Origin of the sequence: Mesoflavibacter sp. CH_XMU1404-2 (assembly GCF_037029465.1) — a bacterium.
Lineage (GTDB): Bacteria > Bacteroidota > Bacteroidia > Flavobacteriales > Flavobacteriaceae > Mesoflavibacter.
The window spans coordinates 1-57,671 of sequence record NZ_JAYMEM010000031.1 but is presented as its reverse complement, the minus strand read 5'-3'; the positions used below and the strand labels follow the sequence as shown (position 1 = coordinate 57,671).

50 protein-coding genes and 1 other RNA gene (1 of these 51 running past the window's edge) are annotated in these 57,671 nt (G+C 32.5%); 27 read left to right on the top strand and 24 right to left on the bottom strand.

Annotated elements, in window-relative coordinates:
* The 4 genes from WA327_RS14630 to WA327_RS14615 form a co-directional block, all read right to left on the bottom strand.
* On the bottom strand, positions 1 to 172 hold the 5' end (the start) of the coding sequence (locus WA327_RS14630) for a porin family protein (protein WP_336070948.1). It extends 461 nt beyond the left edge of the window; only the first 172 of its 633 coding nucleotides appear in the window; the start codon lies at positions 170 to 172; the stop codon falls past the left edge of the window.
* A gap of 177 nt (positions 173 to 349) precedes the next feature.
* Positions 350 to 766, bottom strand: coding sequence for a type II 3-dehydroquinate dehydratase (gene aroQ, locus WA327_RS14625; protein WP_336070947.1), 417 nt, complete (start codon positions 764 to 766; stop codon positions 350 to 352).
* A 90-nt stretch (positions 767 to 856) separates the two neighbouring features.
* Positions 857 to 1,438 carry an outer membrane beta-barrel protein gene (locus WA327_RS14620; RefSeq protein WP_336070945.1) on the bottom strand — a complete coding sequence of 194 codons (582 nt, stop codon included), beginning with the start codon at positions 1,436 to 1,438 and terminating at the stop codon, positions 857 to 859.
* 216 nt (positions 1,439 to 1,654) lie between these two features.
* Positions 1,655 to 2,161, bottom strand: a complete 507-nt coding sequence (locus WA327_RS14615; protein ID WP_336070943.1) for an outer membrane beta-barrel protein — start codon at positions 2,159 to 2,161, stop codon at positions 1,655 to 1,657.
* 153 nt (positions 2,162 to 2,314) lie between these two features.
* On the opposite strand from WA327_RS14615, the gene xerD reads away from it, so the two are divergent.
* Together xerD and WA327_RS14605 are read left to right on the top strand one after the other, a co-directional pair.
* A complete protein-coding gene (gene xerD / locus WA327_RS14610; protein WP_336070941.1) occupies positions 2,315 to 3,211 on the top strand; it encodes a site-specific tyrosine recombinase XerD in 897 nt (298 codons plus the stop codon).
* Between the two features lie 108 nt (positions 3,212 to 3,319).
* The gene (locus tag WA327_RS14605) at positions 3,320 to 4,468 is read left to right on the top strand and encodes a PAS domain-containing sensor histidine kinase (protein ID WP_336070940.1); all 1,149 of its coding nucleotides are present in this window, start codon (positions 3,320 to 3,322) and stop codon (positions 4,466 to 4,468) included.
* A gap of 38 nt (positions 4,469 to 4,506) precedes the next feature.
* Here WA327_RS14605 and rny read toward each other — a convergent pair whose 3' ends face one another.
* The 4 genes from rny to WA327_RS14585 all read right to left on the bottom strand — a co-directional run bounded on the left by rny (position 4,507) and on the right by WA327_RS14585 (position 6,908).
* A complete protein-coding gene (rny, locus tag WA327_RS14600; protein ID WP_336070938.1) occupies positions 4,507 to 6,078 on the bottom strand; it encodes a ribonuclease Y in 1,572 nt (523 codons plus the stop codon).
* Between the two features lie 50 nt (positions 6,079 to 6,128).
* A non-coding RNA gene (ssrS, locus tag WA327_RS14595) (6S RNA) lies at positions 6,129 to 6,247 on the bottom strand.
* Between the two features lie 63 nt (positions 6,248 to 6,310).
* The gene (locus WA327_RS14590) at positions 6,311 to 6,604 is read right to left on the bottom strand and encodes a cell division protein ZapA (RefSeq protein WP_027879937.1); all 294 of its coding nucleotides are present in this window, start codon (positions 6,602 to 6,604) and stop codon (positions 6,311 to 6,313) included.
* 13 nt (positions 6,605 to 6,617) lie between these two features.
* On the bottom strand, positions 6,618 to 6,908 hold the full coding sequence (locus tag WA327_RS14585) for a hypothetical protein (protein WP_027879936.1): 291 nt from the start codon (positions 6,906 to 6,908) through the stop codon (positions 6,618 to 6,620).
* A gap of 232 nt (positions 6,909 to 7,140) precedes the next feature.
* On the opposite strand from WA327_RS14585, the gene WA327_RS14580 reads away from it, so the two are divergent.
* Together WA327_RS14580 and WA327_RS14575 are read left to right on the top strand one after the other, a co-directional pair.
* Positions 7,141 to 8,772, top strand: a complete 1,632-nt coding sequence (locus WA327_RS14580; protein WP_336070936.1) for a M23 family metallopeptidase — start codon at positions 7,141 to 7,143, stop codon at positions 8,770 to 8,772.
* A 12-nt stretch (positions 8,773 to 8,784) separates the two neighbouring features.
* Positions 8,785 to 11,250 (top strand): carboxypeptidase-like regulatory domain-containing protein, encoded by a 2,466-nt coding sequence (locus tag WA327_RS14575; RefSeq protein WP_336070935.1) that lies wholly within the window; start codon positions 8,785 to 8,787, stop codon positions 11,248 to 11,250.
* Here the strand turns inward: WA327_RS14575 and WA327_RS14570 are convergent.
* Positions 11,247 to 12,677 (bottom strand): cell wall anchor protein, encoded by a 1,431-nt coding sequence (locus WA327_RS14570; RefSeq protein ID WP_336070934.1) that lies wholly within the window; start codon positions 12,675 to 12,677, stop codon positions 11,247 to 11,249. The two genes, WA327_RS14575 and WA327_RS14570, sit on opposite strands and share 4 nt — an antisense overlap.
* Positions 12,678 to 12,850: 173 nt before the next feature.
* Positions 12,851 to 13,990 carry a cysteine desulfurase family protein gene (locus WA327_RS14565; protein WP_336070932.1) on the bottom strand — a complete coding sequence of 380 codons (1,140 nt, stop codon included), beginning with the start codon at positions 13,988 to 13,990 and terminating at the stop codon, positions 12,851 to 12,853.
* Between the two features lie 109 nt (positions 13,991 to 14,099).
* Here WA327_RS14565 and WA327_RS14560 point away from each other — a divergent pair, with 109 nt between their 5' ends.
* Entirely contained in the window at positions 14,100 to 15,056 is a 957-nt protein-coding gene (locus WA327_RS14560) for a hypothetical protein (protein ID WP_336070930.1), read from the top strand.
* Here WA327_RS14560 and WA327_RS14555 read toward each other — a convergent pair whose 3' ends face one another.
* Together WA327_RS14555 and WA327_RS14550 are read right to left on the bottom strand one after the other, a co-directional pair.
* The gene (locus WA327_RS14555) at positions 15,057 to 15,608 is read right to left on the bottom strand and encodes a Smr/MutS family protein (protein ID WP_407942472.1); all 552 of its coding nucleotides are present in this window, start codon (positions 15,606 to 15,608) and stop codon (positions 15,057 to 15,059) included.
* Complete coding sequence (locus tag WA327_RS14550) at positions 15,605 to 15,805, bottom strand: hypothetical protein (RefSeq protein ID WP_336070926.1); 201 nt, start codon at positions 15,803 to 15,805, stop codon at positions 15,605 to 15,607. The genes WA327_RS14555 and WA327_RS14550 overlap by 4 nt, the downstream gene beginning before the upstream one ends.
* Before the next feature lie 173 nt (positions 15,806 to 15,978).
* Between WA327_RS14550 and WA327_RS14545 the strand changes: the two genes are divergently transcribed.
* The 3 genes from WA327_RS14545 to WA327_RS14535 all read left to right on the top strand — a co-directional run bounded on the left by WA327_RS14545 (position 15,979) and on the right by WA327_RS14535 (position 18,500).
* Positions 15,979 to 17,781, top strand: a complete 1,803-nt coding sequence (locus WA327_RS14545) for a T9SS type A sorting domain-containing protein (RefSeq protein WP_336070924.1) — start codon at positions 15,979 to 15,981, stop codon at positions 17,779 to 17,781.
* A 118-nt stretch (positions 17,782 to 17,899) separates the two neighbouring features.
* On the top strand, positions 17,900 to 18,157 hold the full coding sequence (locus WA327_RS14540; RefSeq protein WP_336070922.1) for a DUF2752 domain-containing protein: 258 nt from the start codon (positions 17,900 to 17,902) through the stop codon (positions 18,155 to 18,157).
* 1 nt (position 18,158) lies between these two features.
* Positions 18,159 to 18,500 (top strand): CCC motif membrane protein, encoded by a 342-nt coding sequence (locus tag WA327_RS14535; RefSeq protein ID WP_106678392.1) that lies wholly within the window; start codon positions 18,159 to 18,161, stop codon positions 18,498 to 18,500.
* Positions 18,501 to 18,564: 64 nt separating this feature from the next.
* On the opposite strand, the gene rocD is transcribed toward WA327_RS14535, so the two are convergent.
* On the bottom strand, positions 18,565 to 19,845 hold the full coding sequence (gene rocD / locus WA327_RS14530; protein WP_336070919.1) for an ornithine--oxo-acid transaminase: 1,281 nt from the start codon (positions 19,843 to 19,845) through the stop codon (positions 18,565 to 18,567).
* Between the two features lie 240 nt (positions 19,846 to 20,085).
* Here rocD and rlmD point away from each other — a divergent pair, with 240 nt between their 5' ends.
* From rlmD to WA327_RS14515, 3 genes are read left to right on the top strand one after another with little or no spacing between them, the layout of a single operon-like run.
* A complete protein-coding gene (gene rlmD / locus WA327_RS14525) occupies positions 20,086 to 21,537 on the top strand; it encodes a 23S rRNA (uracil(1939)-C(5))-methyltransferase RlmD (RefSeq protein ID WP_336070917.1) in 1,452 nt (483 codons plus the stop codon).
* 3 nt (positions 21,538 to 21,540) lie between these two features.
* Entirely contained in the window at positions 21,541 to 22,110 is a 570-nt protein-coding gene (locus WA327_RS14520; protein ID WP_336070915.1) for a DUF6452 family protein, read from the top strand.
* On the top strand, positions 22,076 to 22,843 hold the full coding sequence (locus WA327_RS14515; protein ID WP_336070913.1) for a DUF6048 family protein: 768 nt from the start codon (positions 22,076 to 22,078) through the stop codon (positions 22,841 to 22,843). The genes WA327_RS14520 and WA327_RS14515 overlap by 35 nt, the downstream gene beginning before the upstream one ends.
* On the opposite strand, the gene WA327_RS14510 is transcribed toward WA327_RS14515, so the two are convergent.
* Complete coding sequence (locus WA327_RS14510; RefSeq protein WP_336070911.1) at positions 22,836 to 23,993, bottom strand: THUMP domain-containing protein; 1,158 nt, start codon at positions 23,991 to 23,993, stop codon at positions 22,836 to 22,838. The genes WA327_RS14515 and WA327_RS14510 overlap by 8 nt on opposite strands.
* Positions 23,994 to 24,163: 170 nt before the next feature.
* On the opposite strand from WA327_RS14510, the gene WA327_RS14505 reads away from it, so the two are divergent.
* The 5 genes from WA327_RS14505 to WA327_RS14485 all read left to right on the top strand — a co-directional run bounded on the left by WA327_RS14505 (position 24,164) and on the right by WA327_RS14485 (position 27,568).
* Positions 24,164 to 24,895: a class I SAM-dependent methyltransferase gene (locus WA327_RS14505; protein WP_336070909.1), complete on the top strand. Its 732-nt coding sequence runs from the start codon at positions 24,164 to 24,166 to the stop codon at positions 24,893 to 24,895.
* A 27-nt stretch (positions 24,896 to 24,922) separates the two neighbouring features.
* Positions 24,923 to 25,597 (top strand): ZIP family metal transporter, encoded by a 675-nt coding sequence (locus WA327_RS14500; protein ID WP_336070908.1) that lies wholly within the window; start codon positions 24,923 to 24,925, stop codon positions 25,595 to 25,597.
* Between the two features lie 15 nt (positions 25,598 to 25,612).
* On the top strand, positions 25,613 to 26,041 hold the full coding sequence (locus WA327_RS14495) for a DUF4268 domain-containing protein (protein WP_336070907.1): 429 nt from the start codon (positions 25,613 to 25,615) through the stop codon (positions 26,039 to 26,041).
* A 70-nt stretch (positions 26,042 to 26,111) separates the two neighbouring features.
* Positions 26,112 to 26,486, top strand: a complete 375-nt coding sequence (locus tag WA327_RS14490; protein WP_336070906.1) for a hypothetical protein — start codon at positions 26,112 to 26,114, stop codon at positions 26,484 to 26,486.
* Between the two features lie 62 nt (positions 26,487 to 26,548).
* Positions 26,549 to 27,568, top strand: a complete 1,020-nt coding sequence (locus WA327_RS14485; protein ID WP_336070904.1) for a TQO small subunit DoxD — start codon at positions 26,549 to 26,551, stop codon at positions 27,566 to 27,568.
* A 47-nt stretch (positions 27,569 to 27,615) separates the two neighbouring features.
* Here WA327_RS14485 and WA327_RS14480 read toward each other — a convergent pair whose 3' ends face one another.
* Positions 27,616 to 28,242, bottom strand: a complete 627-nt coding sequence (locus WA327_RS14480) for a hemolysin III family protein (RefSeq protein ID WP_304142899.1) — start codon at positions 28,240 to 28,242, stop codon at positions 27,616 to 27,618.
* Positions 28,242 to 28,931, bottom strand: coding sequence for a DUF4294 domain-containing protein (locus WA327_RS14475; protein ID WP_336070900.1), 690 nt, complete (start codon positions 28,929 to 28,931; stop codon positions 28,242 to 28,244). The genes WA327_RS14480 and WA327_RS14475 overlap by 1 nt, the downstream gene beginning before the upstream one ends.
* A 119-nt stretch (positions 28,932 to 29,050) precedes the next feature.
* Between WA327_RS14475 and WA327_RS14470 the strand changes: the two genes are divergently transcribed.
* The 6 genes from WA327_RS14470 to WA327_RS14445 all read left to right on the top strand — a co-directional run bounded on the left by WA327_RS14470 (position 29,051) and on the right by WA327_RS14445 (position 34,981).
* The gene (locus WA327_RS14470; protein ID WP_336070898.1) at positions 29,051 to 30,139 is read left to right on the top strand and encodes a M42 family metallopeptidase; all 1,089 of its coding nucleotides are present in this window, start codon (positions 29,051 to 29,053) and stop codon (positions 30,137 to 30,139) included.
* A 32-nt stretch (positions 30,140 to 30,171) separates the two neighbouring features.
* On the top strand, positions 30,172 to 30,723 hold the full coding sequence (locus tag WA327_RS14465) for an NUDIX domain-containing protein (protein WP_336070896.1): 552 nt from the start codon (positions 30,172 to 30,174) through the stop codon (positions 30,721 to 30,723).
* A complete protein-coding gene (locus WA327_RS14460) occupies positions 30,724 to 31,407 on the top strand; it encodes a PrsW family glutamic-type intramembrane protease (RefSeq protein WP_336070894.1) in 684 nt (227 codons plus the stop codon).
* A gap of 93 nt (positions 31,408 to 31,500) precedes the next feature.
* The gene (locus tag WA327_RS14455) at positions 31,501 to 31,986 is read left to right on the top strand and encodes an acetyl-CoA carboxylase biotin carboxyl carrier protein subunit (RefSeq protein ID WP_336070893.1); all 486 of its coding nucleotides are present in this window, start codon (positions 31,501 to 31,503) and stop codon (positions 31,984 to 31,986) included.
* Between the two features lies 1 nt (position 31,987).
* Positions 31,988 to 33,430 carry an acetyl-CoA carboxylase biotin carboxylase subunit gene (gene accC / locus WA327_RS14450; RefSeq protein WP_336070891.1) on the top strand — a complete coding sequence of 481 codons (1,443 nt, stop codon included), beginning with the start codon at positions 31,988 to 31,990 and terminating at the stop codon, positions 33,428 to 33,430.
* A gap of 18 nt (positions 33,431 to 33,448) precedes the next feature.
* Complete coding sequence (locus WA327_RS14445; RefSeq protein WP_336070890.1) at positions 33,449 to 34,981, top strand: acyl-CoA carboxylase subunit beta; 1,533 nt, start codon at positions 33,449 to 33,451, stop codon at positions 34,979 to 34,981.
* A gap of 65 nt (positions 34,982 to 35,046) precedes the next feature.
* Here WA327_RS14445 and WA327_RS14440 read toward each other — a convergent pair whose 3' ends face one another.
* Positions 35,047 to 36,843, bottom strand: coding sequence for a ribonucleoside-diphosphate reductase subunit alpha (locus WA327_RS14440; protein ID WP_027879904.1), 1,797 nt, complete (start codon positions 36,841 to 36,843; stop codon positions 35,047 to 35,049).
* On the bottom strand, positions 36,844 to 38,118 hold the full coding sequence (locus WA327_RS14435) for a ribonucleotide-diphosphate reductase subunit beta (protein ID WP_336070888.1): 1,275 nt from the start codon (positions 38,116 to 38,118) through the stop codon (positions 36,844 to 36,846). It lies immediately after the preceding gene.
* Positions 38,119 to 38,463: 345 nt separating this feature from the next.
* On the opposite strand from WA327_RS14435, the gene WA327_RS14430 reads away from it, so the two are divergent.
* Positions 38,464 to 39,672, top strand: coding sequence for a multidrug effflux MFS transporter (locus tag WA327_RS14430; protein ID WP_336070886.1), 1,209 nt, complete (start codon positions 38,464 to 38,466; stop codon positions 39,670 to 39,672).
* Here WA327_RS14430 and WA327_RS14425 read toward each other — a convergent pair.
* On the bottom strand, positions 39,664 to 40,296 hold the full coding sequence (locus tag WA327_RS14425) for a MarC family NAAT transporter (protein ID WP_336070885.1): 633 nt from the start codon (positions 40,294 to 40,296) through the stop codon (positions 39,664 to 39,666). The genes WA327_RS14430 and WA327_RS14425 overlap by 9 nt on opposite strands.
* 261 nt (positions 40,297 to 40,557) lie before the next feature.
* Here WA327_RS14425 and WA327_RS14420 point away from each other — a divergent pair, with 261 nt between their 5' ends.
* The 4 genes from WA327_RS14420 to WA327_RS14405 all read left to right on the top strand — a co-directional run bounded on the left by WA327_RS14420 (position 40,558) and on the right by WA327_RS14405 (position 46,770).
* Positions 40,558 to 42,054: a hypothetical protein gene (locus tag WA327_RS14420; RefSeq protein WP_336070883.1), complete on the top strand. Its 1,497-nt coding sequence runs from the start codon at positions 40,558 to 40,560 to the stop codon at positions 42,052 to 42,054.
* Between the two features lie 77 nt (positions 42,055 to 42,131).
* Positions 42,132 to 43,958: a cytochrome c peroxidase gene (locus WA327_RS14415; protein ID WP_336070881.1), complete on the top strand. Its 1,827-nt coding sequence runs from the start codon at positions 42,132 to 42,134 to the stop codon at positions 43,956 to 43,958.
* Between the two features lie 251 nt (positions 43,959 to 44,209).
* Positions 44,210 to 46,126 (top strand): DUF294 nucleotidyltransferase-like domain-containing protein, encoded by a 1,917-nt coding sequence (locus tag WA327_RS14410; RefSeq protein ID WP_336070880.1) that lies wholly within the window; start codon positions 44,210 to 44,212, stop codon positions 46,124 to 46,126.
* Between the two features lie 2 nt (positions 46,127 to 46,128).
* Positions 46,129 to 46,770: a 3'-5' exonuclease gene (locus WA327_RS14405; RefSeq protein WP_336070878.1), complete on the top strand. Its 642-nt coding sequence runs from the start codon at positions 46,129 to 46,131 to the stop codon at positions 46,768 to 46,770.
* Between the two features lie 410 nt (positions 46,771 to 47,180).
* On the opposite strand, the gene WA327_RS14400 is transcribed toward WA327_RS14405, so the two are convergent.
* From WA327_RS14400 to WA327_RS14380, 5 genes are all read right to left on the bottom strand, one after another.
* Positions 47,181 to 48,491, bottom strand: a complete 1,311-nt coding sequence (locus WA327_RS14400) for a hypothetical protein (RefSeq protein WP_336070876.1) — start codon at positions 48,489 to 48,491, stop codon at positions 47,181 to 47,183.
* Between the two features lie 191 nt (positions 48,492 to 48,682).
* A complete protein-coding gene (locus WA327_RS14395; protein ID WP_336070874.1) occupies positions 48,683 to 51,859 on the bottom strand; it encodes a type I restriction endonuclease subunit R in 3,177 nt (1,058 codons plus the stop codon).
* Positions 51,859 to 53,313, bottom strand: coding sequence for an ATP-binding protein (locus tag WA327_RS14390; protein ID WP_336070872.1), 1,455 nt, complete (start codon positions 53,311 to 53,313; stop codon positions 51,859 to 51,861). The genes WA327_RS14395 and WA327_RS14390 overlap by 1 nt, the downstream gene beginning before the upstream one ends.
* A gap of 118 nt (positions 53,314 to 53,431) precedes the next feature.
* The gene (locus WA327_RS14385; RefSeq protein WP_336070870.1) at positions 53,432 to 54,679 is read right to left on the bottom strand and encodes a restriction endonuclease subunit S; all 1,248 of its coding nucleotides are present in this window, start codon (positions 54,677 to 54,679) and stop codon (positions 53,432 to 53,434) included.
* Positions 54,676 to 56,274 carry a class I SAM-dependent DNA methyltransferase gene (locus WA327_RS14380; RefSeq protein ID WP_336070868.1) on the bottom strand — a complete coding sequence of 533 codons (1,599 nt, stop codon included), beginning with the start codon at positions 56,272 to 56,274 and terminating at the stop codon, positions 54,676 to 54,678. Before WA327_RS14380 ends, WA327_RS14385 begins: the two co-directional genes overlap by 4 nt.
* Between the last annotated feature and the right edge of the window lie 1,397 nt (positions 56,275 to 57,671).

The window sequence follows — 57,671 nt, the reverse complement described above, 5'->3', positions numbered from 1 at the left end:
AACCAGCATTAAAACTTGTTCTTGAGTCTAAATCACCAATATCATCTCCACTAATGGTTGATGAGTTAATTCCTCCTTTAATACCTAATTGTACCATTTTAGAATCTGACTGAGCACTCATAAAAGTTAGACCAGATAATACTACTACTGTACTTAAAATTAATTTTTTCATTGTATTCATTTTTTTGGTTTATACAATGAAATTACGCAGAACTAACTTACTCAGATGCTTTGTTAACAGGGTTTAACAGGAAATAAAACTCTTTTAACTATTTTTAATAAAGAAATAAAACTAGACCTGAAAAATTAATATTTTTTAAGAAAGGAAACAGAAAAGCGTTAAATTATACTAAAGAAAACTTTGTATAGCAAGTTCATAACTTTGCAAACCAAAACCTAAAATAACACCTTTAGCGTTAGGCGAAATAAAAGAATGGTGTCTAAATTCTTCTCTTCCAAACGTATTAGAGATATGTACTTCTACAACTGGTGTTTGTATCGCTTTTACAGCATCACCAATACCTACAGAAGTATGTGTGTATGCAGCAGCATTTAAAATGATACCATCATAATCAAAACCTACGTCTTGTATTTTACTAATAAGCTCTCCTTCTACATTAGATTGAAAATACTCCAAAGATACATTAGAGTATTTATTCTTAATTGTATCTAAAAACTCAGTAAAAGACAAGTTACCATAAACATTAGGCTCTCTTTTGCCTAATAAGTTTAAATTAGGACCGTTGATGATGATTAGTTTTTTCATAAAGTAAAAATACAAAATTAAGCGCATAAAAAAACCGAAGCGTTTGCTTCGGTTTTTAATTATTTTAATAGTAAATATTGTATTTACTAATTAGAACTTGTAGTTAACACCAAAAGTTACATTAGTCCAGTCTCCACCAACAGAAAATGTGTTTGTAGCATCATCAGCACCATCAGCTTTTGTAGAATTGAAACCTAAAACACCTACACCAGCTTCGATAGAAAAGTTAGATGATACAAAGTAGTTTAATCCTGCTCCTAAATTAGCACCAAAACCATCACCTTCAACTACTGTAGGGTACTCGTTATCATAAGACATGTAATCTGCAGCTAATTCACCAAATAAAGAAAACTTGCTAGCAGGAGTAAAATAATAACGTCCAAAAACACCAACAGCAAAAGCATTATTGTTAGCATCAGCAGTACCGTTATCAATTTTTGAAGTTGTGTATCCTACTTTAGCACCTAAAGCAATATTTTCTGATAAAAAGTAACCAACTTTTGGAGCTACTTCAAAAGCGTTATCTTTAACATCTCCAGTTGATTCATTACTAAAAGTAACAGATCCTGAAATAAATAAATCACCTTTAGCAAAACCAAAAGTTTGTTCTTCCTGAGCGTTAGCTGTAAATCCTAAAACTGCAAAAGCAGCTGCGAATAATAATTTTTTCATAATTTAAATTTCATTTATTGATTTGAGGCGGCAAAATTATACTAGTCAAACATATCTAACAAGAAAAAAATGAATAAAAATATACTATTTTTTATATAACACTTACTTACAAGCACTTACGGTTTAAGTAAAAAAAAAAGATAAAAAAAACTTGTTTATATAAATAAAAAAACCGAAGCATTGCTCCGGTTTTAGTTATTTTATTGTTTTTTGGTATTATAAACCAAACTCAACTCCTAAAGAAAGAGCATCAAAAGAACCATCATTACTGATTCCTTTATATGATAATACAATGTCTAATGATTCACTAACTCCGTACTGTACTTTTGGAGCATAATAGAATCCACCATCATTACCATCAGGACTCAATCCTACAGCGTAACCAAGATCTGCTCCTAAAGTAAATTCTTCAGAAACATTAAATCTACCTGCTGCTGCAATTGGTAAGAACCCAAAGTCATCATACTCAAATGTTACTGTTTGCCCTAAAAAAGTTTCAGAAACTTCGTCTCCAAAATAATGTTGGTAACCAGTAGCTATACCAGCAGAAAAGTCATCAGAAACTTCCCAAAGGTAATTTACATCTAAATTAACTCCAAATGTTGTAATGTCTCCTGCATCACCCATAGGCAAAGCAGCACTAACACCAACGTTAAAATCCTGAGCATTCATTGTTGATAATCCAAAAACTGCAAAAGCAGCTAAAAAAAATAATTTTTTCATAATTAATGATTTAATAATTTGATTAATAATAATACTAATCTATTAATTTTTTTGTATTGATTTTTACATATTAAACAATTAATTAACAAAGTTTTTAACATTACAAATGATAAAGCTTAAAATATACTCTACTTTTATCCATACATTTACACTATGAATTGGAGCCAAGCAAAAAATGATTTTTCAATCTACTTAAAAATAGAACGTGGTCTATCAGACAATACTATAAATAGCTATGTGTTAGATGTCGAAAAACTTATAGTCTTTTTAAAAGAAACCAATAATACTGAAAGCCCAGTACATATTTCTAAAGAAACTATTAAAGAGTTTATATATCAAACCGCAAAACAACTTAATGCGCGGTCTCAATCAAGATTAATATCTGGTATTAAAGGCTTTTTTAATTACTTAATTTTTGAAAACTATCGTGAAGACAATCCAGTAGATCATATTGAAGCTCCTAAAATTGGAAGAAAAATTCCTGATACATTATCTCTAAACGAAATAAATAATCTTATAGCAGCTATTGATTTAAGTCATCCGCAAGGCACACGCAATAAAGCAATTTTAGAAACACTTTACGGTTGTGGATTAAGAGTTAGTGAGCTAATAAACCTAAAAATATCTGATTTGTTTTTTAATGAAGGGTTTATAAAAGTTACAGGTAAAGGAGACAAACAACGTTTTGTACCTATAATGGAACACACTCAAAAATATATTGATATTTATAAGAATGAAATTAGAAATCACTTAAACATCAATCCAGAACATTCTGACATCTTATTTTTAAATAGAAGAGGCAAACAACTTACAAGAGCTATGATTTTTACTATCATTAAAGACTTAGCTAAAGCTATTAATCTTCAAAAAACAATATCACCACATACTTTTAGACACAGTTTTGCTACGCATTTACTAGAAAATGGAGCTGATTTAAGAGCTATACAGTTAATGCTAGGTCACGAAAGTATTACAACCACAGAAATTTATACACATATAGACAGAAGTCACTTAACACAAGTGATTAACAATTTTCACCCAAGAAAGTAGATATGCATTTCATCGAAATATTTTTGCCATTAAACAGATAATCTATAAGTTTGTATTTGAATCCCTTATGCTAGCTTAATCTTAAATTAACGCAACGGTACTTTCTGTATGTCACAGTTATTAAAAGAGCTTAAGTTAAACTCCAATGACGAACATTTTGAAAACGTAAAATGGCAACTTGCCTTAGAAATTTCAAAAGTTGGTATATGGGACTTTAATACTGAAACCAATAAAATTTTCTTTTCAAAACCTTCTAAAGCTATAATAGGCTTTGAAGATGATGATGCTTTTGGTCAAAATATTAATGACTGGAATGATCGTGTTCATCCAGAAGACAAAGAACAATATTTTAAAGACTTTAAAGACCACTTAAATGGTTTACTTCCCAATTACGAGAACAAGCATCGTATATTACATAAAGACGGTACTTATAGATGGGTTTTAGATCGTGGTCAATATATAGAAAAAAACCTACTAGGAGAAGCTACAAGAGTTATTGGTACACATGTAGATATTACCGATTATGCAGACAATGAGCAAAAAATAAAAGAAACTTTAGATCTTATTGCAAAGAAGAATAGTAAACTACAAAACTTTGCTCACATTGTAACTCACAACCTAAAACAACACGCAGGGAATTTTGAAAGTTTACTTCAGTTTTATGATGAAGCTAAAAATGAAGATGAAAAAAAGGAAATGCTTGATTACATGAAAACTCTTTCAAAATCATTAACTAAAACTATAAATGATTTAAGTGAAATTGTTTCCATACAGTCTAAACCAGAAGAAACAAGTGAAAACATTAAGCTCAATGCCAAGATAAATAACGTTTTAAAAGATTTAGAATATTTGATTTCAGAAAAGAGCGCTAATATAAAAGTTAGTATTTCTGATGATTGTAGCGTTAATTTTAACAAGTCTTATTTATATAGTATAGTTCAGAATCTAGTAACCAATGCAATTAAATATAAACATCCTAAACGAAATCCTGAGATTTTAATTGCTTCTGAATGTTTTGATACACACACAAACTTAGTTGTAAAAGATAATGGTATAGGCATAAACTTAGATAAATTTAAAAATGATCTTTTTGGCTTATATAAAACATTTCATAATAATCCAGATGCAGAAGGTGTTGGTTTGTATTTAGTAAAAAACCAATTAGAAGCCTTTGGCGGCTCTGTAGATGTAGAAAGTACTATTAATGAAGGTACAACCTTTACACTTCATTTACCTAATCAAAAAATCCAGCACTAGGCTGGATTTTTATTTTAATTCTCTATTATATTTTTTGTTTACTTAGCAATATTTATTGCTCTTGTTTCTCTAATTACAGTTACTTTAACTTGACCTGGATAAGTCATATCTGTTTGTATTTTTTGAGAAATATTAAACGATAAATCAGCAGCATTTTGATCGCTTACTTTTTCACTTTCAACAATAACACGTAATTCTCTACCTGCTTGTATTGCGTAGGCTTTTTTAACACCACTAAAGCCAAATGCTATTTCTTCTAAATCTTTTAATCGTTGTATATAGCTATCTAAAACTTGACGTCTTGCTCCTGGTCTTGCTCCAGAGATCGCATCACACACTTGAATTATTGGTGATAATAAAGACTTCATCTCTATTTCATCATGGTGAGCACCAATAGCATTACATACATCTGGTTTTTCACCAAATTTTTCTGCCCATTGCATACCTAAAATAGCGTGAGGTGTTTCCATATCTGCTTCTGCATCTGGCACTTTTCCTATATCATGTAATAGACCTGCTCTTTTAGCTAATTTAGGATTTAATCCTAATTCTGCTGCCATTACACCACAAAGTTTAGCAACTTCACGCGAGTGTTGTAATAAGTTTTGACCGTAAGAAGAACGATACTTCATACGTCCTACCATTTTTATTAATTCTGGATGTAAACCATGAATACCTAAATCGATAACGGTACGCTTACCTACTTCTATTATCTCCTGCTCTATTTGTTTTTGAGTCTTTTTAACTACTTCTTCAATACGTGCAGGATGTATACGTCCATCTGTTACTAATTTATGTAACGATAAACGTGCAACTTCACGTCTTACAGAATCAAAACAAGAAAGAATAATTGCTTCTGGCGTATCATCAACTATAATTTCTACACCTGTCGCAGCTTCAATAGCTCTAATGTTTCTACCTTCACGACCAATAATTCGTCCTTTTACATCATCACTTTCTATATTAAATACAGATACACAGTTATCTACTGCTTCTTCTGTACCAATACGTTGTATGGTGTTAATAATAATCTTTTTAGCTTCTTGTTGTGCTGTTAATTTAGCTTCTTCCATTTTATCTTGGATATAAGCCATAGCATCACTTTTTGCTTCACCTTTTAAAGATTCTATTAACTGTTCTTTAGCTTCGTCTGCAGATAAACTAGAAATAACTTCTAACTGCTCTACTTGACTTTTATGTAGTCTATCAAGCTCTGATTGTTTTTTATCTAAAACATCTAAACGGTGATCAAAATCATTAGATTTTTCTTCTATTTCTGCATTAAGTTTTTTAGTTTTTGATAACTCACTTGATACTTGAGATTCCTTATCTCTAATACGTTTTTCGGCATCAGACATTTTCTTGTCTCTGCTCATGATTACTTTTTCATGCTCTGCCTTTAGCTCTAAAAACTTTTCTTTAGCTTGTAAAATTTTATCTTTTTTAATGCTTTCTCCTTCTGCATTTGCTTCTTTTACGATAGCTGCTGCAGATTTTTTTGCACTTTTAATTAGCTTTGATGCATTACTTCGTTCTAGCATTTTTGCAATAATAAAACCTATTAAGGCTCCAATTGCAATACCAGCAATTATTAAAATTGTATTATCCATTGTTGATTAATTATATATAAAAAAAGCCTACATTAATTTTGTTTTGAAAAAAACTCCTTAAAAACAAGTTTAGGGCTAACAAACTGATCAAGGATCTGCCCAAATACGTAGTATTAGCAGCATGCTTTTACAGCTTAAACTCACCCTTTTTAAAGAATTAACGTTGAGTTTCTCAAAAAGATAATCAATGTAGGCAGTAACCTATTATTTTATGTGTTATGAACGTTTTACTTTATAAACTTAAATGTGTGTCTAACATATTGTTTAAGGCTTTTAATTTTTCTTCAACATGTTCTGACACGTACTCTTTATCTAATATACTCTGCTCTACTTGACTAGCAAATTGTAATGCGCACATTGCCAATACATCTTGCTTATCTCTAACAGAATAACTTTGCTCAAATTGCTTTATCATAGCTTCAATTTTTTTTGCAGCTAGTCTTAAGCCTTCTTCTTGGCTTGGTGCAATTGTTAATGGATACACTCTATTTGCTATTGATAACTTTATTTTTAGTGTGTCTGCCATTAATCTTAATATTTTAACTAGATAATTGACTTATACAATGGTCAATTTCTCTAATTAATGCATTTATCTTGAGCTTTGTTTCTCGTTTATCATTGTCACTGCCAAGTATGGTGTTAGCCATTTTAAGTGTATTATATTTTTCTTGCCAATTATCTAATTCTAGGTCTTTGGCTTTTAACACTGATTGAGATTGTTGCAATGCTTCTTTTAGCTTAGCATTTTCTGCTTTTAAAACTTGCTGTCTCTTTAAGACTTTGCTAATTTTTTGCTCTAGATTATCAACAATGTCTTCAATTTTACTCATTCTGCTAATACCTATACTTATCTTACAAAGTTAATCAAACCGTAGGATTATACAATTGTTTTTTCATAAAATTTTATTTTTAAAAAAGTATTTAAAAATCAATTGGTTGGTCTAGTTATTGATTTTTGTTTGCTAATTAAAACCTTATTTCTATTTTAGCAGTAACATGTATTTTATGCGATTTATAACATTTCTCTTTTTATTTTTTTCAAGTTTTATCAATGCTCAAAATATGTACCCGCAAGATTATTTTGCTTCACCTTTGGATGGCGAAACTATTTTAGCTGGTACGTTTGGAGAACTTAGAAGCAATCATTTTCATTCTGGATTAGATATTAAAACTAAACAGCGAGAAGGTTTAAAAGTCTATGCTGCTGCAAGTGGTTACGTAAGTAGGATTAAAATTGCTCATTTTGGATACGGTAAAGCGCTTTACATTACACATCCAAACGGTTACACTACTGTTTATGCACATTTACAACGTTTTTCTGATAAAATTGAAAGCTTTATTAAAAAGAAACAATACGAACAAGAATCTTTTGAAATTGAAGTTTTTCCAACAAACAACGAACTTATTTTAACAAAAGGAGAAGTTATTGCTTATTCAGGAAACACAGGTAGTTCTGGCGGACCACATCTTCATTATGAAATTAGAGATAACCTAGAACGACCTATAAATCCTTTATTGTTTGGCATTAAAGTTAAAGACTCTAAAAAACCAATAGTAAGAAGTATTTACGCTTACCCAATTAACGAATTATCACATGTTAACAATTCTAATTTAAAGCAAAAATTGCGTTTAATTCCGCTTCAAAATGGCGATTATAAAGTTGAAGACATTAAAGCACACGGTAAAATTGGTTTTGCTATAAATACCATAGACAGACAAGATTTAGCTGCGAATAAAAATGGCGTTTATAAAATTGAAACTGCTTTAAATGGTATGCCTAATTTCACTATTAATTTTAAGCGTTTTTCGTTTGACGAAACAAAACATCTTAACCGTTTAATTGATTATCCACATTATTCTGAAGAAAAAGAACGTCTTCAAAAACTATTTTTAGATACTAATAACCCTTTAAGTATGTATGAAAATTTAGTAGATGATGGATATGTTATGATTTACGATTCTATAGCGTCTTTATATAAAATTAAAGTTGAAGATTTTGAAGGCAATACTACAATTATTGACATAAACATTAATGGTGATACTACTCCTGTGACCGAAACTGCGCCCAGCTTCACTTCTCAATATTACATTAATAGAGAAGAAAATGTTATCCTAGAAAAAGATAAAATAACTGTAGATATTCCTAAAGAAACTTTTTACGATAACTTTTTTATGGACTTTCAAGTGCATTCAGACACAGTAAAAGTGCATGACAATAATAAAGCTGCCAGTAAATATTTCACTATAAATTATGATATAACTGGCTATTCTCAAGAAGATTTAAAACAACTTTATATTGCAAGGTTAGTTGGTTGGAATGATTTTCCTAGTTACTCTTCAACTAAACAAAAAGATAATGTTTTATATACCAGAACCAACGATTTAGGCACTTACTGTTTAGCAAGAGATACTGTTGCTCCAACCATAGAACCCGTTAATTTTACTGACGGAAAATGGATGAGTAAATACCGCTTTTTAAAACTTAAAATTGAAGATAAGCTAACTGGTATTTCTAATTATCGAGCAACCGTTAACGGAAAGTGGATTTTAATGGAATATGATTACAAAACCGATATGCTTGTACACGATTTTAAAGATAATGTCGTTAAAGATACCAACAACAATTTAAAAGTAATTGTAACAGATAATGTTGGAAATAGTACTACATTTGAGGCAACTTTCCATAGAAAATAAATTTTTAGACCTTTGAAAAAACTAAAACTAACCTTAAAGCTTCTTTTTGTCTTAATACCAATTTTCACTTTGGCTCAAACAGCCACTATAAATGGTGTGATTTTAGATGAATTTAACCAACCTATTGAAGCTGTTAACATAAAAAGTGGAGACTTAGGAACACAAACAAATAATAATGGTTTTTTCTCTTTAAAAATACCTGCAAACACAGATGTTACAGTTGTTTTTTCTCATGTATCACTTAAAAATGTAGAAGCGACTTTCAACTTAAAAAATGGTGAAATTTTCGAGTTTAACCCAGTAATGAAAGAAGATGCTGTACAGATTTCAACTGTTGTTTTAAGCGGAAAAAAACGAAAAGATGTTGAAGGTATTGTTACCATAGCGCCAGAAGTGCTACTTAAAATTCCTGGTGCGCAAGCTGGTGTAGAAAATCTTTTAAAAACCTTACCTGGTGTAAGCAGTAATAACGAGTTAAGTACACAATACTCGGTACGTGGTGGAAATTATGATGAAAACCTTATTTATGTTAATGGTATTGAAGTCTATCGTCCATTTTTAATCCGCTCTGGACAACAAGAAGGTTTAAGCTTTGTCAACTCTGATTTAGTAAGTAATATCGAATTTTCTGCTGGTGGATTTCAAGCTAAATATGGCGATAAATTGTCTTCAGTTTTAGATATCACTTATAAAAAGCCAACCGAATTTGGTGTTGCTGCAGATTTAAGCCTTTTAGGTGGAAGTTTAGCGGTTGAAACAGCTAGTAAAGACTCAAAATTTACTGGTATTGTTGGTTTAAGATACCGAGATAATAGCTTATTGGTAGATGCACAAGAAACAGAAACCAACTTCAACCCTACTTTTGCAGATCTTCAAAGTTATTTCACTTACAGATTTACCGATAAATTTGAACTTAGCTTTTTAGGAAATGCGTCCTTAAACGACTACGATTATATTCCGCTTACTCGTCAAACCAACTTTGGTACATTAGATAATCCGTTAGCATTAGTCGTAAGATATGAAGGCCAAGAAAAAGATCAATACCAAACATTATTTGGAGCTTTAAGTGCTAATTATAAAGTAAATGACGATTTAGACTTAAGTCTTGTTACCTCTACTTACCACACAACTGAAGAAGAGTATTTTGACATATTAGCACAATATGCTTTAGGTGAAGTAAACAGTAATATTGGCGATGATAATTTTGGTGAAGTCGAATTTGCAGAAGGTATTGGAAGCCAACTTAACCATGGTCGTAACGATTTAGATGCGTTAATTTCTACCATAGAAGCAAAAGGAACTTACACTAAAAATGAAAACGAATTTAAGTTTTCAATTAAATATACAAATGAAGATATTAGAGACCGATTAGTAGAATGGGAAGTTATAGATTCTGCAGGATTTTCTATAAATCCACCAAGTTCTGATGCGTTTAACGAGCAACCTTATGAGCCTTACCAAGGTCCTTTAGAAGCCTATCAAAACGTTAGAGCTACTAATAGTACAGTTATAAATCGTCTGCAAGCATATGTACAATGGAGTTTACGCAGTAAAATTGGCGAACACGATGTTTGGTACAATGCTGGTGTAAGAAGTCATAGTTGGACTGTAGATGACGCGTTAAGCAATCAATCTGTTAGTCAATCTGTATTTTCTCCGCGTGCGCAATTTGCCATAAAGCCTAACTGGGATAAAGATATGCTGTTTAGAATAAGTGGAGGATTATATTACCAACCACCATTTTACAGAGAATTACGTGATCGATTTGGTGTTGTTAATGCAGATGTTAAAGCACAAAAATCTATACATTTAGTTGTTGGGAATGATTATAGCTTTAAAATTTGGGACAGACCTTTTAAATTAACTAGTGAAGCGTATTACAAAAAACTAACCGATGTTAATCCATACACATTAGAAAATGTTAGAATAAGATACAGAGCAAATAATAATGCAGAAGCTTATGCATACGGATTAGATTTACGTTTAAATGGTGAGTTTGTTCCTGGTACCGAAAGTTGGTTTAGTTTTGGATATTTAAAAACCGAAGAAAACATTAATGATAGAGGCTACATACCTAGACCAACAGATCAACGACTAAAGTTTGCTGCGTTATTTCAAGATTATGTACCAAACATACCTAGTATGAAAATGTACTTAAATTTAGTATACAATACAGGTTTACCTGGCGGCTCACCAAGTTATGCAGATCCTTACGTATACCAAAACCGCTTACCAGACTACAAACGTGCAGATGTCGGATTACAATTTGTATTAGTTGATAAAGACAAACAATTTGATAGTGGTTGGAAAAAACCGTTTAAAGAATTGTCTTTTGGCTTTGAAATATTTAATGTTTTTAATGTACAAAACTCTATAACCAACACATGGGTTAGAGATGTGTACAGTAAACGTCAATATGCTATACCCAATTATTTAACACCAAGAGTGTTTAATGTAAGAACAACTATGAGATTTTAGTTTATACTTAAATTTTCAGAAAAAATCACTAAATCATCGTCTCCAGAACCTGTTAATCTCTGCACGTGCAGCTCTACAACATCGTTAGTGTTTAAAATGGTATTTTGATTAATTGCAACGTTTTGAATTTGCGCATTAGAATCTATATATACAATAGATCTAGATTCTGTTAAAACTGTTCCGTTTTTCGCTATATAAAATGCATAAAAATTACCTGCAGCATTAATTACTCTTACTGATAATGTAGCATTAATTTGAAATTGCCTACTTTTTAAACCTTCATATTGCAATCCATTATTTCCTCCATTCGTAGTGAACCTAAATAAATTATTACTAGCAAAAGTACCGTTACCTTCCACTTCTACTGCTATTCCATCACTTATTTCCTGAGTAAAACCACTAGTTACGGCTCCATTATAATAAAAATTACCAGCTGCAACTGCATCTTTTTCTACTGGTATTCCTGCACAATCAACATCCCAATCGGTATTAAAATTATAATTAGTATAAGTTCCTGGTCCATTTATATAATTACCGCCTCCAAAAAAGTCTACAGTTCTTAATGTGCCTCCTCCTGTTAAAGATGTTATACCTACTACATCTATTGCTGCTGTAGCACCTACAACTTCACTAAACCCACCTTGTTTTGCTATAACTTCAAAATTACCAACAAAGGTTTGATAAGTACCTGAATTACTCCCATCCCAACCTTCAGAATTAAGAAGTAATTGATTTATATTTGTAAAAACTATACCTGTAGTATTACCAACATATTGTACAATACTAAAAAAGACTAAATTAAATCCTGTAATACTACCAACAGAAGCAGAATTAACAATAAAAGCATCTCTTAAAATTAAATTTTGGGTATTAGTTATTTCAGATAAATTAAAAACTGAACCTGCAGAAGCTTGTAAAGTTAAGTTTCTAACAGATCCACCTGTATCTCCTTCAAATATATTTCCTGTAGTCCTTAATAAAATATCATTATTAGTATCTTCTCCTGCTACATAGGCGTTATTTAGCTCTATTGGATAAGACAGCGTTATAAGTCCATTAATTTCGTAATATGTGTTTGAGTCTAGAAGATAAGTTGTGCCACTACCAGCAACTAACTCGGCAGCTAAATCGGCTTCACTTTTAATTAATTTGTAATTATTACGTTGAGATGACGATAGAGGTTGCCAAGAAGTACTATCGTAAAAATAAAACAAGCCAAAATCTGTGTCGTATACCAATAATCCATTTGCAGGATTTGTTATTGCGTTACGTTGTGCAGTTGTCATTCTAGGAGTTAGCATTCCTAAGGTAGAAGATTCAATTTCTAAGATAGATGATGGATCCGGAGTTGTTGTACCTATTCCTACTTGTGAATAGTTTAAAGTATATAACAACACAGCCATCAAAAAAAGTAATTTCTTTTTCATAGCAGTAATTTTTTAAATGAATATGCGTGTATTTTAAATTTATGGAATATCTCACACTCAGAAGAATTTTTGTTGTGATATTATCCTTACAAAAGCTTAACTTTAGTATTATTTTAAGAATTTAGAAATATTATTAAAACATCTTTAACAAGAGTATTCTTTCAAAATAGATTTCAAAACAAATCTTTCAAAACAGCTAATAAATAATCTATATCCTCTTTAGTATTAAATTTACTGAAAGAAATACGTAAAGATGCTTTTTTCAAATCTTCATCATCTAAAATAGCCTCTAAAACATGACTGTTTTTTGTGCTTCCACTTTGGCAAGCACTACCACGTGAACATGCAATTCCTTTTAAATCTAAATGAAACTGAATCATCGTTGCATTTTTAGATAGTTCTGGTAATCTAAAATTGATAATGGTATAAGTACTTTTTTCTAAATCATCACATTGTCCATTAAATAAAATAGATGGTATTACAGACTTTAACTGCTCTAAACAATAGACTTTTAAATTAGTGATGTGTTCTTTATCGTTTTCAAGATTTTGATAGGCTATTTTAAATGCTGTTTCTAAGCCTGCTATATTATGAATAGATTCTGTTCCCGCACGTTGACCTCGCTCCTGCTCGCCTCCAAAAATCATTGGATGTAAACCAGAATTTTTTCTAATAAAAGCAAATCCAACACCTTTTGGTCCATGAAATTTATGTGCGCTTACAGCTATAAAATCTACTTTTATAGCTTCTAAATCTAAATTGTAATGTCCAATAGATTGTACTGTATCACTATGGAATAATGCATTATTAGCTTGGCATAAATCGGCTACTTTTTTAATATCTAAAATGTTACCAATTTCATTATTAACATGCATTAAGCTTACTAAAACATTTTCTTTACTTTCTAGTGTTTCACTTAATTGATTGTAATTAATTTGCCCGTTTTCATCTAAATCTAAAAAGACTATTTCTATAGCATAGTTTTTACTTAAATAATTAACAGTATTTAAAACAGCATGATGCTCAATTTTTGTAGTAATAATTGTTTTTACTCCAAGATCTTTTACTGCACTTTGGAGAATTAAATTATCTGCTTCGGTACCACCAGAAGTAAAAATAATTTCAGATGAAGACACATTTAACTGCTTAGCTATGGTTTTTCTAGCTTGTTCTACTATAGCTTTAGCATTACGACCGTAATTATGTGTCGAAGATGGATTGCCATAAGTTTCTGTTAAAACTTTTGTCATCACATCTACAACTTCTGGTAATATAGCTGTTGTGGCGGCATTATCTAAATAGACAGATTTCATCTAAAATTCACTTTAATTATACGCAAAAATACTTTAAATAAAATTAATTGTTAATGGTTGCGTTATAAGTTTGGCAATTCTGTTATTTTTGTTTTTTAAAATTGAAATTATGCGCAAAATATTTGCTTTATCTATACTTTGTTTATCTCTTTTTACCTGTGATGATGGAGATATTATTACTAGCGAATTAGAGTTTGATGATACCTTTAGAGCTTGTGGTGATTTGGTGATTTATAAAACAAACCCAAGTCAAAGTCTGACTTTACAAATTACTGGTAGTGAATTTGTTATAAGCAACTTAATTCAAACTGAAGTACATCCTGACAACCCAAACAGATTACAGTTAGTCAACACAGAATACGACCAAAATAATGTAGGTGGTAACCATACTTTTAAATACAGAAGTTACGCCTCTTCTACCGAAGGAATTTTTTGCAACGATGTGCCACCAGATAATATCCAAATTACAGAAGACTATACCTCTAGCGGAGATTTTACCTTTTTTGTAACTTTAATTGAAGATGATAACGACGGTATTCCTGCATATTTAGAAGATTTAAATGGAAACGGAGATTTAAATGACGATGATACTGATGGTGATGGTATCCCAAATTATATGGATCCAGACGATGACGGTGACAATGTACTAACTATAAGTGAAGGAGTAACTTTTGAAGAAGGAATGACTTTAGCCGAACTGGAAGCTAATGCTTTAGATACTGACGGAGATGGCATACCAAATTACAGAGATAATGATGATGATGGTGATGGTACACTAACCATTGACGAAGAAAACGCAACAACACAAGACAACAACCCTACTAATGATGTAACAGACCCTAACGCTGGTCCTGATTATCTAAACGATCAAGTTACAACACCTTTACTGGCTACGTCTTACAGACAACATACTATTTATAATACTTTTGAAGTAAGAATGATAGCATACGGTTTAGATTTTTCATCATTTCAATATCAAACCTATGATTTTGGTAATTTAATTGATATTAGTAATACAAACGACTTTGATTTAAGCAGTACAAGAAATATCACTCCTGAATTTTAATTAAGCATTCTGATAAATATAAACTTCAGTTGCGCCTAGACCATATTTTTTGTAGTCTGCATCGTAGTATTTAATATTATCATAACGACTAAAAAGTGTTTCTAGCTCCATTTTTAAGACGCCTTCACCAATTCCGTGAATAAAGACTACTTTTTGGATGCGCTTTTTAATAGCAAACTCCAACTGTCGTCTTGCGGTATCTAATTGAAGATTAAGTTTATCAAAATTACTCATACCACGCTCGTTGTCAATTAGTTTATGTAAGTGTAAATCGACTTCTAGTTTTGGTTGATATCGCTCTTTAGGTTTTATTTTTTGAGTATTTCGTCTTTTTTTCTCTGTTTTTTCAGAAAGAATTTCATTAATACTAGCTAATTTAAAAGCATCTTGGTTTATAGATTTAGAACCAGTTTTAACCAATTCATTGGCATTAAAATCTAAGTCAAAACCTTCATCAGTTTCAATAGTAACTGTATTGCCGTTTATAGCCGTTATTGTTCCAGATAGAACATCATCTAAAACCTCTACTTTATCTCCAATTTTTAACATTATTCTTCTTCGTCTTCTGGTTCGGATTCAACAAAAGTTTGCTTATTTTTTTTACTAGGTATAGTTGCTTGTAGCTTGTAAATACCAAACATTAAAATTACAATTCCTAGTACAAGTAAAAAAATATTTTGTTTCTCGTTAGCATTAGCATAAAAGGCTATAATTCCGCCAATTAGTATAAAAATATAATTCTTATTCATTCGTAATATATCTTGGAAACAAAATTAAAGGTTTTAAAATTAAGATTTAGTAGTAATTTTATCGATAAATTTTGTACATTAAAAGAGCAATAAATACATTTCATCTAAAAATCATTTTAAATATCTAGTTATTAGATGATTTTAGTATTTTTGCTTGTCAAATGTAAATTACTATGAAAATACTTTACTTAACTATTTTATCTGTTTTTTTCTGTCAATTATCTTTAGCCCAATTAACAGTTAGAAACGATGCTTACATTTTTGCTACCGATATTGAAGTGTATGTAGAAGATGATGTAAATTTAACAGAAACAAACTCTACTTTTTATTTAAGAGACGAAGCACAATTAATTCAAGGTCCTGGTAACACAGGTAACTCTGGTGTTGGTAAACTTAGTGTTTATCAAGAAGGGACTGTAAATCAATATGCCTACAATTATTGGGCTTCTCCTGTAGGAAATGTTGATGCAAACAGTACTGGTAACAGAGCATTTACACCTAACAAAAACATTTACGACGTTGTAGATCTAACTAACAGTAATCTTGCTGGTTACTCTACTACAGGATATAACGGAACAAGTTCTCCTTTAAATATAGAAGATTATTGGATTTGGACATATAATCCAGGTACTAACTATAGTGATTGGGATTATGTTGGGGAATCTGGTACAGTAGATGCTGGTTATGGTTTTACTATGAAAGGAACAGATGCAGGCAACCAACAATACGATTTTAGAGGGAAACCTAACGAAGGTGAAATACTTGTAGATATAGAACCTGGACAAGAAACTTTAATAGGTAACCCTTATCCATCTGCTTTAGATGCAGCTTTGCTAATTCATGATCCTGCTAATTCAGGTCTTTTAGAAACCGCAACACTTTATTATTGGGAACAAGATCAATCTATTGCATCTCACAACTTAACGGCTTATTCTGGTGGTTATGCTTCTTATACAATTACAGATGCAACTCTAGGTAATTTTGGTACATTTACACCTGCAACTTTTAAAACTTACAATGCAGACGGCACTATTAACACAATTAGTGGAACACCTTCTTCTTCTATAAAAGAGGCTAGAAGATTTATTCCTATTGGCCAAGGTTTTATGATTAAAGGAAATCCTGCAGCTCCTTCTAATTCTCATTTATTAATATCAGACAGTCACCGTGTGTTTTATAGGGAATCTGCTGCTAATAGTGAATTTTTTAGAACAGCTCAACAAACTGAATCTCCCACAACAAATCAAGACGATCAATATACTGTAGACGGATTAACTATAGTACCTGCAGATTTTAAACGCTTTAGATTAAATATAGATTTTAACGAAACCTATACACGCCAATTATTACAAAACTTTCATAATACAGCAACACCTAACGAAGATTACGGTTTAGAAAGTAGAATGTATGAGTCTTTAAACTCTGATGCATATTGGCCTCAAAACACAAAAAAATTAGTAGCTCAAGCTAATGCTTATGATTTAAATTTAGCTATTCCTGTAGTTTTAAATCTTAATAATCAACAATTAATTAGGTTTAGAATATTTGATGTGCAAAATTTTGATAACAATCAACCTATTTACATACATGATAAAGTAAATGATACTTACGTAAACTTACAGTCTCAAAACTTCGAAATTAACTTACCTGCTGGTAATTATACTGATAGATTTGAAGTTGTTTTTGTAGAAGCTAATACGTTATCTACTGATGAATTTGCTGATAATAACTTTAACGTAATTCAAAATAACAATACATCTGAATTAGTAGTTTTAAACCCTAAAAAGCTTGATATAGAAAATATTAAACTATACGATGTTTCTGGTAAAATTATCTTTAACAAAATTATAAAAAACAACAACGAGCGTTTAAGCTATTCTACTAAAAACTTAAGTGATGGAGTATATTTAGTACAAACTACACTTTCTAACAGTAATACAACAACTAAAAAGGTTATTGTAGCTAATAAAAAATAGATAGACATAAAATTTTATTTAAAAAGGCTTTTACAAATTGTAAAAGCCTTTTTTATTTTACTAAATTTAAATTTTAAATAGTAAAATGGAAGATTTAAATAACTACATGCTGCCTTGTATGAATAAGCAAGTCTTAGGATTTGAATGTCCTGGTTGTGGTATACAAAGATCTGTCACTTTAGTATCTCAAGGTAAATTGGTAGATGGTTTTTTGATGTATCCTGCAATCTACACGCTATCTCTTCTTGGTATAGTTATATTAGTATCTGTTTTCTATAAATTTAAATATTCAACAAAAATCATTTCTATATTAGCTATTATTAGTATTGTATTAATTTTAACTAACTTTATATATAATTTAATTAACCACACTTAAAATGAAAAAAAGACTCAACCCAACCTTAGTTTATGTACTTTCAATTGTCGGTTTATTATGCTGCTGTTTTGGCGGATTAGGTTTTATCCTATCTGGTTCAGGATTTTTAGTAGCTAATAACTCCTTAAAAAATGCACAATTAAACCCTGAAGATTACGAAGCAGGTCCTAAACAATATAACCAAATGAAAACAGCTAAAACGGTAGCTTTAATAATTACTATTATTAACGTTATCTATTTATTAGTTACAATTTACAGAATTTACACTGTTGGATGGGACGAGATACAAGAACAATTTAGACAAACAATGGAGCAGTATGAAGCACAACAAGCTGCTCAATAATTACATATTCTTATAAAATAAAAAAGGCGACCAAATTGGTCGCCTTTTTTATATAAATATAGCTCTATTTTTCAAAAGCTTCTAAAGTTTTTGTAATGATAGATACACAATCTAATAATTGTTCTTTAGTCATTACTAATGGCGGTGCAAACCTAATTATGTTTCCATGTGTTGGTTTTGCTAGTAAGCCATTATCACGTAATGCTAGACAAATATTCCAAGCGGTATCACTGTCTTCATCGTCATTAATAACTATTGCGTTTAGTAAACCTTTTCCTCTTACTAAATTAACAATGTTACTAGTTTCTATGTATTTATTGATTTCTGCTCTAAATAACTCACCTAAATCAAAAGCTTTCTGTGCTAAGTCTTCTTCTTTTACAACTTCTAAAGCTGCTATAGCTACAGCTGCTGCAACTGGATTACCTCCAAAAGTACTTCCGTGGTTACCAGGTCTAATCACGTTCATCACATTATCATTTGCTAAAACAGCACTTACTGGATATGCGCCACCACTTAATGCTTTACCTAAGATTAAAACATCTGGTTTTACTTCTGGTGTACCAGAACAATTTTTATCCTCACAAGTACAGTTACCACAAGTTGCTAATAATCTTCCTGTACGGGCAATACCTGTTTGCACTTCGTCTGCAATAAATAATACGTTGTATTTTTCGCAAAGTGCTTTTGCTTTTGCTAAATAATCGTCGCTTGGCACATAAACACCAGCTTCACCTTGTATAGGTTCTACTAAAAACCCTGCTACGTTTTTATTTTGTTTTAAAGCCTCTTCTAATTGCTCTAAATTATCGTAATCTATTTTGATAAATCCATTTGTATAAGGACCAAAATTTTTGCGTGCTACGGGATCATTTGAAAATGAAATGATAGTCGTTGTACGTCCATGAAAATTGTTTTTACAAACAATTATTTCAGCCTCATTTTCATCTATGTTTTTAACTTCATAAGCCCACTTTCTACAGATTTTTAAAGCAGTTTCTACAGCTTCTGCTCCTGTATTCATTGGTAATAATTTATCAAAACCAAAATACTCTGTCGCATATTTTTCATAACGACCTAACATGTCATTATAAAATGCTCTTGAGGTTAAGGTTAAGTTTTTTGCTTGCTCGGTCATTGCATCTACAATTTTTGGATGACAATGTCCTTGGTTTACAGCAGAGTAAGCCGATAAAAAATCGTAATACTTCTTACCTTCTACATCCCAAACGTAAACACCTTCTCCTTTACTTAATACTACTGGTAACGGATGATAATTATGCGCTCCATACTTGTTTTCTAAATCCATCGCTTCTTGCGACGTTAATTGGTCTAAAACAGCCATTTTTATAAATTTTTAAAGTGAAAAAATAACCATTCCTTATCTACCTTTATCCTTTCGAAAAGTCTCGAAAATTCAGCGTGGGAAAGAAATCATCCCTAGAAGTTGCAAAATAATAAATATTACTAGCCTTTAAAAACATTTTTAGTTGGATTTAACGATATTCTGGTTTTCAACTTAAAAAAGTTAAAAAATCATAATTCTAATTTCCAAAATCGAAATTGCTTTGCTTACTTTTGCAGCATGTCTAGAAGAGATCGAAATAAATTTGTAAAACGTGGTCAGCTTATCGATTTAGATATTGTAGATTACGCTTTTGGCGGCAAAGGAATTGCCCGTATAAACAACGAATTAGGAAACTTTGTGCTTTTTGTACCTAACACTTTACCTGGTCAAAAAGTTAAAGCTCGTGTGGTAAAATCAAAAAAGAAATACGCCGAGTGTAAGTTAATTGATGTACTACAAAAATCTCCTGATGAAGTTCATTTAAACTACCATGAAATTTCTGGTGCGCCATACATTAACTTACCAATCGAAAAACAACACCAATACAAGTACACCAGTACAATGGATTTGTTTAAAAAGATTGGAAAAGTGACCGAAATTGAAGATTATTTTGATGAGTTTGTGGCGTCTCCTAACCTATTCCATTATCGTAATAAAATGGAATATAGCTTTTCTGCAATTGGTTACGATCATGATAAAAACACAGATGTAGACGAGTTTACTCTTGGTTTTAAACGTCGTGGTACGTGGTGGATTGGTGACAACCTAGATAAAGACAGCGGTATTTTTGATAAAGAATTAGAAGATAATTTAATTAAAATTAAAGAATACTGTGAAGCTACAGGTCTTGCTCCTTGGCATGCACCAAAACGCGAAGGTTTTTTTAGGTACTTAGTGGTTAGAAAATCGTTTAAAACTAATCAGCTATTATTTAATTTGGTAACTACTTCTGATGGATTAGATCAATTTGATCTCAATGCATTTGCTCAGTTTTTAGTATCGCTTTTTAATGATAGAGTTGCTGGTTTTTTACATACTATAAATGACGAGCAAGGTGACCGTACCATCGCTACAACGGGTAGTATTACTCTTATTTATGGTGAAGACAAAATAGTTGAAGAACTTCTTGGATTAAACTTTGAAATTAGCATGAAAAGCTTCTTTCAAACCAATCCAAAATCTGCCGAAAAACTATACCAAAAAGTTGTAGATTATGCTTTAGAAGATAAAGAAGCTGTAGATAACTCGGTAGTTTTAGACCTGTTTTGCGGTACTGGTACCATTGGACAAATCATTGCTTCAAAAAGTAATAACACCAAGATTATTGGAGTAGATATCGTAGCTTCTGCAATAGAAGATGCTAAATTAAATGCCAAAAGAAATAATATAGACGGACTTGAGTTTTATGCCGAAGATGTTGGCAAATTCTTAAGTAAATACCCACAATACCAAAACAAAATTCAGACAATAATATTAGATCCTGCTCGTTCTGGAATTGCACCAAAAACCTTAAACAAAATCATAAATTTAAATGCAAAACGCATGGTTTATGTATCTTGTAATCCTGCAACACAAGCAAGAGATACAGAAACCTTGATTAATGCAGGTTTTAAATTAAAAAAGATAAGTTTAGTCGATCAGTTTCCACACACATCACACATAGAAACGGTTGTACTATTTGAAAAATAAACTATGAAAAAACTATTAACGCTATTATTGGTGTTACCGCTTTTAACCACTTGTGAACGAGACGATTTATGTCCAGAAAGTTCTCCTACAACACCAAATATGATTATTGATTTTGTAGATAATAACATCATAGAAAATTCTAAAAATGTATTTGGTTTAGTTGTTTTAGGTATTGATGATCCAAGTGTGTTTCCTTTAAATACAAGCGTTCCTGAAGACTCTAACTTAAGAGGCGTTTCAGGTGAAGATACTAATCAAATATTTTTACCATTAAAAACTACCGAAGATCAAACACATTTTATTTTAATCAGTGAATTTGAAATTGATGATAACGGTACATCTGATAATTTAGCAGACGACTTTTTTACAGGAAACCAAGAATTAGTCACGATAAACTACACAAGAAATGATGTTTATGTATCAAGAGCTTGTGGTTACAAAACTATATTTGAAAACGTTGCAACAACTTTAGATGAAGGTACAGATGGACAATGGATTTTTCAAACAATACCTCAAAACGATAATTTAATAATTGAAGATGAAACAACTACACACTACACTTTTTCTCATTAGTCTTGTTTGTAGCGTTTGGTCTTCTAACGCTCAAGACACCATACAAATACCAACAGAAAACGCTAATAAATTACAATACGGTTTACGTATTGGTGCAGATGCAGGAAAATTAATTAGATCGGCTTTAGACGATGAGTATAAAGGCTTTGAAATTGTTGGTGATTACCGATTAACAAAAAGTTGGTATTTAGCTGGTGAGTTAGGTACTGAAGAAAAAACAACTACTAACGATTACTTAAGCGTTACTGCTTCTGGCAGCTACTTTAAAGCTGGTGCAGACTATAATATGTACGACAACTGGTACGGTATGGACAATATGATTTATGCAGGTTTTAGAGTTGGTGCTAGTACATTTAGCCAAACCAGAAATAACTATACAGTTTATAATACCAATCAATATTGGGGCGAACAAAACTCTTCTAACGAAAGTGTTAAATTTGGAGGCTTATCTGCCATTTGGGTAGAACTTCAAATAGGTATAAAAGCCGAAGTTTTAAACAATTTATACGTTGGTATTAATGGACAGTTAAAAAGCATGATTAGTCAAGACGAACCTGAAAACCTGCAAAACCTATACGTACCAGGTTTTTACAAAACTTTTGACTCTAACAGTATTGGTATTGGATATGGTTATACTGTTTCTTATATGATTCCTTTGTTTAAAAAAGCTAAAACAAAGAAAAAGAAAGAAGAAGAATTACCAGAAAACACTGAAAAAGATACTACTAATTAAACTTCGCTTTCTTACTACCTTCATAAATTTGATATTTAACCAATCTAGATTCTAGTTTTGCGTTAAATAATTTAATTTTTCTTGAAGGTCTTAAACCTACATGTTTTAAAGCCTCTAAATTAGAAGTAATAAACCAAGCATCTGTATTTGGATAGTTTTGTTTTAAGGTGTCTCCTATTTGTTTGTAAAACTGTTCCATTTGTATATCTAAACGCTCGCCATAAGGTGGATTAAAAACCATGTGTAACTTTTGCTCTCCGCCAGGTCGTTGGGTTTTAAAGAAGTCTTCGTGTTTTATAGTTATAAACTCGTCTAAATGTGCGTTTTTAATATTTTCTTTCGCTTTATGCACAGCACTTGGTGACTTATCATAACCAATAATTTTATGATGAAAATCTCTTGTTTTCTTCAATAAAGATTCTTCAATTTTTTCAAATAAATCAACATCCCAATCTTCCCATCGTTCAAAAGCAAACTCTTTTCGCATTAAGTTTGGCGGTATGTTACAAGCTATCATAGCAGCTTCGGCTAACATCGTACCACTACCACACATCGGATCCATAAAATCACTTTGTCCGTCCCAACCAGAAAGCATAATTAAACCTGCAGCTAGTACTTCGTTTATAGGCGCAATATTGGTGGCTAACTTATAACCACGTCTGTGTAAAGATTCGCCAGAAGTATCTAAAGAAATAGTACAAACAGAGCGATCGATATGTACATTAATTTTTAAATCAGGAAAACGCAAATCTACATTTGGCCTAACACCACCATTATCTCTAAATCGGTCAACAATAGCATCTTTTGTTTTTAAAGCAATAAATTTTGAGTGTGTAAAGTGTTTAGAATGTACTGTGGCATCTATGGCTAAACTACCTGTAGCTTTTAAGTATTTTTCCCACTTAATATTATACACTTGTTTGTATAAATCTTCTTCGTTAGATACTCTAAAAGTTTTTATTGGTTTTAAAATTTTTATTGCCGTACGCAAAGCCAAATTGGCTTTATACATAAACCCTTTGTCTCCAACAAAGGACACGTTACGTACGCCTGCTTTAACATCTTGTGCACCAAGTTGTTTTAATTCTTTTACCAATAATTCTTCAAAACCAAATAAGGTTTTGGCTACCATGTTGAAATTTTCTTCCATTATAAACGTCTAATACTTTGCAAAAATACTCTATTTTTGTGGGAAACATAACCTTTGTTGATAATTGGGTTAAGGATTGAGCAATTTGTTTGAGCTCCTTGCAAAGAGCGAGTTGCGAAAGCCTGGTAAACTGTAGCCTAAGCGAAAGTTTAAACCCCAAAATTAATTTTATGACAAACAGTACAAAAAAATGGTATGCCTCTTGGTTTGACACACCATTTTATCATATACTTTATAAAGACCGCGATTATGCCGAAGCGGAAGCTTTTATGACCACCTTAACCAACTATTTAAATTTACCGGAACAGGCTAAAATTTTAGATTTGGCTTGTGGTAAAGGCAGACATAGTATCTTTTTAAATAAGTTGGGTTATGACGTTATTGGTGCCGATTTATCTGAAAACAGCATTGCGCACGCTAAACAGTTTGAAAACGATACACTACATTTTAAAGTGCATAATATGTGTTTGCCTTACGGCGAAACCTTTGATGCAGTGTTTAACCTATTTACTAGCTTTGGATATTTTGAAAATGAAAGTGATAACCTGTCGACAATAAAAGCTATTAAAGCCGATTTAAATGAATTTGGATTTGGCGTTATTGATTTTATGAACAGTAATTACGTGATCAATAATTTAGTTGAAAAAGATACCAAAACGGTTGATGGTATTGAATTTACTATGACACGTCGCGTTGAAAACGGTTACATTATTAAAGATATTTCTTTTACTTTTGAAGATGAAGATTACCTCTTTCAAGAACGTGTAAAAGCCTTTACTCTTAATGATTTTGAAAAATTATTTGAAAAAGCTGGTGTATATTTATTAGACGTATTTGGAGATTATAAGCTAAATAAATTTGATGCTAAAAACTCTGAAAGATTAATCATGATTTTTAAATAATCTAAACACGACCGCTAAGTCTTCTTTATGTTAAATATTATATTACCCATATTAAGTGTTGTTTTAGGTTTTTTAATTGTACTAATTTTTAAACCTAAAAAATCGGCTAACCTTAAGTTATTATTAGCTTTTAGTGGTGCTTTTTTATTATCTATTACCGTTTTTAACTTTTTACCAGAAGTATACCATCATAACCATAATAAGCCTATCGGTCTATTTATTATGGCTGGTATTTTGCTACAAATTGTTTTAGAATTTTTCTCTAAAGGTGCAGAACACGGACATGTACACATCCATAAAGATAGAGTAAATTTTCCTTGGTTGTTATTTATTAGCTTAAGTATGCATAGCGTTTTAGAAGGTATACCTATCCATGCGCATGAGCAGTTATTATATGGTGTCATCATTCATAAATTGCCCGTTGCTATCATTTTAAGTTCGTTTTTTATAGGATCTAAAATAAGTACTCCTAAAATAGTCATGTTTTTAGGCTTGTTTGCTATTATGACGCCTCTAGGAACGTATTTATCTGATACTTTTGAGTTTTTTACCACCTATTTTTATGAGATTTCAGCCTTAGTTATTGGTATCTTTTTACACATTAGTACTACTATTTTATTTGAAAGTAATGAAGGGCATAAATTTAACATCGTTAAACTAAGCACCATAGTTCTAGCAATTATTATTGCTTACTTTGTTTAAAAACTAATTCTAATTATGTTTTCTAAAGAAGAATCAAGGCAATTAAAACAAGAATTTTGGACCAGTTTTGGGAAATCTTTCCCAAGAAAATGGATTTTATACAACACCAAACTTAAAGGTGCTAGCTTTAAATTTCATTTTGATAACAAAAAAGCTTTAGTTGCATTAGATCTTGAAGATAGCTTAGAACATCGTATTAAATATTGGGAAAAACTGGTAGCACTTCAATCTATTTTAAAAGATGAGTTTTTACCAGAAGCCATATATGAAGAAGCCTTTTTTTTAGAAAACGGAAAAGAAATCTCTCGTGTCTATGTCCCTTTAGGGCATAAAGTATCTATCCATAACAAAAACACATGGCAGGAAGTTATGGTGTTTTTTAATGACATTATGAGTCGTTTTGAAGCTTTCTTTTTAGAGTATAAAGATATTATTGAAGGTTAATTTTAATCAATAACCTAATATTAAGAAAAGTTTAATAAGCGGCACAAAACCTTATTAGTACTTTTACGATATGAAAATAAGCGCAACTAATAAAATAATATCATGGTTATCTGTAGTTAGCCTTGCTTTTTTATTATTAGTATCGCCGTGTAAGGTTCGTAATTTTTTTCAAGTAGAACTTGGTTTACCTCAAACTGAAGTATCTAACAAAAACAAATCTACTTTTAGCAACTACAGTTGTAACAATTTAGAGGTTAACGTTATAAAACTTTCAACATCAAAAAGTAATTCGCAACAGATTGCAATATTTCCTGATGTATTAAACTATAACTTCGTATTAGTTGAAAATAAAAGCGTAAACACACAACTTCAAGCAGCACAAACTACTTCTACTGCTCCTCTTCCACTTTATATTTTATACCAAAATTTTAAAGATTATCTGTAATTGTTTATGACACAAAACACGTTAGATCGTGAATCATAAATAATAACTTACTGATAATAAAAATGAATAAAATAAATTTAAAAAATGATGCTGGGCTAATGGCTTTAGCATTACGACTTGTTGTAGGTTGGACCTACTTTTCTGCATTTTGGAGACGAACTGTATTAGCCGAAAAACTGGATCCAGAATTAGCTGGATATATTGGTGTAAAATTCAATCACTTTTTACCACATGCCTTAGGCATAAAACCTATTATTAAATATCTAGTTGAAAACCCAGATGCTCTATGGATTAATATGGTTGTATTTACCATAATTGAAGGTCTTGTTGGTTTATTTATCATGTTTGGGCTATTTACAAGATTGATGAGTATTGGTGTCTTTAGTTTAGCTTTAGGTATTCTTTTAGCATCAGGTTGGATTGGTACAACATGTTTAGACGAATGGCAAATAGGTATTTTAGGTATAGCCACAGGTTTTGTACTATTTTTAACTGGTAGTGGCAAATATGCGCTAGACAATTACTTGTTAAACAAGAATATATCTTTTACCAAAAAGAAGTGGTTTAATTGGTTAGGATCTGGTAACATTCCTATTAAAAACAACAACTTCCCTAAAGTTGTTTTGATTGGATCTGTATTTATTTTTGGTTTAACATTAGCTACCAATCAAATCTTTCATGGTGGATTATGGGGAACACTTCATAATAAATCTATAAAACCTAAAGTTGAAATTACAGAAGGATTATTTAACCATAATACAATTAGTTTTGATGTATTTAGAACTGAAGGTGTTGATGTTTATGGCGCTTGGATTATTAAGTTAGAACTATTAGATAATCAAAACCAAAAAATATATCAACTAGACCAAAATGCCTTATCACAACTAAATGATAAAAACATTTCTAATTACTACATAGCCAAAGTCAAACCTGGCAAACATAGCCTTATCCTACCGTTAGGCGCCAAAGCTAAATTGACTTTTGAAGATGATATTTTTACTAAACTTCCTAAAGGAAACTACACTATCAAACTAACAGATATTAGCGGTGCTTTCTGGGAATATTCTATAAAAAACAAATAGTATCATTATAATGAAAACAACGGTTTACATATTGTAAATCGTTGTTTTTAAACCACAAAAAACAATACCATAAAGAAGTGACAAATAGCTCCTGCCAATACAAAAAGGTGCCAAATTACGTGGTTATAAGGTATTTTTTCAATCGCATAAAAAACAATACCAACGGTATATGCTAATCCGCCAGCCATTAATAGGATAATTCCATTTGCTGGCATAAGACTATTTAATGTTGAAAAATCAAATACAATAAGCCAACCCATAACTAAATATAAGATGGTTGAAAACGCTTCAAAACGACCTGTATAAAATAGTTTAAGAATAACACCAAATGCTGCAATAGCCCAAACAATATAAAACAGTAACCAACCTTTACTCTGCTCTAAAGTTATAAGTAAAACTGGTGTGTAAGTTCCTGCTATTAATAGATAAATACTAATGTGGTCAACAATCCGGAAGTAATGTTTCTTTTTCTCGTCTGTAAAACTGTGATACATGGTAGATGCTGTAAACAATATAATTATTGAAATACCATAAACAATCACACTAAACAGACTAAACTCGGTCTTTTTTGTTTCAAAAATGATTAATAAAATTAAGGCAACAATACCAAAAATAGCACCAATTGCATGTGTAATTGCATTAAGTTGCTCTTCAAAAGGTGTTTGTTTTCTCATTAATCTTCTGTTGATTCTGTTTTTTTATCTGCCCATTTATCACTAAGTTCAAAATAGTCAAACTCTACCGATGGTGCTCGTAATTCTAATAAACCACTTTGTTTAGCTCTTATCAAAATATCTTCAATGTAGAAGTCTTCTTTAACGTTTATTGGGTCAAATTCACGCTTTAAAGAAATATCAAACAAGCTTGCAGTAGTATTAAACCAAAAGGCACGCCAACCGCTACGTAATTCTTTTATTAAATCAAAAGTAGTCTGTCCTGTTTGTCTGTGAATTAACTTAACTAAGATTTGACCTTCGGTACGTGTTAGTTTTTTAAGTTCTTCAGAAAATTCTTCTTCAATATATTTCTGAACTTTTCTTGCATAACTTCGCTTATCTCCTTTTCTGTCCAATGTTTTTAAACGTGCATTTAACGTCTCTAATCGCTCGGCTGCCAATTTAGCATAAGGGTAAACCTTTAATGTTTTTCGCCTTAAAATATAGTAACGGTATCGTTCTTCTTTACTGTTGAAATGTAAACTTGGTAGTAAAAGAATTTCATCTAAATAAATAGATTTTTTTGGTATAGAATCGCCTTCAATAATGATAAAATCTACATCTGTAGAATCTTTCACTATAATATCTTCTTCTTGTGCAAAAAGCCAAAAAGGAAATAAAAGACTTAAAAAAAGTAGTTTTTTCATACCATTATTACTGCTAAAACCATTCCAATTTTAGATGTTAATACAAAATTAATAATTAACGCTTCTCTAACTATTAAATAACTGTGAATATTGTTATTTTAGACAAAAATTAATTAAAAATGGCAAAAAAATCGATACTTAATAAAAAGTCAATGGACTTTTTAGAAAAATATTTAAATAATGCTGCGCCTACGGGTTACGAATGGGACGGACAAAAGTTATGGATGGATTATCTAAAACCTTATGTAGATGAATTTATCACGGATACTTACGGTACTGCTGTTGGCGTTATTAATCCAGACGCTAAATACAAAGTTGTTATAGAAGGGCATGCAGACGAAATCTCTTGGTACGTTAACTATATTTCTGATAACGGACTTATTTATGTCATCAGAAACGGTGGTAGCGACCATCAAATTGCACCAAGTAAAATTGTAAATATCCATACAAAAAACGGTATTGTAAAAGGTGTATTTGGTTGGCCTGCAATACATACACGTAATAAAGCTAAAGAAGAAGCTCCAAAACCAGATAACATTACTATTGATATAGGTGCAAAAGATAAAGAAGAAGTCTTAAAAATGGGTATTCATGTAGGTTGTGTAATTACCTATCCAGATGAGTTTCATATCCTAAATGGAGATAAATTTGTTTGTCGTGCATTAGATAACCGTATGGGTGGATTTATGATTGCGGAAGTGGCACGTTTATTACACGAAAACAAAAAGAAATTACCTTTTGGATTATACATTACTAACTCTGTACAAGAAGAAATTGGGCTTCGTGGTGCAGAAATGATTACACAAACCATTAAACCTAATGTTGCTATCGTTACAGATGTTACGCACGATACAACAACACCAATGATTGACCGTAAAAAAGAAGGTCATTTAGAAATTGGACTTGGTCCTGTTGTGGCTTATGCACCTGCAGTACAACAAAAGTTACGCGACTTAATTACAGATACTGCCGAAGCTAAAAAAATCCCATTCCAACGTAGTGCCTTAAGCAGAGCTACTGGTACAGATACAGATGCTTTTGCTTACAGTAATGGCGGCGTTGCTTCTGCATTAATTTCTTTACCATTACGCTACATGCATACTACAGTAGAAATGGTACATAAAGATGATGTAGAAAACGTAATCAAGTTAATTTACGAAACGTTACTTAAAATTGAAGACGGAGAAACATTTAGTTACTTTAAATAATAAATTCCCACGAAAGTGGGAATCTTTTTTTAATGGAAGAATACATAGACATAGTCACCAAATCAGGTAAACCAACAGGTAAATCTGCTACAAAAACCGAAATACACAAAAAAGGTTGGTATCATAATACCGTACACATTTGGTTATATACTTCTAAAGGAGAAATTTTACTACAGCAACGTGCTGCTAGTAAAGCTATTTGTCCGCTACTTTGGGACGTTAGTGTTGCCGGACATATTGATGCAGGTGAAACTATTGAAAGCGGAGCCATTAGAGAAATTAAAGAAGAAATTGGGCTTAAAATACAAGAAGACGACTTAGAAAAAATTGGTGTATTTCCTTGTTTTCAAACCTATCCAAATGGAATGATTGATAACGAATTTCATCATACATTTATAGCAAAATTAATCGTTGATTTATCTGAATTAACTCCTCAAAAAGAAGAAGTTGAAGCTTTAAAATTGGTAAGCACTTCTCAATTTAAAGACTTATTAGATAATAACGATAAAAACGGACACTTTGTTTCTAGTAATTATGATTATTACATTACCGTTTTAAAAGCCATAACCAAAAAAACACATTAAATGTCAGTCATACAACTTATCATTATGGCTTTAGCACCAATTTTTACGGTGATTGCCTATATCTACTTTAAAGACAAATATGAAAAAGAGCCTACTAAACTCTTGGTTATTTCCTTTTTCCTTGGTGCTATTGTTAGCGTTATCATTACTACGGTGTTTTACATATTCTTTAATAACTTTTTACCTTTAGTAGATAAACTAAGTGTTTGGGAGCAGTTTAAACAAGCCTTTTTTGTTGTAGGCTTCTCCGAAGAGTTAAGTAAATACCTAATTGTATTGTTATTTGCTCAGCGTCATAAAGAATTTAACGAGCCTTTTGATGGCATAGTCTACGCCGTAATGGTTTCTATGGGTTTTGCTGCAACCGAAAATATAATGTATGTATTGCAACACGGTGCTAGCACTGCACTTTTAAGGGCATTTACAGCTGTACCTGCTCACGCTACATTTGGTATTTTAATGGGATATTTTATGGGTATGGCAAAATTTAAACCTAATAAGCTTTTTCTAAACCTTTGTGGTTTGTTGTTAGCTATTGTTTTTCATGGTGCTTACGATTTCTTTTTATTTATAAATTTTATACCTGGTATTTGGGTTGGAGCATTTATATCTCTAGCCTTAGGATTATTCTTATCAAGAAAAGCTATAAAACGTCACCAAAAAGGATCTTTTTTTAAAAACTAACAACTATGTCTTTTTAGCAAATAATACTTTATAACTTGGGATAAAAAATGTATTTATCAGTATCTTTACAAGTAATTAAATACAATTAAAACAATGAATATATCCTACAAAGTCAAAGTTAATGACAACTCAGAATTTGAGGTAACTTCCGAAGATATTTCAGCATTAGATAGCGTTAAGGTTAGCAATCAATCTTACCATATCCTTGACAACAACACATCTTATAAGGCTGAAATTTTAGCATCTAACTTCAATAAAAAAATCTATACCGTTAATATAAACAATAATAATTACACGGTAAATATCGAAAACGATTTAGATCAACTAATAAAATCTTTAGGTTTTGAAATTGGTGCTTCTAAAAAAGTAAACGAAATTAAAGCGCCAATGCCTGGTCTTATTTTAGACGTCTTGGTAAAACCTGGTGACGAAGTTTCAGTAGACACACCACTTTTAATCCTTGAAGCCATGAAAATGGAAAATAGTATCCTATCGCCTCGTGAAGGTATTATAAAATCTGTATCTGGCGGAAAAGGTACTACTGTAGATAAAGGCGAACTATTAATTGAATTTGAATAAAATGAAAAAAATATTAGTCGCCAACCGTGGCGAAATCGCAATAAGAGTCATGAAAACTGCCCAAAAAATGGGTATTAAAACCGTTGCAGTCTACTCTACTGCAGATCGTAATGCGCCTCATGTAAAATTTGCTGATGAAGCTGTTTTAATTGGTGAAGCTCCTTCTAACCAATCTTATTTATTAGGCGAAAAAATTATAGAAGTTGCAAAACAACTCAACGTAGACGGGATACATCCTGGTTATGGCTTTTTAAGTGAAAATGCAGACTTTGCAGAGCTTTGCGAAGCAAATAACGTAACATTTATCGGTCCAAAATCGTACGCCATTAAAGTAATGGGTAGCAAATTAGCAGCTAAAGACGCCGTTAAAGCCTACGATATACCAATGGTACCTGGTACAGATCAGGCTATTACAGATATCCCTGAAGCTAAAAAAATAGCGCAAGGCATTGGCTTTCCTATCCTAATCAAAGCATCTGCTGGTGGTGGCGGTAAAGGAATGCGTATTGTAGAAAAAGAAGCCGATTTTGAATCACAGATGAATCGTGCCATTAGTGAAGCGGTTAACGCGTTTGGTGATGGCTCTGTTTTTATTGAAAAATATGTAGCCTCTCCTAGACATATCGAAATTCAAGTAATGGCAGATACACACGGTAATGTCATTCACCTTTTTGAACGCGAATGTAGCATACAACGTCGTCATCAAAAAGTAGTAGAAGAAGCACCAAGTGCTGTATTAACTCCTGAGTTAAGAGAAAAAATGGGACAAGCTGCTATTAAAGTAGCCAAAGCTTGCGACTATGTTGGTGCTGGTACAGTCGAATTTTTATTAGATGATCAACATAACTTTTATTTCTTAGAGATGAATACCAGATTACAGGTAGAACATCCTGTAAGCGAAATTATTGCTGGTGTTGATTTAGTGGAACTTCAAATTCAAGTCGCTCGTGGCGAAGTGCTTCCTATAAAACAAGAAGATTTAAAAATAAATGGTCACGCTTTAGAGCTTCGTGTATATGCTGAAGATCCTTTAAACGACTTCTTACCTAGCGTTGGTCACTTAGAGCAATACCAAATTCCTATTGGTGATGGTATTCGTGTAGATAACGGTTTTGAAGAAGGTATGGACATTCCTATTTATTATGATCCAATGTTAGCCAAATTAATTACTTATGGTAAAACACGTGAAGAAGCTATACAAATTATGCTTAAAGCTATTTCAGAATATAAAGTAAAAGGGATAGAAACCACTTTACCTTTTGGTGCATTTGTTTGTCAACATGAAGCGTTTACCTCTGGAAACTTTGATACACACTTCGTAAAAAAATACTATTCGCCAGAAGCCTTACAGCAACAAACAGAAAAAGAAGCTAAAATAGCCGCTTTAATTGCTGTAAAACAGTATTTAGAAGATCAAAAACAATTAAGAGTACCAACTAATTAATATGAGTTTTATGTCATTTTGCACGCTTGTGCTAAGCGCAGTCTTGAACTTGCCAAATTAGGAGGTGGACAAGTAAGAATAGATAAACAACACGAAAAGAAAAAACTAACCGCTAGAGAACGTATCGAGTACTTAATGGACGAAGGTTCTTTTGAAGAAATCGGTGCTTTAGTCACACATCGTACGGTAGATTTTGGGATGCAAAACCAAAAGTTTTATGGTGATGGTGTCGTAACTGGTTACGGTACAATAGATGGACGTCTTGTCTATGTATTTGCACAAGACTTTACTGTTTTTGGTGGTGCGCTATCAGAAACACATGCCGAAAAGATTTGTAAAATCATGGATATGGCACTTAAGGTTGGTGCACCATTTATCGGTCTTAACGATTCTGGTGGTGCACGTATCCAAGAAGGTGTTAGATCGCTTGGTGGTTATGCAGATATTTTTCACCGTAATGTAAAAGCTTCTGGTGTTATTCCGCAAATTTCAGCAATTATGGGACCATGTGCTGGTGGTGCAGTATACTCTCCTGCAATGACCGACTTTACCATGATGGTAGAAGATACAAGTTACATGTTTGTAACAGGTCCAAACGTTGTAAAAACGGTTACTAACGAAACCGTTACTAGTGAAGAATTAGGTGGCGCAAGTACACACAGTACAAAATCTGGTGTAGCACATACAACTTCTGCAAATGATGTTGAATGTTTAGAAGATGTTAAACGTCTACTAAGTTATTTACCACAAAGCAACTTAGAAAAACCAAGAGATCTTCCTTATGTTTTAGGTGAAGAAACTCGCGAACAATTAATGAATATTATACCAGATCATGCTAGTAAACCTTACGACATGCATGAGGTAATTAACGGTATTATTGATGAAGATTCCTTTTTTGAAATTCATAAAGATTTTGCCGAAAATATCATTGTTGGTTTTGCTCGTATTGGTGGGAAAAGCGTTGGTATTGTAGCTAATCAACCTTTATTTTTAGCAGGAGTTTTAGATGTAGATAGTTCGCGTAAAGCAGCTCGTTTTACTCGTTTTTGTGACGCCTTTAATATTCCGTTATTAGTATTAGTAGATGTCCCTGGTTTCTTACCTGGTACCGATCAAGAATGGAATGCAATTATTGTACATGGTGCAAAATTACTGTATGCATTAAGTGAAGCAACTGTGCCAAAAGTAACTGTTATTACGCGTAAAGCTTATGGTGGCGCTTATGATGTAATGAATTCTAAGCATATTGGTGCCGATTTAAATTACGCTTGGCCAAGTGCCGAAATTGCTGTGATGGGTGCAAAAGGTGCTAGTGAAATTATCTTTAGAAAAGAAATTAAAGCAGCCGATAATCCTGAAGAAAAGCTGTTAGAAAAAGAAGCAGAATATGCAGATTTATTTGCTAATCCTTATAAAGCTGCAGAACGCGGATTTATAGACGAAGTGATTTTACCAAAAGATACCAGACGTAAATTAATTAAAGCGTTTACCATGTTGGAAGACAAAGAAGAAGTATTACCTAATAGAAAACATGGTAATATTCCTTTATAAAACTAAAAAATCCCGATGTAAAATATCGGGATTTTTTTTATAACACTTAATTGTAAATTTATTGACTAAGCTTCACAGCTAGCACAATCTTTCTTTTGTTTAAATTTTTGTGCAGCATTCATACTATGCTGGTAGTAAAGCGATTTTAATCCTAATTTCCATGCTGTAACATGTATTTTATTAATCTCTTTTACTGGCATATCTGGATGAATAATAATATTAACAGACTGTCCTTGATCAATATGATTTTGACGGTTTGCTGCTTGATAAATAATATCCATTTGGTCTATTTCAGAATAAGTTTTAAATACATCTTTTTCTAATTCTGATAAGAAATCTAAATGCTGTACAGATCCGTCGTTATCTCTAATACTTCTCCATACTTCGGTTGTATTTTTACCTTTAGATTCTAATAAATCTTCTAAATAAGAGTTTTTAATAGTGGTTTTAATCTTAGCGATATCTTTTACATAAATATTTGACCAAATTGGCTCAATACCTTGTGATACTTGCCCTAAGATAAATGCAGAAGATGTTGTTGGTGCTACCGCATTTAAGGTTGCATTACGTCTTCCGTAACCTTTTAATACTTTTGGTTCTCCAAATTTTTCTGCTAACTCTTCTGAAGCTTTGTAAGATTTTTCTTTAATCACTTTAAAGATCTCACTGTTTAAACTAAACGCTTCTTGACTGTTAAATGGTAACATTTTAGATTGTAATAACGAGTGCCATCCTAATACACCTAAACCTAAAGAACGGTTTTCTTTAGCAAAGTTGTAGGCGCGCTCCATAAACATAAAGGTTTGTCTGTCATCACGATTAGGAGAGTCTCTGTATACTTCTAATTTTTCAACAAATTCAGTAATAACCGCATCTAAGAAGTATACCATAGTTTCTACTGCATCTGTATCTTTCCATTTATCATAGTGTAATACATTTACAGAAGATAATACACATACAAAAGACCAGTCGTCATTAGATGGTAACATAATTTCTGTACATAAGTTACTTGCATAGATTGGTAACTTTTTGTCTTGGTAAACATCTGCTGCATTGTTATTAGCATTATCTGTAAAGAAAATGTAAGGATAACCCATTTCACCTCTACGCTGTAATACTTTTGCCCATGTGCTACGCTTGTCTACATCACCATCTATCATTTCTTGCATCCATTGGTTGGTAACAGTTACACCATGTGTTAACTCTTGTATTGGGTTACCTTCTGTACCAATTTCTAAAAATTCATTAATATCTGGATGCTCTATTGGTAAGTATGGCGAAAAACGTCCACGTCTTACTGACCCTTGACTAACAACATCTACCATAGATTCAAATAACTGCATGATATGTACTGCTCCAGAAGCATAACCATTGTTTTTTACTTCAGATCCACGATGTCTTATTTTTCCAAAGTAGCCAGAGGTACCACCTCCTAATTTTGACATCATTCCTACTTCTGATTGTGAGTAAAGTATGTTACCCATATCATCATCTACATGCGATCCAAAACAGCTAATTGGTAAACCTCTTTCTTTTCCAAAGTTTGACCATACTGGTGATGCTAAAGAAAAGTATCCTTCTGACATGTAGTTATAAAACTTATCAGAATAACCAGGTATTTGTAAAATTTGTTCTGCTCTATCTGCTATTTCTCTTATACGCTGTTCTGCGCTTACGCCTTCAGTTAAGTAGCCTGCTGCTAAAAACTGTCTACTATGATCTGTTAACCATTTAAATCCTCCTGTTCCAGAAGTTTTTATTTGGTTTAACGACTTTTTTCTTGCATCTATTAATGGATTAGCTTCCGTTTGTTTTTCTTGGTTTGGAGCTTCCTGGGTCTGGTTTTTATTTTGTTCTATCATTTAAAAAAGGTCATCACTGGTTATACTTTGGGTTCTTTTACTATAGTTTATAGAGCGCTTTACAAAAAAGTCGCCATGTTTGGTTCCGATAATTTCATCATCAAACCATTCTGTTTCTGCTAGTAGTTTTTCGTCTACTTCAAATATTTTATCAATACCTATGCTTTCTAAGGAGTTGTTAAATCTGTTTTTTATAAACTCATTAACCACTGCTTTTGGTAAAAACTCAATTTCTCCTTTTTCAAAAATCCAGTCTACTATTTTGCTTTCAGACTCAAAAGACTCAAGACACATATCTTTTATCATTTGCTCGTACGCTGCATCAAACCATTCTGGATTTTCGTCTTTTATAATTTTTATAATATCAATTCCAAAATCTCCGTGTATTTGCTCTTCTTTAGAAGTTGCTTCTACCACGTTAGATATTCCTTTTAATACGTTTTTATGCTTGTTAAACGCCATGATAATTAAGAACTGTGAGAATAAAGACACGTGTTCTATAAACAATGAAAATAACAAGATAGACTCTGCATACTCTTGGTTATCTTCACTTTTTGCGTTTTTTAGTGCAGTTTCAAGATACTGCACACGCTTCATAATCACAGGTTTTTTCTTTAAGGTTTTAAACTCGTTGTTTAATCCTAAAATTTCTAATAAATGTGAGTATGCATCATGATGTCTTACTTCACTTTCTGCAAATGTTGCGCCTACAGATCCAATTTCTGGTTTTGGCATACGGTGATAAATATCTCCCCAAAACGATTTTACTGCAACTTCTATTTGAGAAATAGCTAACATTGTATTTTTAATCGCACTACGCTCTACTTCATTCAATCCTGCCTTAAAATCTTGAATATCGCTTGTAAAGTTAAACTCTGTATGTATCCAATATGAGTGTCTTATTGCTGGAACATATTCATATAATTGTGGATACTCATATGGCTTAAGATTTATACGTTTTTCAAAGATATTTGTCTTACGCTTTCTGGCTTGTTCATCTCTATATAATATGTAGGCTTTTGCTACATCTAAAAAATGACTTTCCATTAAAGCATTTTCTACTGCATCTTGAACAGTTTCTACCGTAGGAATGTAATTTGGATCATTCTCTTTATGCTTTAAAAGGCTAGTTTCTACTAGTTGAGATACACGCTCTGCATCTTCTAAACTCCCGTGTTCTAAAGCGGTCATCGCTTTTAGAATCGCATTGGTAATCTTACTAAGCTGAAAAGGTACAGTCGTAAAATCCCTCTTGATAATGTGATTAATTTGCATGATGGTAATTGATTTTTTTGTGTCTTAAAAGGATTATAAAATTGCGATTTTATTTCGAGCGTATTCAAAAAATACCATTTAGTTTTTCCACATAATTATCAACAATTGGTTATCCCTTACTATTACTGAAATGATAAAAATTTACTGTTAATTTTTTGTAAAAAAAACTTAAAAACCGAAGTTTTTATCGGTGAATTTTAAGAGTAATAAAACGCTAAATAGATCATTTTTGACTTTTGAAGTTGAAATAATTTACGCTGTTTTGCTTAGCTTATTTTTTAAAAATTAACATTCTATTATCATTATAAAATATGACACCTTTTAAGCATTAGCTAATTTTGCAAGATGCAAAACTCTAACCCTGCTTTTAAGAATGAATTTGTAGCATTAATGGCATCTTTAATGTCTATTGTTGCATTAACCATAGATGCATTATTACCTGCTTTACCTAACATTGCCGAAGATTTAAATATTACTGATCCTAAAAGTACACAATGGTTAATTACCATGATATTTTTAGGGATTGGTTTTGGGCAGTTAATATTTGGACCGTTGTCTGATAGTTACGGTCGTAAGCCTATTGTTTACATAGGCTTTTTTATTTTTATCATTTCTAGTATTATTTGTGTTACTACAAAAAACTTCGAGATGATGTTGTTTGCTAGAGTATTACAAGGTGTTGGGTTGTCTGCGCCAAGGACAATATCTATTGCTATGGTTAGAGACTCTTTTAGTGGCGATTTTATGGCAAAACTACTATCTGTAATTGTTATGTTTTTTATTCTGGTACCTGTTATAGCTCCTACTTTTGGCCAAATACTATTAGAATGGTTTGATTGGCGTGCTATTTTTAATGCTAATCTTATATTTGGATCTGTTGTTATGTTATGGTTTTGGAAACGTCAACCAGAAACATTAGATAAAAGTAAACGTATTAAATTTTCTCCTAGCATTTTTATTACTGGCACAAAGGAGTTTTTTAAACACAAAGAAGCGGTAGCTTTTACACTAACTTCTGGTTTTATTACTGGATCTTTTATGGTGTATTTAAGCACTTCACAACAGATTTATCAAGATCAATATAATTTAGGCGAATTGTTTCCTTACTTTTTTGCTAGTACTGCGCTGTCTATTGGGTTATCTACCTTTACTAATAGTAGATTGGTTATGCGTTTTGGGTCGCGTAACATTGCATTTTATGCTACTGTTGCCTACTTTTTAATCTCAATTTTATATGTCATTTTATTTATATCTGGAAATAACCCAAGTATTGGAGTTTTAATTTCTTTTTTCTTAATTCAGTTTTTTGCTGTTGGGTTTATTTTTGGTAATTACCGTTCTTTAGCAATGGAGCCTTTAGGGCATATTGCCGGTATTGGTGCAGCAATTAACGGGTTTATATCTACAGTTATGGCGGTACCAATTGCTAACTACATTGGTAGCTTTGTACACACATCTGTACTACCTTTATTTATCGGGTTTTCTGTATTTGGTTTACTATCGTTAATAACCTTTTATGTACTAAAATATAGTACACAAAGAAAATTAGTTTAATAAATTTATTACAATATTTTCTACTGAAGAAATTATATACTGCACACCTATTGATATAACAATAAAACCAATAATTCTTGATAAAGCATTAATACCAGACGCGCCTAAAAACTTTACTATAAAATGTGCACTTTTAAGTATTAAATATATTGCAATGGTAACAAGTAGTACTGCAGATAGGATTATTAAAACGTTTTTAGTTAATGTATACTCTTGATTGTAGGTTATTAATAAAGATATTGTTCCTGGTCCTGCTAACATTGGTATTGCTAAAGGCGTTAAGCTAATAGCGTCTCTATTATGTATATCTTCTTGTACACGTTTGCGCTTCATACCTTTATGCTCTCTAAATTTACCTGTCAATAAAGCAAAACCCGAAGAGGTTATAATTAATCCACCTGCTATTTTTAGTGCATTTAATGTAATCCCAAAAAACGATAATATATATTGTCCTGCAAAAAAGGATAAAAACAGAATAATTAATACATCTAAAGCAGTCCAAAACGCAATTTTAGCTCGTTCTTTTTTAGAGTGTTCTTGCGTTAACCCCACAAAAACAGGTACAGTCCCTAAAGGATTAATAATAGAGAATAAAGCGCCAAAAGCAATTAAAAATAAGTCCATTGTTTTTTCTGCAAATTCACTCTATTTTTTAATGGATTAAGTTATCTTAAACTTAAATCATCTTTAAAAGTAGGTTAACTACAAAAAGCTATAATTCAACTCCAAAAACCTAAAAATAAACAAGTTAAACCCGTTTTTACAATTACTTAACTTAGTAACAGTAGCGTGAAATTTAATTAATCTAAGCATTAATTTAAGTTAACTTATAAAGAATAATGTCAGAGTAGTTTTGTTCAAAATCAAATTTTAAACAACCTTAAAATGAACACATTTAAACAACTATTTTTACAATTTAGCTTAGTAGCTGCTGTTGGAAGTTCTTTCTTGGCATGTGATGGCGAAGATGGATTAAACGGTCAAGACGGACAAGATGGTCAAGACTTTACGCCTACAGAAACCATTTTTTCTAACAAATCTTCTTTAAACCCGTTAGTAAATATTAACCCTAATTTTAGTAACGTAAATGCGTACTCTTTAATTAGCTCTACAGACGTATTATCTAACGGTTTCCGTTTAGTTGGCGCACAAGATGGTGCTGGATTTTTAAAAGATGGAGACGAATATATTTATGTTGTTAATGCAGAAGATGATTATAGTGTATCTAGAATTCGTTTTGATAAATACATGAATCCTATACAAGGTGAATGGTTACTTAACGCTGGTGTTGCAGATTATGCAAGACAATGTTCTGGTACTATGTGGGAAGCAGCTGTACATGGTGGATCTCAAGATTTATTCTTATCGGCATCAGAAAGTATTTCTTATGACGTGAAAGGTATTGACCCTTGGATTGAAACTCCTACGCCTACTGCAGATTTTGGATTAGATGCTTTAGGTGAATTTTCTTGGGAAAATGCTGTGCCATTACCTCAAAATGCTTACGCTGGTAAAACAGTAATTATTGGTGGTGATGATGACTCTAGCGGATCTGAAGGTCAGGTAACTATGTACTTATCAGAAAACGGTGATGCAGATTTAGATAATGGTAAAATTTACGTATTAAGATTTAAGCAAATTTCTAACGGATCTGGCGGCGTACAAGACGTAGCTGCTAACACTGTATATAACGAAGGTGACTTAGATTTTGGTATGACTTACGATGTAGAGTTTGTAGAAATTGTTAACGGTGCTAGCTTAACTAAAAACGAAATGGAAACGGCTTGCTCTAACGTATACGCCTCTCAATTTATGCGTGTAGAAGATGTAGACTACCAAAAAGGAAGTGATGATAACGGACGTAACGTATACTTTGCTGTTACAGGTCGTGGTCCAGGACAAGGAACTTACAACGATTGGGGAACCGTTTATAAATTACAATTAGATGCAGACAACCCTTTACAAGGTCAATTAACACAAATTGTTAGCGGTAATACAGATACTAACAATATGGATGGAAATTTATCTACCCTACAAAGTCCTGATAACATTTGTGTTACAGAAAACTATGTATATATTCAAGAAGATCCAAACTCTTTTAGCCGTAACCATGCTGCAAGAATCTACCAAACAGATTTAAATGGTAGCAACCCATTAGCTGTATTAGATTTAAAAATTGAAGCTAATTTAGAACCTAACGGAAGTGATGCATTTTCTGGTGAATTTGGTGCATTAATCGACATCTCTGATAAAATAGGAGAACCAGATACTTTTTTACTTAATCTACAACCACATTACTGGAAAAGCAGTGATTTTGTATCTAATAACTTACCACATAACCAAGGTGGACAAATTGTGTTGTTAAAAGGATTACCAAGATAAACTATCTCTTTATTTTAATCCTAAATGAATCTTCACGTCTTGTGAAGATTCATTTTTATTATTTATATCGTTTTTAGATGAAAACACTTATTCAACTTTCTATTCTTACCACTACTCTACTTTTTATTGCTTGTAAACAGAAAAGCAATAGCGCAACTACAGCAATGAAAACTGTAGATGTTATTACATGGCAAAAAGCACAAACGTATTACATCCAACATATGGATAAAGCCATAAACTATCTTGACAACTTAAAACAAGCTGGTGTTAATGGTACAAAATCTAAATACTATTTTGCTAAAGCAAGAGAAGCTTTTAAAATTGCCGAACCTTTTGCGTCTTACCTTAATCCAGAAGTTGGTCATCGTACCAACGGTCCTGCTTTACCGGTGTATAAAGAAGACACTGGTAAAATATTATATCCTATCGGTCTTCAAAAAATTGAAGAAAGTGTATACGAACAAGACATTACAGACAAAGACTTTAATCAAGAAATTAAAATCACACAAGGATTAATGCTAGTTTTAAAAGGCGATATGACCAAACGTCAACTTACACCTCAACGCTTTTTTAGAGCTACACATCAGCAGTTATTTAGACTAATTAGTTTAGATATTTCTGGTTTTGATACACCTGTTAGTCATCTAGGCATTAAAGAAACAGCAACGTCTTTAAATAGCTTATATAAGGTGTATGAGTTTACCCTTCAACCTAGTATTATAAAAAAAGATGCACTTTTAGATCAACAATTTAAAAACAGTATTGAAAACGCAGTAAAGTACGTTGAAAACAACACCAATTTTGATACATTTGATCGTTTTACCTTTACAAGAGATTACCTTAATCCTATTACTACGCAATGGGTAAATATTCGTAAAACTGCAGATATTTGGGAACCAACAACTACAGATCCTTTCAATTTTGATGCACCTACTTTTTTTGAAAATAACAGTTTTAATCTTAATCATTTTACTGCTGTTAATAATCGTAATCCTTCTAAAGCTCAAATTGACTTAGGTAAAAAGTTGTTTTTTGATCCTAACCTATCGGCTAATCACAATATGGCTTGCGTAACTTGTCATTCACCAAATAAAGGATATGCAGACGGATTGACAACTAGTCTTGATAACAATGGTAAACCTTTAGATCGTAATACACCAACCTTAATTAATAGTGCTTTTCAGCGTAGTTTTTTTTGGGATGGACGCTCAGAAACGATGATAGAACAAATAGCTTCTGTGTTTTTAAACGAAAAGGAATTTAATACCAATGTGCATCAGTTTTCAGAAGATATCCTTAAAGATTCTTCTTACATAAAAGCATTTAAAGCTGCATATGGAAAAATTCCGAAGAAAAATACTGAAGTTATAAAAGCACTTTCATCTTACATTTCAACTTTAAATAGTTTTAACTCTAGATTTGATCAAAATATTAGAGGAGAAATTAATGATTTTACAGACCAAGAACGCTTAGGTTATAATCTATTTATGGGAAAAGCATTATGTGCTACCTGCCATTTTATGCCTTTAACTAATGGTACTGTACCTCCATTTTTTTCAGAAACAGAAAAAGAAGTTATTGGTGTTCCTAAAACTGCTGCAAATAAAGAAAATGATGACGATTTAGGGTTTTATTTTAAGTATAAAGAAAACTTGTACAAAGGGATGTTTAAAACACCAACCGTGCGTAACGTATCACTAACAGCGCCATATATGCATAACGGCGTTTATGATAGTTTAGAGCAAGTTATGGATTTTTATAATCGTGGTGGTGGTGGCGGACTTGGTTTTGATTTACCTCATCAAACCTTACCTTTTGATGAGCTTAACCTAACCACAGAAGAGCAACAAGCTATTATTGCTTTTTTAAAGACTTTAACTAGCGTACCAGAAGAAGATTATTAAAATTAAGGGGTTAATTATTTAGAGATTGCTTCGTCCATTCGTCCTCGAAATGACAACTCATATGTCATTCCGATGTTTACTTAGTTCTTCACTGAATTGTCATACTGAGCCTGTCGAAGTATTATCGAAGTACTTAGTTAAATTTAGGAAGAACTGAACGAATCTCAATAGTCATTAGCAAGCTATATATAATTAGCACATTATAAACCCAATACAACATTCAGCATTTATTTTTTCTCTAAATTAGTAAGATGAATAAAAACACAATTGCTGAACGTATACTAGATTTCCTTAAAGGTTTTCCTCCTTTTGATGCGTTAACTTATGAGCAATTAATAACTATATCTTCTCAAGTTAAAGTATTATATGTAGAGCCTAACCATTTTGTTTTTAAACAAGGAACTAGTATTAAAGATGAATTTTACGTAGTAAAAAATGGTGCAATTGGTGTATATCATGAAAACAAATTAGTAGATCAATGTGATGAAGGCGATATTTTTGGCTTACGTGCCTTAATACGTAAAGATCAATATTTTTTAGATGCTAAAGCTATAGAAGAAAGTATCATTTACAGTATCTCTTCTACCCTATTGCAAGACATTATTATTAGTAATCCAAAAGCTAACCAATTTATCATGGCTAGCTTTGCAACTAATACGCGTAACCCATACGCAAAAGACGATAAAGGTACTTTATTAGGTCACCTTGAGTTTTTAAAACCTGATGCTTCAGGTTTTACAGAAGCACAATCTGCTATATATTCTAAAAACCCGATATGTTGTACTCCAGAAACTAGTATTAAGGCAGCATCTTTAATCATGAAAGAGCACAATGTAGGTTCTATTGTAATTACTAAAAATCAAAAACCTATAGGTATAATTACTGATAAAGACTTACGTAATCAAATTGCTACCGGTATTCATCATATAGACGAGCCTGTAACAACAATTATGTCTTCACCTGTATTATCATTTCCACCAACAATCACGGTTGCCGAAGCTCAAATAGCCACCTTAAAACATCAAATTTCACACTTATGCATTACCGAAGACGGTACTGATCAGTCTAAAATTATAGGCATGTTATCAGAGCATGATATAATTGTTGTTCATGGTAATAACCCAGCAGTATTAATTAAAGAAATTAAACGCGCAAAAACTGCAGAAAGTTTAAAGTATATTAGAGAAAAAGCACAAACGTTACTTAAAAATTATTTAGACCAAAGTTTACCTATGGTGTTTACCGCTAATATTATTTCTGCAATAAATGATGCGGTAACCAAACAGGTTATAGAGTTAGGTATTATTCAGCTTAACCAAAAACCACCAGCCAAATTTGCTTGGTTAGCCATAGGCAGTCAAGGTCGTAAAGAACAACTATTAATGACCGATCAAGACAACGCTTTAGTTTTTAGTGATAAAAATTTACATGAGTCTGATATTGAAACGGCTAGAGCCTACTTTTTAAAATTAGCTAATACTATAAATGACCAATTACATCATATTGGTTTTGACTATTGTCCTGCCAATATGATGGCACGTAACCCAGATTGGTGTTTGACGCTAACCGAATGGAAAGCGCAATTTAATAGCTGGATCACACATCCAACACAAGAAAAGATTTTACTATGTAACATCTTCTTTGATTATGACTTAGTCTATGGTAACCACAAGCTAGTACATAAAATGTCAAAAAGCATTTTTGAGTCTATAGAAAAGTATCAAATCTTTCTAAACTTCTTAGGATTAAATGCGCTTAAAAATCCGCCACCTTTAAGCTTTTTTAGAAACTTTTTGGTAGAAGATTCAGGAGAACATAAAGACCAATTCGATATAAAAAAGCGAGCTATTATGCCATTAGTAGATGCCGCTAGATTATTAATCCTATCGCATCATGTTAAAGAGTTTAATAGTACTATTGCACGTTACAAAAAGCTACAAGAATTAGAGCCTCAAAATGCCGATTTGTATGACTCTTGTATCAATGCCTTTAAAGTATTATTGCGCTATCGTGCCAACCAAGGATTAAAGCATAACGACTCTGGTCGATTTGTAGATGTAAAAACCTTAAGTAAGGCTGACAGACTAAAACTTAAAGGCTGCTTTAAACCTGTTAAAGACATCCAAACCTTAGTGCAAGTTCGTTTTCAACTGTCTCAAATTATGTAATCATGGGTTGGTTTAAAACAAAAATATATCCAGACTTTTGGGAAACCTATGCCAATAGCTTTAATAAAGGCTATAGCTTAGAGCATACACGTTTTGTGGTTTTTGATACCGAAACTACAGGTTTAAATCCTAAACAGGATCGATTATTATCAATAGGTACAGTAACCATCATAAACTTTCAAATTGATGTTGCAGACCAACTAGAGTGTTATATCAAACAAGAACATTTTAATACAAAAACTGTTGAAATACATGGTATTTTAAAAGAAGGATCTCTTCATAAAATAGAAGAAAAGGAAGCTATCAAACAGTTTTTAAAACATATTGAAGGTGCTATTTTAGTAGCGCATCACGTACACTTTGATGTTGCAATGATTAATGAAGCTTTAAAACGTTTAGGCTTACCCAAACTAAAAAATAAAACGGTAGATACCGGCACTTTATACCGCAAAACCAAATACATAAAAACTGATAAACATTACAGTTTAGACGATTTGTGTAACAAATTTAATATTACCATGCATGACCGGCATACTGCATCTGGTGATGCCTATTTAACCGCCATTCTGTTTTTAAAACTTTGCGCCTTACTTAAAGAAAAGAATAATGGATTAACACTTAAGGATGTGTTGAGGAGGTATTAGAGTTTACCTTTGTTTTTGCAAGCGTCCTGATGTCATTGCGAGCTTAGCAAAGCAATCTCATTATTCTTTGCCAATTGATTATTGTTAATTGCTTATTGTTAATTGTTAATTGTTTATTGTTAATTGTTTATTGTTAATTGTTTATTGTCAATTGCTTATTGTTTATTGTCTAATTAGATTCCTTCAGTCGTACCTCACTTCGACAACGCTCAGTACATAGCCTTCGGAATGACACTAGGATTGTCTTTGTTAGCTTATCCTTGTCATTTCGACGGTAGGAGAAATCGCATCTTGTTTGTAGTACTAGATTTGCTTACTCTATACTGAGCTACTTGTGCGATGTCTCACTCTGTTCGACATGACTTTAGTAGTTGATTGCGAGCACAGCGAAGCAATCTCTAATCCCATACTTAATTAATCATATCTCCAAACAAAAAGCTAGCACTTAAACCAACAAGGTGTGTAGACGATGTAAACGTATTAACTTCCTTCCATTGTATCTCAAAATTCACTTTTGGTTTACCATCACTATCCTTTAAGCTTATTGGGATACCTAACTTCCAATTGGTTTTATCATAAGTCCCTAAATTAAACTCGATAGCAGGACTAAATCCAATGGTATTATTAATAAAGAAAAAAGCAGGTTCAAAGGTAAATGCAGTCGTTACAAACTGATCGTAATTAGTAACATAACCATCAGTGCTATTAGTAATTACTGTAGTATTATTAGCACCTAAAGCAGTGCTTTGAAAGGCTTGACTTTCTAAATTATCAACCATAATATTATTATTATGTTTAACATCAAGATTCCCTTTAAAAAATATAGATATCCCGTTAGAGTATTGACGCATATAATTAGCACTAAGCGTAGAGGTAAACGCATAAAAATACTTTTTGCTTAAAGTGGTACTTAGATCTGGAGTTACCCTATAGGTATTTTCTCCAAAAGGCGCATATACCTCAACCGAGATCCATTTATTGGTAATGTACTTATACATTTTGTGTGTTTCTATATAGGCTACCTCTTCTTTAGCCATTTCTATATAAGCTGCTTCCTTTTTCTTTTTTAATTCTTCTTTTAAACTATCTACATCACTATCATAATTATCTGCATTATTAATTTTGGTAGTAAAACCAGATAAACTTTCTGTATTAAACTTATCTGCTTCTGCATTATACTTTGCTTCTAAAGTTTTATGATGGTTTTGTATGGCTTGCGTACGTAGTTTTTTAAAATCCTTTTTATTAAAAGAAGTAAAGTTTACATTACCATCAAAAACAAACGTAGCTTTTAAAGTAGCTCCAATATTATCTTCTTGAAAATCGCCATTTTTATACACTGTAGCAAAGTCGTTAGCAGATTTTATCTTTACACCAGTACTTAATACCCATTGTAGTGGTGCTAAAGGTTTACCTCTTCTAGAGTCAAAATTAGCACCTAAAGTAAAGCTTTTATCATTTGCATCTAAACTGGCATAAAACTTTTGTAAAGACAAATCGTTACTGCCTGCAAATCCTGTACCTACTTTATTAGCAAACATTAGGTTAAGCATTTTGTAATTAAGTAGTTGTACAGAATCTTTTTCTTGAGTGTTAATATCTGTATACGTTGTCCATAAACGGTCTGCATTATAATCTGCAACAGGACTTTCTAATTTGGTTTGTGCTAACATGTAATTGACACCTACAGCAAAAAACATTAAAGTTAATTTAGTTTTCATAAGGGTTGGTTTTGGTAGGTATTGATTATATAATGATTTTATTTTTTTAATTACTGTTTTTAAAAGTATGCTGTTGTCATTACGAGCCTCACTTGTCATTGCGAGTAAAGCGAAGCAATCTTGTTGTTTATTGATCTAAAAGTTTTTAATTTAAATACGTTTATAATAACCTTCTATACTATAACCAAACATTATTTGCCATTTGAAAACATTTCAGCTAAAGATTCCCCTTGGGCTAATACTTTGTCTGCTTCCATTTTTGCTATATCTGGTGGGTAACCGTAACGCATTAGTATTTTCTTTACGGTTAATCGTAATTTTGCTCTTACATCGTCTCGTTTACTCCAATCGACTGTGGCGTTTTTTCTAATAACATCAACAATGGTGTGAATCAACTCTTTCATTTTGTCATCTTCTAAAAAGTTGGTTGATTCGTTTTGTTTTAGGACGCTATAAAAGGCATATTCCTCTGGTGTTAAGCCTAAATCTTCTGATTTAGCATCTTCTAATCGCATTTCTTTTGCGATATCGGATAATTCTGCTAATACTTGCGCTGAATCTATTTGGTTGTTATGATAGCGTTTTACAACGGATTCTAACATTTCTGAAAACTTCTTCCCTTGTGCTAGGTTTTTTGTTTTACGGATTCTTACCTCATCACTCAATAGTTTTTTCAAAAGTTCAAAAGCAACATTCTTTTGTTGCATATTTTTTACTTCCAACAAAAACTCATCGGATAAGATACCGACTGATGGTGCTTTTACACCTGCTGCTTCAAACACATCTATGACGCCATCGCTAGACAGTGCATCATCCACAATTTGTTTGATAGCGGTTTCTACTTCGTAATCTGATTTTACACCATTACTGGAAAACTTATTTAATCTAGCTTTTACTGCTTGAAAAAAAGCCACACCATCTTTTAGTTTTTCTGCATCTGGACTTGGTATTGACATTGCAAACAACTTAGACAATAGAGTCACTTCTTTTAGAAATCGGTCTTTCAATTTTTGGTCTGCTAAAATGAAGTTTTGAGCACCCAATAATACTTGTAATTTTTGTGCGGTATCAACTTTGAAATATTGTTTAAAAGCAAAACCGTTAAACATCTGCTCTACGATTTCAAATTTCTCTTTCATTCCTGCAATAGCCTCTTTTATATCTACCACTGGTGAACCTTCACCTCCACTTTGTAAATAGGTTGCCATTGCTTTCCGTAAATCTTGACCTATACCAATATAATCGACCACCAAACCACCTGGTTTGTCTTTGTACACGCGATTGACTCTTGCAATAGCTTGCATTAAATTCGCCCCTTGCATTTTCTTGTCAACATACAAAGTATGCATACTTGGTGCATCAAAACCAGTTAACCACATATCGCGAACAATAACCAATTTAAGTTCATCATTGGTGTCTTTCATTCTTGTTGCTAAATCTTTTCTTTGATTTTTGGTGGTATGGTGTGGTTGAAATATTTCTGGGTCGTCTGTAGAACTTGTCATTATGACTTTGATTGCACCCTTATCTAAATCGGTATTATGCCATTCTGGTTTTAAGGCTACAATTTCATTGTAAAGACGTACACAAATATTGCGGGTCATCCCCACAATCATTGCTTTACCTTCAAATACCTTTTGTCGTGCTTCAAAATGTGTGACTATATCTTTAGCTACATCTTTTAAACGGTCTGGATGCCCCACTACCGCATCAATAGTAGCTGTTTTCTTTTTGGCTTTTTCTATTTGCTCTTCGGTTGCACCCTCAATATCGTTTATTTCATCATCTAACTGTTTAGATGTTTCCTCATCAAGTTTAATTTTAATTAAACGGGATTCATAGCTAATAGGTACCGTTGCACCATCATCTACCGCTTGTTTTATGTCATACACGTCTATATAATCTCCAAAAACTTGTGGTGTTGATTTGTCTTCTTTCTCAATAGGTGTTCCTGTAAAACCAATATAAGATGCATTTGGTAAGGCATCACGCAAATACTTGGCATTTCCGTATCTTATTTCTGAACCATCATCAGTTTCTACAACACGACCAGAAAATCCATATTGACTACGGTGTGCTTCGTCTGCCACTACCACGATATTCGTTCTATCTGATAAGGTTTCGTAAACATTGCCTTCTGCTGGTGCAAATTTTTGAATGGTTGTGAATATTACACCACCACCAGAAACTTTTAATAGTTCTTTTATGTGTTCTCTACTATCGGCTTGTACTGGTGTTTGTCGTAATAAACCAACACAATTTCCAAACGTACCAAATAGTTGGTCGTCTAAATCATTACGGTCTGTTAGTATCACAATAGTTGGGTTTTCCATTTGCGGATGCGTAATAATTTGTCCGCTATAAAATACCATAGACAAGGATTTACCAGAACCTTGTGTGTGCCAAACGACACCTACTTTGCGGTCTCCTTCTTCACTATGAGTTGCTCGTAAGGTTTGGGCAACAGCTTTTTGAACGGCGTAATATTGATGATAAGCTGCTACTTTCTTAATCTTTATTTGCGATACAATTCCTGTGTCTTCGTCTTTCTTTTCTTCTTTTTCAAACACTGTACAGTAGCGTATTAACTCTACTAGCGTTTTTTTGTTGAGCATATAGCTTAGCATATTTTGCAAAGGTGTAGCATTATAGGCTGATGTTGGCTCAGCAGCTAAACTAACCGAATTGTCTTGTAGCAAGCTTTTTATTTCTTTACTTTTTGGTGCTTTCCAAGCAAGAAAACGTGAAAATGGTGCAGATACACTAGAGGTTGCCGCATCTATACCATCGCTAATCACACAAATTGCATTGTAATAAAATATGCTTGGTACCGCTTTTTTGTAGTTTTGTATTTGGTCGTAGGCTCTACGTAGGGTTGCTTTTTCGCTTGTGGCACTTTTGAGTTCTATAAATACTAATGGTAGCCCGTTAATATAAATGACCACATCAAAGCGTTTCTCGTTGTTGTTTTCTTTAACCACTAATTGATTGACTACCCAAAAGTTATTGTTCTCTGGCTTTTCTACGTCTAACAACGTTACGTTAATCCCTTTGGTTCTGCCTTCTTGGGTGTATTCTACGGTTACGCCATTTGTTAGAAGTGCATGGAAACGTTCGTTGTTTTCCATAATGTCTTCTGTACCTAGATTGATTACTTTTTGATAGGCTTCAACACGTGCAGATTCTGGTAAAGTAGGATTTAGTTTTTTGAGTGACTCTTTAAACTGGTTTTCTAATACTACTGAACTGAAATTTTCACGCTGTGGATTCTCATCAATAGGTGAAATGGTTGTACCATTATGATACGTGTAGCCTTGATTGACTAATTGGTCTATTAAAGCAAGTTCTATGGTGTTTTCGTTAAGCATTAGTTCCAGTTATTAGATTTTAGTTCTATGGTATTTACACCTATATTATAGGCATAGACTGCTGCAGGGACAAAAGTGATGTGTACATCGTCTACCGTTTTATTTGCCATCATATCTATGGTGGTTACAAGGGTTGCTGTAAAATTATTTTCTTTACAGAAATGACGTAAGCTCTTTAATTCTTGCGGTTTATCTACAAAGCGGTTACTCCATTTTATTTCTACACACCATTGTGGTTTAAACAGTTTATTGTCTAGTAAAACGATATCAACCTCGCCCTCTTTACGTCCCATTTTCCAGCGTGCATATTTTAAATCGAGATGCTCTCTGTGCATCCACTGCGAGAAGATAGCCGTTTCTATTAGATTACCTGTTTCATTATCTGTTTCTATAATGGGTGAAAACAAGGCGGTACGTAAAGATGAATTGGTTAAATAGACTTTAAAACTGGTGATACGTTTTAGTTTTTTTGCAGTTTCGTTTACTTTATGAATGACTTTTATAAGAAAAGCCGCTTCCAGATATTCTAAATACTTTTTTAAAAGCTCTTTGGTAATACCGCTATCTTTTGCAAGACGCTCGTACGAAAACTCGTTGCCCGAATTATAAGCAATGTAGGTAAAAAAGCTGTTGAGTTCTTGCACTTCTTTAATACCATATAAACTCGGTAAATCTCGCAGTAAGACTTTGTCTACAATATCACTTTTTACATAGCGTCCCATATCACTTTGTATATGTTCTGACAGTACAACCTCTGGATAACCCCCATAATTTAAATAATGAAAAAACGCCTTGTTAAGCTCTTTTATATTATGTGTGGTGTAAAACGGAATGTCTTTTTGGTTATATAAAATGGTTTTTTGCTGTACCAGGTCTTGTAAACCTTTAAGATGTATATACTCGTGAAAGGTAAGCGGTGGTAACATAAAATCTGTAAACCTACCTGCGCCACTTTCTGTGCTTTGTAAACGCAGTGCAGCAGCAGCAGAACCCGAAACTACAAACTTGGTTTTTGGGTAGCTATCTACCAGTACTTTAAGGTGACGCTCCCAATCTTTTAAATATTGTATTTCATCAAAAAACACAAAACAACCCTCTAGATGGTCTAGCTGTACGGCTTCTTGTGCTAGTAATAATACGTCTTCTAACCCAAGGTGCATATAAATAGGATTATCTATACCTATAAAAAATACATTTTTACGAGGTACACCTTCTTCTAGTAAGGCGTGTATGCTATGATACATCATTACAGTTTTACCCACACGACGCGGACCCATAAGTACTACCGCCCGTTTTATGTTAGTTTCTTTTACAAAGGGGTAAAACAAATCAAAATACAAGCGGCGCGACATATTTTGATATGCCTCTTGCACAGCACCCGTAACCCACCAAGGGTTTTCGTAACGTAAACGCTCTATACGTTTTGATGTAGGAATAACAGTATCAAAAGCCATAATATTTCTTATTTATTACACAAATGTAATAATAAGCATTTTAAAAATAGTTTATTTTTACATTTTTATCTATTTAAGTGTTTTTCTGTATTTCAAAACACTTATACATACTAGCCAATTACGCTTTAAACGCATTTACACGTATTTGCCCACTCATTAATTTTGGTAATAAAGTATCTCTGGTTTGTTTGAGGGTTTGAGTTTGTGCTGTGTTGTTTTTTATTTTTCCAAATAAATCAAAGACGATATTGTTGAATCTATTTATCATTTTGTCATCAGGAATAACCAATTCTATAGCTCTAAAACTTTTTAATGAAATATATTCCTGTGTAGTTCCACTTTTACTTGTTTCAAAGAAATATTTACCAAACGAGCTCTTTAACCATAAATATGTATAAATTGAAAAAGACTTGTTTTGTGATGTTTTAAATAAAGCAACATTTTTGATGGCATAATTAATTAGTTCGTTTTGCTCGAGATAGATTAATCCAATAGTTCCTATCATTGAAACTAATATGTCGAATTGTTCAACTCTACTTCGTTTATTTACATTTATGTAGTCTTCTTCCGAAATTAAATAAGCATCTTCAAGTTTAATTCGATTATTCCCAAGATGTTTAGAAGTGATTAGTTTGTAACCTATTTCTTTTTGTTTTGGCGAATCGTGAGTACCATCTCTTATTTCAAATAACTCTGTAATCTTCCCAACACGCCATCCATCAGGCAATTCATCACCTACTTGGTATTTACCAAACCATTCTTTGAAAATAGTTTGTGCGGTTTGCTCTAGGGTTTTGTTTTGGGCTTGTAGGTTTTCTATTTTATCATCAAAAGCGGTTAGGATGTTGGCTATGGCTTTTTGTTCTGGTAGTGACGGAAGGTTTACGTTTATTACATCAAAAGTTTTCGTTGTAATTGTATCAAAAACTGCTCCATATGTATTTCTATTAATTTGTTTTAAACTATGTTTGGTTAGATAGAATAAAAAATCTTTATCAGAAACATCTTCAACTTCTTTTATGCCATAACAAGATTGATTGAACGCCATTTCCCTTTTCAGTTGAGCCATTGCTCCAACTGTACCTCTTGCAGAAATAATAATATCACCAACGTTTAAAAGTTTTGTAGAACTTTTTTTCAGTCCCAATTCCGTAATTGATTTTTCAGTAGTTGAAACCCAACGATTATCGTTATTAAAATCAACCACTGAAAGCCAAGGTATTTCACCATCCCAGTATTCAGGAATTTTTGTTTTTGGTGTTCCTCCACCAATTATATTTATTACCTCACCCAAAGTAGTTTCCAACCAACCATCTGGTATACTTCGACCTTGTTCAGCACAAGTATTTTCATTTACACTACTCATAAACGCATTCCAATTTTAGCCAGTTGCGTAGCAATTTCTTTGTTCAACTCCTGCTCTTTGTCCATTTGTTCTTTTAGTGTAGCCGTCAATGTCTGCATTTTTTCTTCAAATGGAATACCGTCATCTTCTTCATCGGGTATGCCTACATAACGTCCTGGTGTGAGCACGTAACTGTGTTTTTGTATGGCTTCTAGGGTTGCAGATTTGCAGAAGCCTTTTATGTCTCGATACAATTCCTCACTTTGTTTATCACTCGCTTCTCGATACAATTCGCTCGTACCTCGCGAATCACTCGAAGTGACGGTTTGCTTTTGCTTACGCCAGTTGAGGTAGGTGTCTCGTATTTTGGCGATGTCTTCTTCGGTAAAATCACGGTGTACACGAGATTTCATATAGCCTAACTCTGAGGCATCTATAAATAATACTTCTTTTGCCCCTGTATCCCCTAAAGGGGAAGAAGTGCGGTTTCTGCGTAAAAACCAAATACAAGCAGGAATACCCGTGTTATAAAATAGTTGTTTTGGTAAAGCCACAATGCATTCTACCAAATCGTTATCGACTAAATTTTTACGGATATCGCCTTCGCCAGACGTATTAGAACTTAAAGACCCATTAGACAATACGGTTGCCATTACGCCACGTGGTGATAGATGGTACAGCATATGTTGCATCCACCCGTAATTGGCGTTTCCGTTTGGTGGTGTGCCGTATTTCCATCGTGCATCGTCTGCCAGAATATCTACGCCCCAATCTTTTTGGTTAAATGGTGGATTGGCAAGGATAAAATCGGCTTTTAAATCTGGGTGCGCATCTTTTAAAAAGGTGCCTTCGTTGTTCCAAACCACAAACTTGCTATTGATGTTACGTATGGCAAGGTTCATTTTAGAAAGTTTCCACGTGGTGTGGTTGCTTTCTTGTCCGTACACGGTTATGTCTTTTATGTTTCCTTGGTGTTCGGTAACGAATTTTTCACTCATGACGAACATACCACCAGAACCACTTGCTGGGTCGTACACACGTCCTTTGTAAGGTTCTATCATTTCTACCATTAGTTTTACTATAGCTTTTGGTGTGTAGAATTGTCCGCCTTTTTTTCCTTCGGCATTGGCAAATTCTCCCAAGAAATATTCATACACACGACCAAAAAGGTCTTTTGAGTTTTCGTTTTCGGCTTGTAGTTGGGTGTTAGAGATTAAATCTATAAGTTCTCCTAAAGACGTTTTATCTAAATTGGCTTTACCGTAAACCTGAGGTAATACGTTTTTAAGCTCTTTGTTTTCTTTCTCAATAGCTTCCATTGCTTCATCTATGGTTTGTCCGATAGAAGGCAATTTGGCTTGCGCGTGTATGTGAGACCAACGTGCTAGTTTAGGAACAAAGAAGGTGTTTTCGGCAATGTACTCGTCTCTATCTTCTGGGTCGCTCCATTCGTCTTCCTCTAGTTTGTGGTACAATTCTGTAAAAGATTCTGAAATGTATTTTAAGAAAATTAAACCGAGTACGACGTGCTTGTATTCGGCAGCATCAATGTTTTTACGCAGTTTATCGGCAGCTTTAAATAGTTTCTTCTCGAAACTGGTGTCTGTTTTTGGCATTTATGATGGTATAATTAATTATTAAGTAGACTTTGATATACTACTATTATCAATTTTATTGGGAGAGTTTAAATATACCAACTTTTTAATAATTTGAAACCCTGTTCAATAAAAAATAAAGATAAATTTAAGCTGGGTTAAATAACAGCTAGCTAAAGTATTGACTCCTAAAAATTTAATGATTTTTTACAAAAATCTACATTTATTTTACATACATTTGTTAAGTATTTACTTTGTATATACAATGACGAGTGAGTAAGAAACACTCAAGACCTTATAAAATTTAGCCTAAAAACGGAGTTCTAGCGGTGTTTTAGGCTTTTTTTGTGCGCTATTTTAACAATAAACAGTTAACAATTAGCAATAAGCAATGAGATTGCTTCGCTGCGCTCGCAATGACAATAGGATGTTTGCAATGATAATTCCTATGTCATTCCGAAGGCTATGTACTGAGCGTTGTCGAAGTGAGGTACGACTGAAGGAATCTCACTAACAATTTATTATTAATTATGTGACTTCTCTCTTTGTTCGAAGTGACTAACGATATGTTTTTTTTAAGGTTTGGTGATGATTTGTGTCTTAATTTGTCATTAAATAATAGTCATTAATCGTTAAAACAGATTGCTTCGTCCTACGTTCTCGTAGTGACAATTCTAATGTCATTCCGAACGAGGTACGAGGAGGAATCTCACTAGTTGTTTATGATTAATTATGCGACTTCTCTCTGCGATCGAAGTGACTAAAAAACATGTGTTTTTAAGGTTTGATGATGATTTGTGTCTTAATTAGTCATTAGATAAAAGTCATTAATCGTTAAAACAGATTGCTTCGTCCTACGTTCTCGTAGTGACAATTCTAATGTCATTCCGAAGGAGGTACGACTGAAGGAATCGCACTAGTTGTTTATGATTATTTATGCGACTTCTCTCTACGATCGAAGTGACTAAAAAACATGTGTTTTTAAGGTTTGATGATGATTTGTGTCTTAATTAGTCATTAGATAAAAGTCATTAATCGTTAAAACAGATTGCTTCGTCCTACGTCCTCGCAATGACAATGGGATGCTTGTAATGTCAATCTTACTGTCATTACGAACGAGGTACGAGGAGGAATCTCACTAGTTATTTATGATTATTTATGCGACTTCTCTCTGCGATCGAAGTGACTAAAAACATGTGTTTTTAAGGTTTGATGATGATTTGTGTCTTAATTAGTCATTAGATAAAAGTCATTAATCGTTAAAACAGATTGCTTCGTCCTGCGTCCTCGCAATGACAATTCTAATGTCATTCCGAACGAGATACGAGGAGGAATCGCTCTAGTTGTTTATGATTAATTATGCGACTTCTCTCTGCGATCGAAGTGACTAAAAAACATGTGTTTTTAAGGTTTGATGA

Coding starts and splice junctions, on each gene's coding strand:
- aroQ (WP_336070947.1), bottom strand. CDS start 766: ATGAAAAAACTAATCATCATCAACGGTCCTAATTTAAACTTATTAGGC.
- WA327_RS14620 (WP_336070945.1), bottom strand. CDS start 1,438: ATGAAAAAATTATTATTCGCAGCTGCTTTTGCAGTTTTAGGATTTACA.
- WA327_RS14615 (WP_336070943.1), bottom strand. CDS start 2,161: ATGAAAAAATTATTTTTTTTAGCTGCTTTTGCAGTTTTTGGATTATCA.
- xerD (WP_336070941.1), top strand. CDS start 2,315: ATGAATTGGAGCCAAGCAAAAAATGATTTTTCAATCTACTTAAAAATA.
- WA327_RS14605 (WP_336070940.1), top strand. CDS start 3,320: ATGTCACAGTTATTAAAAGAGCTTAAGTTAAACTCCAATGACGAACAT.
- rny (WP_336070938.1), bottom strand. CDS start 6,078: ATGGATAATACAATTTTAATAATTGCTGGTATTGCAATTGGAGCCTTA.
- WA327_RS14590 (WP_027879937.1), bottom strand. CDS start 6,604: ATGGCAGACACACTAAAAATAAAGTTATCAATAGCAAATAGAGTGTAT.
- WA327_RS14585 (WP_027879936.1), bottom strand. CDS start 6,908: ATGAGTAAAATTGAAGACATTGTTGATAATCTAGAGCAAAAAATTAGC.
- WA327_RS14580 (WP_336070936.1), top strand. CDS start 7,141: ATGTACCCGCAAGATTATTTTGCTTCACCTTTGGATGGCGAAACTATT.
- WA327_RS14570 (WP_336070934.1), bottom strand. CDS start 12,677: ATGAAAAAGAAATTACTTTTTTTGATGGCTGTGTTGTTATATACTTTA.
- WA327_RS14565 (WP_336070932.1), bottom strand. CDS start 13,990: ATGAAATCTGTCTATTTAGATAATGCCGCCACAACAGCTATATTACCA.
- WA327_RS14560 (WP_336070930.1), top strand. CDS start 14,100: ATGCGCAAAATATTTGCTTTATCTATACTTTGTTTATCTCTTTTTACC.
- WA327_RS14550 (WP_336070926.1), bottom strand. CDS start 15,805: ATGAATAAGAATTATATTTTTATACTAATTGGCGGAATTATAGCCTTT.
- WA327_RS14545 (WP_336070924.1), top strand. CDS start 15,979: ATGAAAATACTTTACTTAACTATTTTATCTGTTTTTTTCTGTCAATTA.
- WA327_RS14540 (WP_336070922.1), top strand. CDS start 17,900: ATGAATAAGCAAGTCTTAGGATTTGAATGTCCTGGTTGTGGTATACAA.
- WA327_RS14535 (WP_106678392.1), top strand. CDS start 18,159: ATGAAAAAAAGACTCAACCCAACCTTAGTTTATGTACTTTCAATTGTC.
- rocD (WP_336070919.1), bottom strand. CDS start 19,845: ATGGCTGTTTTAGACCAATTAACGTCGCAAGAAGCGATGGATTTAGAA.
- rlmD (WP_336070917.1), top strand. CDS start 20,086: ATGTCTAGAAGAGATCGAAATAAATTTGTAAAACGTGGTCAGCTTATC.
- WA327_RS14520 (WP_336070915.1), top strand. CDS start 21,541: ATGAAAAAACTATTAACGCTATTATTGGTGTTACCGCTTTTAACCACT.
- WA327_RS14515 (WP_336070913.1), top strand. CDS start 22,076: ATGAAACAACTACACACTACACTTTTTCTCATTAGTCTTGTTTGTAGC.
- WA327_RS14510 (WP_336070911.1), bottom strand. CDS start 23,993: ATGGAAGAAAATTTCAACATGGTAGCCAAAACCTTATTTGGTTTTGAA.
- WA327_RS14505 (WP_336070909.1), top strand. CDS start 24,164: ATGACAAACAGTACAAAAAAATGGTATGCCTCTTGGTTTGACACACCA.
- WA327_RS14500 (WP_336070908.1), top strand. CDS start 24,923: ATGTTAAATATTATATTACCCATATTAAGTGTTGTTTTAGGTTTTTTA.
- WA327_RS14495 (WP_336070907.1), top strand. CDS start 25,613: ATGTTTTCTAAAGAAGAATCAAGGCAATTAAAACAAGAATTTTGGACC.
- WA327_RS14490 (WP_336070906.1), top strand. CDS start 26,112: ATGAAAATAAGCGCAACTAATAAAATAATATCATGGTTATCTGTAGTT.
- WA327_RS14485 (WP_336070904.1), top strand. CDS start 26,549: ATGAATAAAATAAATTTAAAAAATGATGCTGGGCTAATGGCTTTAGCA.
- WA327_RS14480 (WP_304142899.1), bottom strand. CDS start 28,242: ATGAGAAAACAAACACCTTTTGAAGAGCAACTTAATGCAATTACACAT.
- WA327_RS14475 (WP_336070900.1), bottom strand. CDS start 28,931: ATGAAAAAACTACTTTTTTTAAGTCTTTTATTTCCTTTTTGGCTTTTT.
- WA327_RS14470 (WP_336070898.1), top strand. CDS start 29,051: ATGGCAAAAAAATCGATACTTAATAAAAAGTCAATGGACTTTTTAGAA.
- WA327_RS14465 (WP_336070896.1), top strand. CDS start 30,172: ATGGAAGAATACATAGACATAGTCACCAAATCAGGTAAACCAACAGGT.
- WA327_RS14460 (WP_336070894.1), top strand. CDS start 30,724: ATGTCAGTCATACAACTTATCATTATGGCTTTAGCACCAATTTTTACG.
- WA327_RS14455 (WP_336070893.1), top strand. CDS start 31,501: ATGAATATATCCTACAAAGTCAAAGTTAATGACAACTCAGAATTTGAG.
- accC (WP_336070891.1), top strand. CDS start 31,988: ATGAAAAAAATATTAGTCGCCAACCGTGGCGAAATCGCAATAAGAGTC.
- WA327_RS14440 (WP_027879904.1), bottom strand. CDS start 36,843: ATGATAGAACAAAATAAAAACCAGACCCAGGAAGCTCCAAACCAAGAA.
- WA327_RS14435 (WP_336070888.1), bottom strand. CDS start 38,118: ATGCAAATTAATCACATTATCAAGAGGGATTTTACGACTGTACCTTTT.
- WA327_RS14430 (WP_336070886.1), top strand. CDS start 38,464: ATGCAAAACTCTAACCCTGCTTTTAAGAATGAATTTGTAGCATTAATG.
- WA327_RS14425 (WP_336070885.1), bottom strand. CDS start 40,296: ATGGACTTATTTTTAATTGCTTTTGGCGCTTTATTCTCTATTATTAAT.
- WA327_RS14420 (WP_336070883.1), top strand. CDS start 40,558: ATGAACACATTTAAACAACTATTTTTACAATTTAGCTTAGTAGCTGCT.
- WA327_RS14415 (WP_336070881.1), top strand. CDS start 42,132: ATGAAAACACTTATTCAACTTTCTATTCTTACCACTACTCTACTTTTT.
- WA327_RS14410 (WP_336070880.1), top strand. CDS start 44,210: ATGAATAAAAACACAATTGCTGAACGTATACTAGATTTCCTTAAAGGT.
- WA327_RS14405 (WP_336070878.1), top strand. CDS start 46,129: ATGGGTTGGTTTAAAACAAAAATATATCCAGACTTTTGGGAAACCTAT.
- WA327_RS14400 (WP_336070876.1), bottom strand. CDS start 48,491: ATGAAAACTAAATTAACTTTAATGTTTTTTGCTGTAGGTGTCAATTAC.
- WA327_RS14395 (WP_336070874.1), bottom strand. CDS start 51,859: ATGCTTAACGAAAACACCATAGAACTTGCTTTAATAGACCAATTAGTC.
- WA327_RS14390 (WP_336070872.1), bottom strand. CDS start 53,313: ATGGCTTTTGATACTGTTATTCCTACATCAAAACGTATAGAGCGTTTA.
- WA327_RS14385 (WP_336070870.1), bottom strand. CDS start 54,679: ATGAGTAGTGTAAATGAAAATACTTGTGCTGAACAAGGTCGAAGTATA.
- WA327_RS14380 (WP_336070868.1), bottom strand. CDS start 56,274: ATGCCAAAAACAGACACCAGTTTCGAGAAGAAACTATTTAAAGCTGCC.